The 56,198-nt window shown below is 62.5% G+C and carries 51 protein-coding genes and 1 tRNA gene (1 of these 52 running past the window's edge); 29 read left to right on the top strand and 23 right to left on the bottom strand.

Annotation, left to right across the window (positions count from 1 at the left end; all coding sequences use genetic code 11):
- Both E2H86_RS13345 and E2H86_RS13340 read right to left on the bottom strand, forming a co-directional pair.
- On the bottom strand, nt 1-1,703 hold the 5' portion of the coding sequence (locus E2H86_RS13345; protein ID WP_133328497.1) for an ABC transporter permease. 805 nt of this gene lie to the left of the window's left edge; 1,703 of the gene's 2,508 nt are visible here — the first part of the coding sequence; the start codon lies at nt 1,701-1,703; its stop codon lies off the left edge, out of view.
- Nucleotides 1,700-2,386: an ABC transporter ATP-binding protein gene (locus E2H86_RS13340; RefSeq protein WP_133328495.1), complete on the bottom strand. Its 687-nt coding sequence runs from the start codon at nt 2,384-2,386 to the stop codon at nt 1,700-1,702. The genes E2H86_RS13345 and E2H86_RS13340 overlap by 4 nt, the downstream gene beginning before the upstream one ends.
- 10 nt (nt 2,387-2,396) lie before the next feature.
- On the opposite strand from E2H86_RS13340, the gene E2H86_RS13335 reads away from it, so the two are divergent.
- From E2H86_RS13335 to E2H86_RS13325, 3 genes are all read left to right on the top strand, one after another.
- The gene (locus E2H86_RS13335) at nt 2,397-3,002 is read left to right on the top strand and encodes an arylesterase (protein WP_133328493.1); all 606 of its coding nucleotides are present in this window, start codon (nt 2,397-2,399) and stop codon (nt 3,000-3,002) included.
- Between the two features lie 58 nt (nt 3,003-3,060).
- Nucleotides 3,061-3,342 carry a hypothetical protein gene (locus E2H86_RS13330; protein ID WP_133328491.1) on the top strand — a complete coding sequence of 94 codons (282 nt, stop codon included), beginning with the start codon at nt 3,061-3,063 and terminating at the stop codon, nt 3,340-3,342.
- 116 nt (nt 3,343-3,458) lie between these two features.
- On the top strand, nt 3,459-4,436 hold the full coding sequence (locus E2H86_RS13325) for a L,D-transpeptidase family protein (RefSeq protein WP_133328489.1): 978 nt from the start codon (nt 3,459-3,461) through the stop codon (nt 4,434-4,436).
- Nucleotides 4,437-4,562: 126 nt separating this feature from the next.
- On the opposite strand, the gene oprI is transcribed toward E2H86_RS13325, so the two are convergent.
- Nucleotides 4,563-4,814: an outer membrane lipoprotei OprI gene (gene oprI, locus E2H86_RS13320; RefSeq protein ID WP_003259780.1), complete on the bottom strand. Its 252-nt coding sequence runs from the start codon at nt 4,812-4,814 to the stop codon at nt 4,563-4,565.
- A gap of 505 nt (nt 4,815-5,319) precedes the next feature.
- Here oprI and E2H86_RS13315 point away from each other — a divergent pair.
- Nucleotides 5,320-5,601 carry a GNAT family N-acetyltransferase gene (locus tag E2H86_RS13315; RefSeq protein ID WP_023379662.1) on the top strand — a complete coding sequence of 94 codons (282 nt, stop codon included), beginning with the start codon at nt 5,320-5,322 and terminating at the stop codon, nt 5,599-5,601.
- Nucleotides 5,602-5,719: 118 nt separating this feature from the next.
- Here the strand turns inward: E2H86_RS13315 and E2H86_RS13310 are convergent, their stop codons facing one another.
- On the bottom strand, nt 5,720-6,796 hold the full coding sequence (locus E2H86_RS13310; RefSeq protein WP_133328487.1) for a 3-deoxy-7-phosphoheptulonate synthase: 1,077 nt from the start codon (nt 6,794-6,796) through the stop codon (nt 5,720-5,722).
- A gap of 455 nt (nt 6,797-7,251) precedes the next feature.
- Here E2H86_RS13310 and E2H86_RS13305 point away from each other — a divergent pair, with 455 nt between their 5' ends.
- A complete protein-coding gene (locus E2H86_RS13305; RefSeq protein ID WP_133328485.1) occupies nt 7,252-7,749 on the top strand; it encodes a universal stress protein in 498 nt (165 codons plus the stop codon).
- Between the two features lie 134 nt (nt 7,750-7,883).
- A complete protein-coding gene (cysB, locus tag E2H86_RS13300; protein WP_133328483.1) occupies nt 7,884-8,858 on the top strand; it encodes an HTH-type transcriptional regulator CysB in 975 nt (324 codons plus the stop codon).
- Between the two features lie 74 nt (nt 8,859-8,932).
- Here cysB and E2H86_RS13295 read toward each other — a convergent pair whose 3' ends face one another.
- From E2H86_RS13295 to rloA, 5 genes are all read right to left on the bottom strand, one after another.
- Nucleotides 8,933-9,667 carry a phosphoadenylyl-sulfate reductase gene (locus E2H86_RS13295; RefSeq protein ID WP_133328481.1) on the bottom strand — a complete coding sequence of 245 codons (735 nt, stop codon included), beginning with the start codon at nt 9,665-9,667 and terminating at the stop codon, nt 8,933-8,935.
- Between the two features lie 81 nt (nt 9,668-9,748).
- Entirely contained in the window at nt 9,749-11,092 is a 1,344-nt protein-coding gene (gene pabB / locus E2H86_RS13290) for an aminodeoxychorismate synthase component I (RefSeq protein WP_133328479.1), read from the bottom strand.
- A gap of 135 nt (nt 11,093-11,227) precedes the next feature.
- Nucleotides 11,228-12,208: an alpha-L-glutamate ligase-like protein gene (locus tag E2H86_RS13285; protein WP_133328477.1), complete on the bottom strand. Its 981-nt coding sequence runs from the start codon at nt 12,206-12,208 to the stop codon at nt 11,228-11,230.
- Nucleotides 12,208-13,743 (bottom strand): osmotic stress tolerance membrane protein RloB, encoded by a 1,536-nt coding sequence (gene rloB / locus E2H86_RS13280; RefSeq protein ID WP_133328475.1) that lies wholly within the window; start codon nt 13,741-13,743, stop codon nt 12,208-12,210. Before rloB ends, E2H86_RS13285 begins: the two co-directional genes overlap by 1 nt.
- Before the next feature lie 5 nt (nt 13,744-13,748).
- Complete coding sequence (gene rloA, locus E2H86_RS13275; protein ID WP_133328473.1) at nt 13,749-14,285, bottom strand: retropepsin-like aspartic peptidase RloA; 537 nt, start codon at nt 14,283-14,285, stop codon at nt 13,749-13,751.
- A 294-nt stretch (nt 14,286-14,579) separates the two neighbouring features.
- On the opposite strand from rloA, the gene E2H86_RS13270 reads away from it, so the two are divergent.
- The 6 genes from E2H86_RS13270 (at nt 14,580) to prpD (ending at nt 22,948) form a co-directional block, all read left to right on the top strand.
- Nucleotides 14,580-15,296: a GntR family transcriptional regulator gene (locus tag E2H86_RS13270; RefSeq protein ID WP_133328471.1), complete on the top strand. Its 717-nt coding sequence runs from the start codon at nt 14,580-14,582 to the stop codon at nt 15,294-15,296.
- The gene (gene prpB, locus E2H86_RS13265) at nt 15,293-16,183 is read left to right on the top strand and encodes a methylisocitrate lyase (protein WP_133328469.1); all 891 of its coding nucleotides are present in this window, start codon (nt 15,293-15,295) and stop codon (nt 16,181-16,183) included. The genes E2H86_RS13270 and prpB overlap by 4 nt, the downstream gene beginning before the upstream one ends.
- Nucleotides 16,184-16,274: 91 nt before the next feature.
- Nucleotides 16,275-17,402 carry a bifunctional 2-methylcitrate synthase/citrate synthase gene (prpC, locus tag E2H86_RS13260; protein ID WP_133328466.1) on the top strand — a complete coding sequence of 376 codons (1,128 nt, stop codon included), beginning with the start codon at nt 16,275-16,277 and terminating at the stop codon, nt 17,400-17,402.
- 78 nt (nt 17,403-17,480) lie between these two features.
- Nucleotides 17,481-20,069 carry a Fe/S-dependent 2-methylisocitrate dehydratase AcnD gene (gene acnD / locus E2H86_RS13255; protein WP_133328464.1) on the top strand — a complete coding sequence of 863 codons (2,589 nt, stop codon included), beginning with the start codon at nt 17,481-17,483 and terminating at the stop codon, nt 20,067-20,069.
- A gap of 139 nt (nt 20,070-20,208) precedes the next feature.
- The gene (gene prpF / locus E2H86_RS13250) at nt 20,209-21,399 is read left to right on the top strand and encodes a 2-methylaconitate cis-trans isomerase PrpF (RefSeq protein WP_133328462.1); all 1,191 of its coding nucleotides are present in this window, start codon (nt 20,209-20,211) and stop codon (nt 21,397-21,399) included.
- Nucleotides 21,400-21,463: 64 nt separating this feature from the next.
- On the top strand, nt 21,464-22,948 hold the full coding sequence (prpD, locus tag E2H86_RS13245; protein WP_133328460.1) for a 2-methylcitrate dehydratase: 1,485 nt from the start codon (nt 21,464-21,466) through the stop codon (nt 22,946-22,948).
- Between the two features lie 74 nt (nt 22,949-23,022).
- On the opposite strand, the gene acnB is transcribed toward prpD, so the two are convergent.
- Complete coding sequence (gene acnB / locus E2H86_RS13240; protein WP_133328912.1) at nt 23,023-25,632, bottom strand: bifunctional aconitate hydratase 2/2-methylisocitrate dehydratase; 2,610 nt, start codon at nt 25,630-25,632, stop codon at nt 23,023-23,025.
- 407 nt (nt 25,633-26,039) lie between these two features.
- Here acnB and E2H86_RS13235 point away from each other — a divergent pair, with 407 nt between their 5' ends.
- Nucleotides 26,040-26,507 carry a DUF1289 domain-containing protein gene (locus E2H86_RS13235; protein WP_133328458.1) on the top strand — a complete coding sequence of 156 codons (468 nt, stop codon included), beginning with the start codon at nt 26,040-26,042 and terminating at the stop codon, nt 26,505-26,507.
- Between the two features lie 66 nt (nt 26,508-26,573).
- Here E2H86_RS13235 and queD read toward each other — a convergent pair whose 3' ends face one another.
- The gene (gene queD / locus E2H86_RS13230; RefSeq protein WP_133328456.1) at nt 26,574-26,930 is read right to left on the bottom strand and encodes a 6-carboxytetrahydropterin synthase QueD; all 357 of its coding nucleotides are present in this window, start codon (nt 26,928-26,930) and stop codon (nt 26,574-26,576) included.
- Nucleotides 26,931-27,154: 224 nt separating this feature from the next.
- Between queD and E2H86_RS13225 the strand changes: the two genes are divergently transcribed.
- From E2H86_RS13225 to E2H86_RS13205, 5 genes are all read left to right on the top strand, one after another.
- Nucleotides 27,155-27,463, top strand: a complete 309-nt coding sequence (locus E2H86_RS13225) for a PepSY domain-containing protein (protein ID WP_133328454.1) — start codon at nt 27,155-27,157, stop codon at nt 27,461-27,463.
- Nucleotides 27,463-27,777 (top strand): PepSY domain-containing protein, encoded by a 315-nt coding sequence (locus E2H86_RS13220; protein ID WP_133328451.1) that lies wholly within the window; start codon nt 27,463-27,465, stop codon nt 27,775-27,777. Before E2H86_RS13225 ends, E2H86_RS13220 begins: the two co-directional genes overlap by 1 nt.
- Before the next feature lie 2 nt (nt 27,778-27,779).
- Nucleotides 27,780-28,448, top strand: a complete 669-nt coding sequence (locus tag E2H86_RS13215) for a response regulator transcription factor (RefSeq protein WP_133328449.1) — start codon at nt 27,780-27,782, stop codon at nt 28,446-28,448.
- Nucleotides 28,445-29,764, top strand: coding sequence for a sensor histidine kinase (locus tag E2H86_RS13210; protein WP_133328447.1), 1,320 nt, complete (start codon nt 28,445-28,447; stop codon nt 29,762-29,764). Before E2H86_RS13215 ends, E2H86_RS13210 begins: the two co-directional genes overlap by 4 nt.
- Before the next feature lie 229 nt (nt 29,765-29,993).
- Entirely contained in the window at nt 29,994-31,139 is a 1,146-nt protein-coding gene (locus tag E2H86_RS13205) for an HPP family protein (protein WP_133328445.1), read from the top strand.
- Here E2H86_RS13205 and E2H86_RS13200 read toward each other — a convergent pair.
- On the bottom strand, nt 31,113-31,979 hold the full coding sequence (locus E2H86_RS13200) for a LysR family transcriptional regulator (RefSeq protein ID WP_133328443.1): 867 nt from the start codon (nt 31,977-31,979) through the stop codon (nt 31,113-31,115). The two genes, E2H86_RS13205 and E2H86_RS13200, sit on opposite strands and share 27 nt — an antisense overlap.
- A gap of 179 nt (nt 31,980-32,158) precedes the next feature.
- Here E2H86_RS13200 and E2H86_RS13195 point away from each other — a divergent pair, with 179 nt between their 5' ends.
- Nucleotides 32,159-34,048 carry a propionyl-CoA synthetase gene (locus E2H86_RS13195; protein ID WP_133328441.1) on the top strand — a complete coding sequence of 630 codons (1,890 nt, stop codon included), beginning with the start codon at nt 32,159-32,161 and terminating at the stop codon, nt 34,046-34,048.
- A gap of 82 nt (nt 34,049-34,130) precedes the next feature.
- On the opposite strand, the gene zapE is transcribed toward E2H86_RS13195, so the two are convergent.
- The gene (gene zapE, locus E2H86_RS13190) at nt 34,131-35,216 is read right to left on the bottom strand and encodes a cell division protein ZapE (RefSeq protein WP_133328439.1); all 1,086 of its coding nucleotides are present in this window, start codon (nt 35,214-35,216) and stop codon (nt 34,131-34,133) included.
- Between the two features lie 105 nt (nt 35,217-35,321).
- Complete coding sequence (locus tag E2H86_RS13185; protein WP_133328437.1) at nt 35,322-35,564, bottom strand: DUF465 domain-containing protein; 243 nt, start codon at nt 35,562-35,564, stop codon at nt 35,322-35,324.
- A gap of 260 nt (nt 35,565-35,824) precedes the next feature.
- Between E2H86_RS13185 and E2H86_RS13180 the strand changes: the two genes are divergently transcribed.
- Nucleotides 35,825-35,899: transfer RNA gene (locus E2H86_RS13180), tRNA-Gln, on the top strand.
- A 139-nt stretch (nt 35,900-36,038) separates the two neighbouring features.
- Here the strand turns inward: E2H86_RS13180 and E2H86_RS13175 are convergent.
- From E2H86_RS13175 to E2H86_RS13165, 3 genes are read right to left on the bottom strand one after another with little or no spacing between them, the layout of a single operon-like run.
- Complete coding sequence (locus E2H86_RS13175) at nt 36,039-38,420, bottom strand: hybrid sensor histidine kinase/response regulator (RefSeq protein ID WP_133328910.1); 2,382 nt, start codon at nt 38,418-38,420, stop codon at nt 36,039-36,041.
- Nucleotides 38,421-38,433: 13 nt separating this feature from the next.
- Complete coding sequence (locus E2H86_RS13170) at nt 38,434-38,895, bottom strand: response regulator (protein ID WP_133328435.1); 462 nt, start codon at nt 38,893-38,895, stop codon at nt 38,434-38,436.
- A 15-nt stretch (nt 38,896-38,910) separates the two neighbouring features.
- Entirely contained in the window at nt 38,911-41,160 is a 2,250-nt protein-coding gene (locus E2H86_RS13165; protein ID WP_133328433.1) for an ATP-binding protein, read from the bottom strand.
- A gap of 2 nt (nt 41,161-41,162) precedes the next feature.
- On the opposite strand from E2H86_RS13165, the gene E2H86_RS25980 reads away from it, so the two are divergent.
- The 8 genes from E2H86_RS25980 to E2H86_RS13130 all read left to right on the top strand — a co-directional run bounded on the left by E2H86_RS25980 (nt 41,163) and on the right by E2H86_RS13130 (nt 47,771).
- Nucleotides 41,163-41,339, top strand: a complete 177-nt coding sequence (locus E2H86_RS25980; protein ID WP_165976067.1) for a hypothetical protein — start codon at nt 41,163-41,165, stop codon at nt 41,337-41,339.
- Nucleotides 41,340-41,424: 85 nt separating this feature from the next.
- Entirely contained in the window at nt 41,425-41,955 is a 531-nt protein-coding gene (locus tag E2H86_RS13160) for a Csu type fimbrial protein (protein ID WP_133328908.1), read from the top strand.
- Between the two features lie 29 nt (nt 41,956-41,984).
- Nucleotides 41,985-42,521, top strand: coding sequence for a Csu type fimbrial protein (locus E2H86_RS13155; RefSeq protein ID WP_133328431.1), 537 nt, complete (start codon nt 41,985-41,987; stop codon nt 42,519-42,521).
- 20 nt (nt 42,522-42,541) lie between these two features.
- Nucleotides 42,542-43,075, top strand: coding sequence for a Csu type fimbrial protein (locus tag E2H86_RS13150; protein WP_133328429.1), 534 nt, complete (start codon nt 42,542-42,544; stop codon nt 43,073-43,075).
- 3 nt (nt 43,076-43,078) lie between these two features.
- Nucleotides 43,079-43,582, top strand: a complete 504-nt coding sequence (locus tag E2H86_RS13145) for a Csu type fimbrial protein (protein WP_133328427.1) — start codon at nt 43,079-43,081, stop codon at nt 43,580-43,582.
- Between the two features lie 38 nt (nt 43,583-43,620).
- Nucleotides 43,621-44,397 (top strand): fimbrial biogenesis chaperone, encoded by a 777-nt coding sequence (locus E2H86_RS13140; protein ID WP_133328425.1) that lies wholly within the window; start codon nt 43,621-43,623, stop codon nt 44,395-44,397.
- A gap of 66 nt (nt 44,398-44,463) precedes the next feature.
- Nucleotides 44,464-46,803: a fimbria/pilus outer membrane usher protein gene (locus tag E2H86_RS13135; RefSeq protein ID WP_243744058.1), complete on the top strand. Its 2,340-nt coding sequence runs from the start codon at nt 44,464-44,466 to the stop codon at nt 46,801-46,803.
- Nucleotides 46,800-47,771, top strand: coding sequence for a Csu type fimbrial protein (locus E2H86_RS13130; protein ID WP_133328906.1), 972 nt, complete (start codon nt 46,800-46,802; stop codon nt 47,769-47,771). Before E2H86_RS13135 ends, E2H86_RS13130 begins: the two co-directional genes overlap by 4 nt.
- An 87-nt stretch (nt 47,772-47,858) precedes the next feature.
- On the opposite strand, the gene E2H86_RS13125 is transcribed toward E2H86_RS13130, so the two are convergent.
- On the bottom strand, nt 47,859-49,007 hold the full coding sequence (locus E2H86_RS13125; protein ID WP_133328421.1) for a M14 family metallopeptidase: 1,149 nt from the start codon (nt 49,005-49,007) through the stop codon (nt 47,859-47,861).
- Nucleotides 49,008-49,267: 260 nt separating this feature from the next.
- Here E2H86_RS13125 and E2H86_RS13120 point away from each other — a divergent pair, with 260 nt between their 5' ends.
- A complete protein-coding gene (locus E2H86_RS13120) occupies nt 49,268-50,389 on the top strand; it encodes an MFS transporter (RefSeq protein ID WP_133328904.1) in 1,122 nt (373 codons plus the stop codon).
- A 59-nt stretch (nt 50,390-50,448) separates the two neighbouring features.
- On the opposite strand, the gene E2H86_RS13115 is transcribed toward E2H86_RS13120, so the two are convergent.
- The 5 genes from E2H86_RS13115 to E2H86_RS25975 all read right to left on the bottom strand — a co-directional run.
- Nucleotides 50,449-50,706, bottom strand: coding sequence for a PAAR domain-containing protein (locus E2H86_RS13115; RefSeq protein ID WP_133328419.1), 258 nt, complete (start codon nt 50,704-50,706; stop codon nt 50,449-50,451).
- Between the two features lie 56 nt (nt 50,707-50,762).
- Complete coding sequence (locus E2H86_RS26435) at nt 50,763-51,365, bottom strand: DUF6708 domain-containing protein (RefSeq protein ID WP_306767650.1); 603 nt, start codon at nt 51,363-51,365, stop codon at nt 50,763-50,765.
- Between the two features lie 176 nt (nt 51,366-51,541).
- A complete protein-coding gene (locus E2H86_RS13105; RefSeq protein WP_133328417.1) occupies nt 51,542-54,715 on the bottom strand; it encodes a T6SS effector BTH_I2691 family protein in 3,174 nt (1,057 codons plus the stop codon).
- Nucleotides 54,712-55,638: a hypothetical protein gene (locus tag E2H86_RS13100; protein WP_133328415.1), complete on the bottom strand. Its 927-nt coding sequence runs from the start codon at nt 55,636-55,638 to the stop codon at nt 54,712-54,714. The genes E2H86_RS13105 and E2H86_RS13100 overlap by 4 nt, the downstream gene beginning before the upstream one ends.
- On the bottom strand, nt 55,635-56,198 hold a 564-nt coding region (locus tag E2H86_RS25975; protein WP_439958282.1), incomplete at its 5' end, for a bacteriophage T4 gp5 trimerisation domain-containing protein. The genes E2H86_RS13100 and E2H86_RS25975, both read right to left, overlap by 4 nt.

Raw genomic sequence — 56,198 nt, 5'->3', positions numbered from 1 at the left:
ACGGCGCGTTCGCCGGCCGAGTCCTTGCTGACGATCTGCTGCACGGGTTGTTCGTTGATCTGGATGAGTCGTCCCGGAGTGACTGGGTACAGCGGTGCGGAGGAGGCGTTGACCTCGCGCAGGTGCTGGGCGAAGGGGGTGCGGTCGTCGGGAAGGATGTTCAGGGCGAAGTAATTGGGTGCGTCCTTGGGCAGTTGCGCCTGCCAGGTATCGAGCAGTTCGGCGCGCAGCAAGGCCACCAGGGCCATCGCCAGAAGGATCAGGCCGAAGGCCATGGCCTGACCAGCGGCGGCCGTGGGATGGCGCAGCAGTTGGCCGAGGCCCAAGCGCCAGGCCAAGGGTGCGCCAGTCAGCAGGCGCCGCAGGCTGCGCAGGCCCAGGAGCAGCAGGCTGCCCAGCAGCAGTGCGGCGACCAGGCCGCCGCCGAGCAGGGCGAAGGTCAGCAGCAGGTCGAGGCTCAGGCGCCACATGATCAGGCCCAGAGCGAACAGGGCGGCGCCGTAGACCAGCCAACTGCTCGGTGGCACCGGCAGCAGGTCGCGGCGCAGCACCCGCAGCGGTGGGACCTTGCCCAAGGCGGCCAGGGGTGGCAGGGCGAAGCCTGCCAAAGCCACCAGGCCGGTGGCGATTCCGGCCAGGGCTGGAAGGAGGCCGCCGGGCGGAACCACGCTGGGCAGCAGGCCGTGCAGCAGACGGAACAGCCCCAGTTGCGCCAGCCAGCCGAGCAGCGCACCGCTGAGTGCCGCCGCCGTTCCCAGCAGTGCCAGTTGCACGCCATAAAGGCCAAGGGTTTCCCGGCGAGACAGGCCCAGGCAACGCAGCAGCGCGCTGGCATCCAGGCGTCGGGCAGCGTAGCGATTGGCCGAAAGGGCGACTGCCACGCCGGCCAGCAGCACAGCTACCAGACTGGCCATGTTCAGGTAGCGTTCGGCCTTGCCCAGGGCGCCGCCGATCTGCCGGTTGCCATCGCGAGTGTCGCGCAGGCGCTGGTTGGCGGCCAGGTCCTTTTCCACGGTCTGACGGTATTGGGCCAGTGCCTCGGCTTCGCCGCGCCACAGGTCGCGATAGGTCACCCGGCTGCCTGGCTGGATCACGCCGGTGGCCTTCAGGTCGGCGAGATTGATCATCACCCGGGGTGTGAGGCTGTAGAAATTGTTGGCGCGGTCTGGCTCGTACGTCAGCACCCGGCTCATGCGCAGGGTTTTCGTGCCGACCTCGATGCTGTCGCCGATCTTCAGGCCCAGCGCGGCCAGCAGACGCGGCTCGACCCAGGCTTCGCCGGTTGCCGGGCCGCCGCCTGGGGTCTCCTCGCCATAGGGGGCGGCGGCACTGCGCACCTGTCCGCGCAAGGGGTAGGCACTATCGGTCGCCTTGATGCTGGACAGTTGGATGCCGGCATCGGCGCCGACCACGCTGGTGAACTCCACCACCTGGGCGTGGGTCAGGCCCAGGGCGAGGCCTTCGCTGATCTGTCGGTCGCGGGCTGGCGAAGTGCCTTGCAATACCAGGTCGGCCCCGAGGAACTCGCTAGCCCGCAGTTGCATGGCGCCATTGAGGCGCGCGCCGAAGTAACCGATGGCGGTGCTTGCCGCCACCGCCACGAGCAGGGCAAAGAACAGCACGCGCACTTCGCTGGCGCGGATGTCTCGCAGCAGTTGGCGTAGGGCCAGGCCGCACAGGCGGGTCAGCGGCATGCCGGTCATAGGGCAGGTTCCGGTGTGACCATCTGGCCGGCCTCAAGGCGGATCTGGCGCCGGCAGCGGCGGGCCAGGCGCTCGTCATGGGTCACCAGGACCAAGGTGGTGCCGCGCTCCTGGTTCAGCTCGAACAGCAGGTCGCTGATGCGTTCGCCGGTGTGGCTGTCGAGATTGCCGGTGGGCTCATCGGCGAACAGCACCGATGGCTGGGCGGCAAAGGCGCGGGCGATGGCCACGCGTTGCTGCTCGCCGCCGGACAACTGGCGTGGCGTGTGGCTCAAGCGCTTGCCGAGGCCGACCCGTTCGAGCAGGGTGCGGGCGTGTTCGCGGGCATCGCGGCGACCCTCCAGCTCCAGGGGCAGCATGACGTTCTCCAGGGCATCGAGGCTGTCGAGCAACTGGAACGACTGGAACACGAAACCGACGTGTTCTGCACGCACTCGCGCGCGCTGGTCTTCATCCAGGGGGCCGAGGTCGTGCCCGGCGAGGATGACCTTGCCGGCACTTGGGCGGTCGAGCCCAGCCAGCAAGCCGAGCAAGGTCGACTTGCCCGAGCCGGAAGCACCGACGATGGCCAGGCTGTCGCCTTTGCTCAGGTCGAGGGAAAGGGCATGCAGGATGGTCAGGTCGCCTTCCGCGCTGGGGGCCACTTTGCTAAGGTTCTGCGCAACGAGAATGCTGGGGCCCATGGAGAATCCAATGCGAGTGTGGTGGTTGAGTGCCGGTCTGGCCCTGTATTGCCTGGCCCAGAGCGCGGCGGCGGGAACACTGCTGGTCGTCGGCGATAGTATCAGCGCAGGTTTTGGCCTGGATACCCGCCAGGGGTGGGTGTCTCTGTTGCAGACACGGCTCAAAGAGGAAGGTTTCGACGACCAGGTGGTCAATGCCTCGATCAGTGGCGATACCAGTGCGGGCGGTCGCGCGCGGCTGCCGGCGCTGCTTGCGGCGCACAAGCCGAGCGTGGTGGTGCTGGAGCTTGGGGGCAATGACGGCTTGCGGGGGCAGCCGCCGGCGCAATTGCAACAAAATCTTGCTTCGATGATCGACAGCTCACGTGCAGCGGGTGCCAAGGTCGTGTTGCTGGGCATGCGTCTGCCACCGAACTATGGCGCGCGCTACACCACTGCCTTCGCCGAGGTTTACGCACAACTGCAACGGGACAAGCAGGTGGCATGGGTACCGTTTTTCCTCGAAGGTATCGGTGGCGTGTCGCAAATGATGCAGGCCGATGGCATCCATCCGGCGCAGGGCGCGCAGCAGCGCCTGCTGGAAAATGCCTGGCCGGTGATAAAACCCTTGCTCTGATGCTTTAAACGGGGGCGGCTTTCGGCTAATGTTGCGCCCCCCGTTTCGAGAGCCCCCAATGCCGCGCCCTGCCTGGTCCTTGTATGCCTATCAACTGATCGAGCCCGATGAGCAGCTCGACCTGTTCGCCTGCCAGGAAATCCGCGTCCATCTGGTGGCCCGTCAGCTCGAGCTGGGCGTGCCGGCCGATCGTACCTTGTGTGGCGGTCTGCTGCCCGCGCAACCACGCTGGTCCGGGGTAGCGCGCTCGGTCTACCGTGACGGCCGGCTGTGCCCGCTGTGCCGGGCGATACTCGAGGCCCAGAGGCGTGGCATGCGCCCGGTGTGGCCGCAGTTGTAGGGCTTAGCGGGCGCCTTTCATCATCTGAAACGCTTGTGCACCGCCGACGCCTCCCGCTTGTATCGGGGCGGGTGTACAATCGACCGTCTTGACTCATCTTTCGAAGGATTTACCGGATGTTGCCGCGCTTTCCCGCCGTCACCCGTTGCCTGTCCCTGGCCGCCCTGCTGGTAGCGGGCCCCGCTGCTGCACTTGAGCTGCCGTTGCCGCCGCCCGGTGAAGACGTGGTAGGCCAGGTGCAGGTCATCAAGGCCAAGTACGAAGATACCTTCGCCGACATCGGCACGGCCAACGACCTCGGTTATCTGGAAATGATCGCCGCCAACCCAGGCGTCGATCCGTGGCTGCCGGGCGCCGGTACCGAGATCATCCTGCCGACCCGGTACATCCTGCCGCCGGGGCCGCGCGAGGGTATCGTCATCAACCTCGCCGAGTACCGCTTGTACTACTACCCCAAAGGGGAGAACAAGGTGTACACCTATCCGCTTGGCATCGGGCGCGAAGGGTGGGGGTCGCCGATCGCCCAGACCAAGATCACCGCCAAGACGCCGAATCCGACCTGGACGCCGCCCGCCTCGATTCGCGCCGAGCATGCCGCCGATGGTGACATCCTGCCCACAGTGGTGCCGGCAGGGCCGGACAACCCGTTGGGTCCGTTCAAGTTCACCCTGGGCGTGCCGGGGTACCTGATCCATGGTTCGAACAAGAAGTTCGGCATCGGCATGCGCACCAGTCATGGTTGCTTCCGCATGTTCAACAACAACGTGCTGGCGCTGTCGAAGATGGTCCCGGTCGGCACCTCGGTGCGGATCATCAACGAACCGTACAAGTTCGGCGTCAGTGGCGGCAAGGTCTACCTCGAAGCCCACACGCCGCTCGATGATCACGGTGATCCGTCGGTGGTCGACAAGCACACTGCGGTGATCAATGCGCTGCTCAAGCGTGAAGATCTCGCCAATAACCTGCGTATGAACTGGGACATGGTCCGCGATGTGGTTGCCGCCGAAGATGGCATGCCGGTGGAAATCGCCGTCCCTGCCAATAACCAGGTCAGTGAGTCGATGGTGTCGAGCATCCCGGCCGAACTGCAGTAAGGGTTAAATGGGTAATCTGGAGGCCTGCCTTGCGCAGGCCTCTTCGTTTGTGTCACACCGGTTTAACACGCCAATAAAAAAGCCGACCCACAAGTGGGTCGGCTTCTTAACAATCCGTGAGGATTATTACTTGCGGCTGGCTTTGTCCAGCATACGCAGAGCGCGCTCGTTGGCTTCGTCAGCGGTTTGCTGAGCCTTCTGAGCGGCTGCCAGTGCGTCGTCAGCCTTACGGTAGGCTTCGTCAGCACGAGCTTGAGCGCGGGCTGCTGCGTCTTCAGTCGCAGTCAGACGAGCTTCGGTTTCTTTGGATACGCTGCTGCAACCGGTAGCCAGAACTGCGGCCAGAGCCAGAGCAGAGAATTTCAGAACGTTGTTCATCGTGTTCCCCTTCAAGGACTTTCTATTAAAGAGCCATCTCTCGGAAAAGAGAAACTGGCCGGCGTACATAGTACCCATTACTTGTAGTAAGTAAACTGACCAAGCGCAAGAACAGCAAAAAAATTTGTTGCTGGAGGGCGCGCCGACAAGATTTGCGTAGGCATTTGTGAAAAACCTGTGCAGGCGCCGCAAGCGACTGTAGTGCGGGAACTTTTTTGTTGAACTAACGGTGACTTTAACTGTCGACCAACGTCTTAAGCCCATGAACATCCGGCTGCTGTTGTGAGTGCAGGTCTTGGGGAATCGTAGCCCTACGCGCCACTTTTTAACCGCTGCCACCTTGAGCAATCCGGGCGAGGGTGCCTACTATTTGGGGTGCCTGCCCGCAGAACGATTGACATGGCCCTGCGGTCGAAGGGGCAAAGGGTGGCGTAGAGGTTCCTTCGCCGGACATACCACCATCGGTTAAGGCCAGGGTCTGCCGCAAGACCTGCAAGGAGTAGTGATGAGTGAAGCGCTGACCATCCACCATGACCAGGCCGGTCATCAGTTCGAGACCAACGTGGACGGTCATCGTGCCTACCTGACGTACATGGACCTGGGCAAGCAGACGCTGGATATCTATCGCACCTTCGTTCCCAACGCCCTGCGTGGGCGCGGCATCGCTGCGGCGCTGACCGAGAAGGCCCTGGAGTACGCCGACCAGATGGGCTACACGGTGATCCCTTCGTGCTCGTACGTGGAGCGCTACATGGAGCGTCAGCAGCGGCACTCGAGCAAAGTCTGAATTCTGCCAGGACAAACGCAGCGGGGCCGCTTGCTGCCCCAATCGCCAACAAACCGGCGCCTATTCGAGAATAGGCGCGGCTTGGGGGATTGGGGCAGCAAGCGGCCCCGCTGTTTTATCAGCCGCGTTTACGTTGCGGCAGAACATCCTTGAGCTTTTCGCGCATGCTGCGCAGGGTCTTCTCGGTCGCCGACCAGTCGATACAGGCGTCGGTGATCGACACGCCGTATTGTAGTTCGTCGAGATTCTTGGGGATGGACTGGCAGCCCCAGTTCAGGTGGCTCTCGACCATCAGGCCGATGATCGACTGGTTGCCTTCGAGAATCTGGTTGGCGACGTTTTCCATCACCAACGGCTGCAGGGCCGGATCCTTGTTGGAGTTGGCGTGGCTGCAGTCGACCATGATGTTGGCCTTGATCTTGGCTTTGGCCAGGTCCTGCTCGCACAGGGCGACACTGACCGAATCGTAGTTCGGCTTGCCGTTGCCGCCACGCAGCACCACATGGCCGTAGGGGTTGCCCTTGGTGGTGACGATCGAGACGCCGCCTTCCTGGTTGATGCCCAGGAAACGATGCGGCTTGGAGACCGACTGCAGGGCGTTGATGGCGACGGTCAGGCCGCCGTCGGTGCCATTCTTGAAGCCCACGGCCGACGACAGGCCCGAGGCCATTTCGCGGTGGGTCTGCGACTCGGTGGTACGTGCACCGATCGCCGACCAGCTGATCAGATCCTGCAGGTACTGCGGCGAAATCGGGTCGAGCGCTTCGGTTGCGGTCGGCAGGCCCATTTCCGCCAGGTCCAGCAACAGCTTGCGGCCGATGTGCAAACCGTCCTGGATCTTGAAGGAGTCGTCCAGGTAGGGGTCGTTGATCAGGCCTTTCCAGCCCACGGTGGTGCGCGGCTTCTCGAAGTACACGCGCATCACCAGGTACAGGGTGTCGGAAACTTCCTCGGCCAGCACCTTGAGGCGTTCGGCATACTCGTGCGCCGCCTTGATGTCATGGATCGAGCACGGGCCCACTACCACGAACAGGCGATGGTCCTTGCCATCGAGGATATTGCGCACCACTTCGCGGCCAGCCATCACAGTCTGCAGGGCCTTGGCGCTCAGAGGGAGTTCGTGCTTGAGCTGATCGGGGGTGATCAAGGTCTCGTTGGAGGCAACGTTAAGGTCGTCGATCGGTAAATCAGCCATCGTGTTACTCGTCAGGTCACGGGTGCCGGCCGCCAGCAATCCCCGTGCGGCCCAGCAGCAAGAATGTTCGCAGCGGGGAGCGGAACCTTAGCGCGTTACAGGGGTGGCGACAATGGGTTGGCCTGCTCGGCGCAGGGTTTTTCCCTGGGTATTTGTGTGCTGGTTGCGCTTTGCTGGCGCGCGGAAATGGGGTTTTCACGGATTTGGCTTGGGTGGGCATTGAGATTGGGGGGGGCGATCCATTTTGTGTAGCGGCGCTACACCTCTCGGATCGACCATCCAAGCCCAAAGCCCAAAGCCCAAAGCCCAAAGCCCAAAGCCCAAAGCCCAAAGCCCAGAGCCGCCTCGCCTGATCCGCGCCAGCCCGCAGCTCCAGCGGCTGGACGGCAAGGCGGCTACGCGGCGCGCTGCTAAGCTGAAGCTTGCTCTGTCGTCGCGACAGCCGAGGAGGTCGAATGATCCGTTCCATGTTGTACGCCACCGACCTCGGGGTGTACGCGCCCTACGTCATGCAGCATGCCTTGGCCTTGGCGCGCACCTTCGGTGCTGAACTCTACGTGATACACGCCGTGGAGCCGATGGGCCAGTTCGCCGAATCGCTGCTGCAGAGCTATCTCGATGAGCAGACGCTGGATGAATTGCACAGCGAGGGGGTCAATACGGTGATGGCCAACATCGAGCAGCGCGTGCTCGAGAACTTCCGTGAAGAGCTGGGCGAGGAGGCCGACCTGGCGTTGATCAAGGCCGTGCGCGTGCGTCAGGGCGATCCGGCGCAGGTCATTCTCGAGCAGGCCCAGCGTCTGGCGGTCGACCTGATGATCTTCGGTACCCACAGCACAGGAGCGGGTGGAGATGTGCCGCTTGGGCGCACGGCGGTGCGCCTGCTGCAGCTGTCACCGGTGCCGGTCTATATGGTGCCGTTGGCCCAGCATCTTGGCCGTAGGAAAGCATGAAACTACTCGTAGGACGCATCCGGGGCGTGTAACAAAATAGTTCTAGATTTATTGCGATTACCACTAATATAGTTATATCTCATCGCAGCCCGCAGTGTGCCGCCGGTGAATTACTGCTGACCCGAGGGAAACCTATGAAGCTTCAACAACTGCGCTACATCTGGGAAGTGGCGCACCATGACCTCAACGTCTCCGCGACGGCGCAGAGTCTGTATACCTCCCAGCCAGGGATCAGCAAGCAGATTCGCCTGCTGGAGGATGAACTGGGTGTTGAAGTCTTTGCCCGCAGCGGCAAGCACCTGACGCGGGTCACTCCCGCTGGTGAGCGGATCATCAATACCGCTGGTGAAATCCTGCGCAAGGTCGAAAGCATCAAGCAGATCGCCCAGGAATTCTCCAACGAGAAGAAAGGGACGCTGTCGATCGCCACCACCCACACCCAGGCGCGCTATGCGTTGCCGCCGGTGATCAGCAGCTTCATCAAGCAGTACCCGGAAGTGTCGCTGCACATGCACCAGGGTTCGCCCATGCAGATTGCTGAAATGGCGGCCGACGGCACGGTCGATTTCGCCATCGCCACCGAGGCGCTGGAGCTGTTCGGCGACCTGATCATGATGCCGTGCTACAAGTGGAATCGCTGTGTGGTGGTGCCGCAGGGGCACCCGCTGACCAAGCTGCCGAAACTCACCCTGGAGGCAGTCGCCGAATACCCGATCGTCACCTATGTGTTCGGCTTCACTGGCCGTTCCAAGTTGGACGAGGCATTCAATCACCGCGGCCTGACCCCGAAAGTGGTGTTCACCGCAGCCGATGCGGACGTGATCAAGACTTATGTACGTCTGGGCCTGGGGGTCGGCATCGTGGCCAAGATGGCGGTGGATGCCAAGCTGGATCCTGATCTGGTCTGCCTGGATGCCAGCGAGCTGTTCGAAGCCAGCATCACCAAGATCGGCTTCCGTCGTGGCACCTTCCTGCGCGGTTTCATGTGCGACTTCATCGAGAAGTTCGCCCCGCACCTGACCCGTGAAGTGATGGCCAAGGCCATCCAGTGCCATAACAAGCAAGAGCTCGAAGAGCTGTTCGAGGGCGTCGAACTACCGGTGCACTGAGAACAGCTGCAAGCCATAAGCTACAAGCCGTAAGCTACGGCGGGCTGCTTTTTCTTGCAGCTTGCAGCTGCTCCTCAAGCCTTGCTGATCAGGTTGCCGGCGTGCAGCCCGCATTCCTTCTGTGTCGACTCTTCCCACCACCAGCGGCCCTCGCGCTCGTGCTGGTTCGGCAGCACCGGGCGGGTGCAGGGCTCGCAGCCGATACTGATAAAGCCGCGCTCGTGCAGGCTGTTGTAGGGCAGTTCGAGCATGCGGATATAGCCCCAGACTTCCTCGCTGGTCATTTGCGCCAGCGGGTTGAACTTGTACAGGGTCCGCTCGGGGGTGGAGAAGGCGCTGTCGATCTCCAGGGCCGCCACCTGGCTGCGGGTACCTGGGCTCTGGTCGCGGCGCTGGCCGGTGGCCCAGGCGCTCACAGTGGCGAGCTTGCGGCGCAACGGTTCGATCTTGCGGATGCCGCAGCACTCGCCGTGGCCATCCTTGTAGAAACTGAACAGGCCTTTTTCCTTGACGAACGGATCGAGTTTGTCGCGGTCTGGGCTGAGGATTTCGATCGGCAGGTTGTACTGCTCGCGGACCTGGTCGATGAAACGATAGGTCTCCGGGTGCAGACGGCCGGTGTCAAGGCTGAAGACCTTGACCTGCTTGTTCAGTTTCCAGGCCATGTCGACCAGCACCACGTCCTCGGCGCCGCTGAAGGAGATCCAGAGATCGTCGCCGAAGTGTTCGAAGGCGAGCTTGAGGATGTCCTGGGGGGACTTGTTGGCGTAGGTCGCGGCGAGGGCGGCGACATCGAAGGGTTGGCTCATCAGGCGGTTTCCATCTTGGCTGTGGCGCTGTGCGCTCGTAGTGGAGTGATGGTAACAAAAAATGGCCGGGCCGGCCCGCTGCTACAGCCCCTGCAGCGTTTCCATCAATACTCGCACTTTAGTGACCGACTCTTCGTACTCGTCCTCCCAGTTCGAGTCGGCTACCACCGCGCCACCGCCCCAGCAACTGACCTGGCCATCCTTGATCAGCAGACTGCGGATGGCGATTGAACTGTCCATTTCGCCGCGTACGTCGACGTATAGCAAGGAGCCACAATACAGTGCACGGCGGCTGGGTTCGAGCTCGTCGATGATTTGCATGGCGCGGATCTTCGGAGCTCCGGTGATCGAACCGCCGGGGAAGCTGTCGCCGATCAGGTCCAGGGCGTCGCGGCCTTCGGCCAAGTGCCCGGTGATGCTGCTGACCAGATGGTGGACGTTGGGATAGCTCTCCAGGCTGAACAGCTCCGGCACCTTGACCGAGCCGATTTCACAAGTGCGCCCCAAGTCGTTGCGCAGCAGGTCGACGATCATCAGGTTTTCCGAGCGGTCCTTGGGGCTGTGCCGCAGCTCCTCGGCGTTACGTGCATCTTCGCCCGGGTCGCTGGCGCGTGGGCGGGTGCCCTTGATTGGACGGGTTTCCACCTGGCGTTGGCTGACGCGGACGAAACGTTCGGGTGAAAAGCTCAGCAACGCGCTGCCATCGGCCAGTTGCTGGTAGCCGGAGAAGGGCGTCGGACACGCTGTGCGCAGAGCCTGGTAGGCCCGCCACGGGTCGCCCTGGCAGGGGGCGCGGAAGCGTTGCGTGAGGTTGATCTGGTAGCAGTCGCCTGCCTGGATGTAGCGTTGCACCTGGTCGAAAGCGGCGCGGTACTGCCCGGGTTGCAAGTCGCCACGCATGGCGGCGAGCAGGCGGAACTCGCCGGTGGTGGAGGTTGTGTCGGCGCCGAACAGGGCAATCAGGCGTTGGCGCTCATGCTTGGCCAGGCTGGGGTGGAACACCAGTTGGCTGGTGGCTTGCTGGTGGTCGCTGATCAACGCCCAGGCGTACAGACCCAATTGCGCATCCGGCAGGCCGAGGTCGTCGCTGGCAACGCTCGGCAACTGTTCCAGGCGACGCCCGAAGTCGTAGCTGAGGTAGCCGATCAAACCGCCGGCAAAGGGCAGTTCGCAGCCTTCGGGTAGTTGCGCCTCGCCCAGCTGCGCCAGGGCTGCGCGCAGGCGCTGGAGGAACCCACGGCCATCTTCGTCAGGCTGGGCTTGCAGGTGTTGCAGCGGCCAGGCACTGAGCAGGTCGAAGCGTCCGCGCTCGGCGCCGGGGCGGGCGCTGTCGAGCAGGATCGCGCCGGGCGCGTGGCGCAGGCGGGCGAAGAAGGCAGCGGGGTCGGGTTGGTAGGGCAGGGGGTGGAGCGTACAGGTCGGCATCAGTATGGACGGCGATGTAAAAGCGAGGAGGGCGATTGTAGACCTGTGAGGGAGATGCGCCTAGCTTTGGCGCGACATACGACCATCGTGTTCCGCCCCCTTCGCGGGCATGTCCCGCGAAGGGGCGTTGCAGGCCTAGCGAGGTTGCACGTGCCCGAACAGCCCTTGGGCAACCCGTACGCGCTGCTCGGCATCCTCGGTCACGCCATCCTTTGCCAGTGCCTCCAGGTGGGCCTCGATGGCGTGGGTGCGCTGGGTCAGGCCGCAGTCGTTGGCGATCTGGATGTTCAGGCCCGGGCGGGCGTTGAGTTCGAGGATCAATGGGCCCTTTTCCTGGTCCAGTACCATGTCCACCCCGATATAGCCCAGCCCGCACAGTTCATAGCAGCTGGCAGCCAGCTTCATGAAGCCATCCCAGTTCGGCAATTGCACGCCGTCCACCGCATTGGTGGTGTCCGGGTGCTTGCTGATGATGCGGTTGAGCCAGGTGCCGCGCAGGGTCACCCCGGTCGCCAGGTCGACACCCACGCCGATGGCGCCTTGGTGCAGGTTGGCCTTGCCTCCGGACTGGCGGGTCGGTAAGCGCAGCATGGCCATCACCGGATAGCCCATCAACACGATGATGCGGATATCCGGTACGCCTTCATAGCTGATGCTCTTGAAGATCTGGTCCGGGGTCACCCGGTACTCGATCAGCGCCCGGTCGCGATGGCCGCCCAGCGAGTAGAGGCCGGTGAGGATGCTGGAGATCTGGTGCTCGATCTCCTCGTGACTGATGATCTTGCCCGAGACCGTGCGGTAGTTGTCCTCGAAGCGGTCGGCGATCACCATGATGCCGTCACCGCCGGCGCCCTGGGCCGGCTTGATGACGAAGTCGTTGCGCCCACCGATGATCTCGTCGAGTTTCTCGATCTGCTTCTCGGTCTCGATGATGCCGTACATCTCAGGCACATGGATCCCGGCTGCGAGGGCGCGCTCCTTGGTGATGATCTTGTCGTCGACGATCGGGTACAGGTTGCGCTTGTTGTACTTCAGGACATAGTCCGCATTGCGCCGGTTGATACCCATGATGCCCCGGGCCTCCAGGGCTTTCCATGTCTTGATCAGGCCAAACATCACACGTCGCCCTTTTTGACGAATGCCTTGAAGCGAACGAGCTCAGTCAGGCGGTAGCCACGGTAGCGACCCATCGCCAGCATGAAGCCCACCAGAATCAGCAGTACCGCCGGGAAGGTGAAGACGAAGTAGACCAGCTCCGGCACCATCATCAGCAGGTGCGCCAGGGATGCGGCGAACAGGGTGCCGATGGCCACTTTCATGGCATGGCCGCCGCCACGCTCTTCCCAGGTGATCGACAGGCGCTCGATGGTCATGGTCAGGATCACCATCGGGAACAGTGCGACCGACAGCCCACGCTCCAGGCCCAGTTTGTGGCTGAACAGGCTGATCGCGGCGATCAGTACCACAACGAAGGTCAGCACCACCGACAGGCGCGGCAGCATCTGCAGCTTCAGGTGTTCGAGGTAGGAGCGCAGCGACAGGCCCAGTGCGGTGATCACGGTGAACAGCACGATGCCGAAGCCCAGCTGGGTTTCGCGGAAGGCCAGGGCGATCAGCACCGGGGTGAAGGTGCCCAGGGTCTGGATACCGATCAGGTTGCGCAGGACCAGGATCACCAGGACGCCGATCGGGATCATTACCATGATCATGAAGGTCTGCTGGGTCTGCAGCGGCAGGCCGTACAGCGAGTACTCGAGGAAGTCGGCGTCGGTATTCTCGTCGGTCAGCTTGGCCAGGCGGATGGCGTTCATCTCGCTGTTGTTCATGCTGAAGGTGACGTTGGCCTTCTTGCCGCCATCGATGGTGACCAGATTGTCGTCACCGGTCCACCACAGCAGGCGGTCGTTCGGCAGGCCTTGCTCGCCGGTGTCGGGGTTGAAGTACAGCCAGTCGTTGCCGTTGAAGCTGCGCAGCCACAGTTCAGGGGATTGCGGCGTGTCGGCCACCAGGCGAATGGTGTGGACCTTTTCCATCGGCACATGGGCGATCGACAGCAGCAGGTCGATGACCTGGGCCTTCTTCATCGACGAGGTATCGCCTGCCAGCAGCAACTTGACGTTGTCGTCGTTGAGGTTGTTGACCCGCTTGATGGTTTCGCTGACGAAGGTCTCGACGTCGGCCGAGTGCTGGCGAATCGGCGCCATCAGAGCCTCGGCGGCAATCTTCTCGGGGCCTTCGACGGCCAGGCTGTCGCGGAAAGTCGGGCCCTTGACCGTGCTCTTCTCGGTGCTGTAGCGCTTGGTCAGCACCAGGCGATAGTAGAGGGTCTGATTGCCGCTGGCGCGGCGTGCCGACCAGGTCACCTTGCGGTTGCCGTCGGCGCGGTTGACGCTCACCCCGTAGTTGTTGGAGATGAAGCTCTCGTTGAGGCTCACGTAGTCGCGGTTCAGCGGGGGCACGAACATCTGCACCTTGACCGGGTCCTTGGCGCTGGCAACGAATTCGACCTTGGCGTCGATGTTCCACAGGTCGTCGGTTTCGTCTTCGGTCACCGGAATGCCGAGGACGAAGATCTGATAAGCCGTGACCGCCACGCCCAGTAGCACCAGCACGGTGATGAGGACTTTCAAATGGAGGGTAAGGGAGCGCATCGGGGTTACTCTGCTTTGGGAGCGTCGGTGGCACAGGCAGGTTTGCCGGCCGCGTATTTAAGGCTTGGGTCGACCAGCGCGTCGAAGTGCTTGAGCGCCTCGGAGCCGATCAGCAGCGGGAACTGGAACGCGCTGCGGTCGGTGAGGTTGACTTCGATGGTGCGCAGGGCCTGACCCATGCAGATTTCGAGTTCGATGACCGGGCGGGCCGTATAGGCCTTGCCCGACTCTGCATCATAGTCGCCGGCACGGCGCTTGATCTTGCTGACGCGGGCCAGGGGGCGTTCGATCGGATGCGAGTGGGCGGCATCGATGGCCAGGTAGAACCGCACCCAGCTTTCCCCGTCGCGCTTGAAGCGCTTGATGTCGCGGGCGCTGAGCGAAGCGGTCTTGGCTCCGGTGTCGAGCTTGGCGGCCACTTCGAGGTCGAGGCCACCCAGTCGGGCATATTCGTTGAGACCGTAGACGGTCTTGCCTGCGGCTTGGCCGAGGGCCGGCAACAGGGACATGCATAACAGCAATAAAACGGGTGTAAGTCTCATAGTCCTGGCGCGGTGCTGTGCAAAGTTCGGGGCAAGGCGACTGGCAAGTACTGCGCAAGCTTCCTCGTTCATCTGTCGACAACCTGCGGCTGCCGACGGACACACTGTCCATACTCCGTGGGAGGCGCGGCATTCTATCACGGCAACGCCTGGGCGCCAGCGCGTCGCGATCTGACAGCAGCGAAACGGGTTAAGTTCGCTCTTAGACGATTGTCGACAATATTGAATTTTTCTTTGACTAGGTGGAGTTGATTCGCTAATTTTCGCCTTATGGATTTAAAAGGTGTTGACAATATGCTCGACGTTTCTCCCTCCAGCCTTGCGCAATCAGACGAAACGGAAACCTTGTCCGAGCATGTCTTCCGTTGCATCCAGGCTGCCATCGTCAAGGGTGAGATCGCCCCTGGCAGCAAGATCTCCGAACCGGAGCTGGCGCGTACCTATGGCATCAGCCGTGGCCCGCTGCGCGAGGCCATCCACCGTCTGGAAGGCCAGCGCCTGCTGGTGCGGGTGCCGCATGTGGGAGCGCGGGTGGTGTCGCTGGACCCCGCCGAGCTGGTCGAGCTGTACGAGATTCGTGAGTCGCTCGAAGGCATGGCCTGTCGCCTCGCCGCCGAGCGCATGAGTCAGGCCGAGATCGACGAATTGCGTCGGGTTCTCGATACCCACGAGCGCGATGCGGCCTTCCAGGCCGGGGTCGGCTACTACCAGCAGGAAGGCGACTACGACTTCCACTACCGCATCATCCAGGGCAGCGGCAACCAGACGCTGGTCAAGATGCTTTGTGGTGAGCTGTACCAGTTGGTGCGCATGTACCGCATCCAGTTCTCCGCCACGCCCAACCGGCCGCGCCAGGCTTTTTCCGAGCATCACCGCATCCTCGACGCCATCGCCGAGCGTGATGGTGAGCTGGCCGAACTCCTGATGCGCCGCCATATCGGCGCCTCCAAACGCAACATTCAGCGTCATTACCTGGACGCCAACAACAACAGCCCCCGAGGTGATTCATGACTGTGAAGAGCACGCCCGGCCAGCGTTTCCGCGATGCCGTCGCCGCCGAACATCCGTTGCAAGTGGTCGGTACCATCAACGCCAACCATGCCCTGTTGGCCAAGCGCGCCGGGTTCAAGGCCATCTACCTGTCCGGTGGTGGCGTGGCTGCAGGCTCCCTGGGGTTGCCGGACCTTGGCATCACTGGCCTGGATGACGTGCTCACCGACGTGCGCCGCATCACCGACGTGTGCGACCTGCCGCTGCTGGTGGATGTCGACACCGGCTTCGGCGCTTCGGCCTTCAACGTCGCGCGTACCGTCAAGTCGATGATCAAGTTCGGCGCCGCCGCGATTCACATCGAAGACCAGGTCGGAGCCAAGCGTTGCGGTCACCGGCCGAACAAGGAAATCGTCACTCAGCAGGAGATGGTCGATCGCATCAAGGCCGCGGTGGATGCGCGCAGCGACGACAGCTTCGTGATCATGGCGCGCACCGACGCGTTGGCCGTCGAGGGCCTGGACGCCGCCCTGGATCGCGCTGCAGCGTGCATCGAGGCCGGGGCCGACATGATTTTCCCCGAGGCTATCACCGAGCTGTCGATGTACAAGACCTTCGCCGAGCGCGTGGGTGCGCCGATCCTGGCCAACATCACCGAATTCGGCGCCACGCCGCTGTACACCACCGAAGAACTGGCCTCGGCCGATGTGTCGCTGGCGCTGTACCCGCTGTCGGCCTTCCGTGCCATGAACAAGGCCGCCGAAAACGTCTACACCGCGCTGCGCCGTGATGGTACGCAGAAGAACGTGATCGACACCATGCAGACCCGCATGGAGCTCTACGATGCCATTGGCTATCACGCCTTCGAGCAGAGCCTGGATGCCTTGTTCGCGCAGAAGAAAGGTTGAGTGATCGTGCCTGTGTCGGCCTCTTCGCTGGCACAGGCAAAGCTGATTAGCCAGAAGAATTCCATAACAAGTTCAAGAAAGGAGAAGCACCATGGCCGAAGCAAAAGTACTCAGTGGCGCAGGCCTGCGTGGCCAGGTGGCCGGCCAGACTGCACTGTCCACGGTCGGCCAGGCCGGCGCCGGCCTGACCTACCGTGGCTACGACGTTCGTGACCTCGCCGCAGGCGCCGAATTCGAAGAAGTGGCCTATCTGCTGCTGTATGGCGAGTTGCCGAGCAAGGCCGAGCTTGCCGAATACAAGGTTAAGCTCAAGAGCTTGCGTGAACTGCCCCAGGCGCTGAAGGAGGTGCTCGAGCGCATTCCGCGAGACGCCCATCCGATGGATGTGATGCGTACCGGCTGCTCGGTGCTGGGCACCCTCGAACCCGAGTTGACCTTCGAGCAACAGCGCGACAAGACCGACCGACTGCTGGCGCTGTTCCCAGCGATGATGTGCTATTGGTATCGCTTCACCCACCACGGCGTGCGCATCGACTGCAGCAGCGAGGAAGACACCCTGGGCGGGCACTTCCTGTACCTGTTGCACGGCAAGAAGCCCAGCGAGCTGCACGTCAAGGTCATGAACGTGTCGCTGATTCTCTACGCCGAGCACGAATTCAACGCCTCGACCTTCACCGCACGGGTCTGCGCCTCGACCCTGTCCGACCTGTATTCCTGCATCACAGCAGCCATCGGCGCACTGCGCGGGCCCCTGCACGGTGGCGCCAACGAGGCGGCGATGGAGTTGATCGAGCGCTTCCAGAGCCCACAGGAGGCGACGGCCGAGCTGCTGCGCATGCTCGAGCGCAAGGACAAGATCATGGGCTTCGGGCATGCCATCTACAAGGAGTCCGACCCGCGCAACGAGGTGATCAAGGGCTGGTCGAAGCAGTTGGCCGATGCAGTGGGCGATACCGTTCTGTATCCGGTCTCCGAAGCCATCGACAAGACCATGTGGGAACAGAAGCGCCTGTTCCCCAACGCCGACTTCTACCATGCCTCGGCGTACCACTTCATGGGCATTCCGACCAAGCTGTTCACCCCGATATTCGTCTGCTCGCGCCTGACCGGCTGGGCGGCGCACGTCTACGAGCAGCGTGCCAACAACCGCATCATTCGCCCGAGCGCCGAGTACACCGGCGTCGACCAGCGCCAGTTCGTGCCGATCGATCAGCGCTGAAAGCAACACTGAGAGGCAAGCCCGGTCCCACAGGGACGGAGCCGCCTTCCGCCCCTTGTGACCGAGCCTGATAACGCTATGAACACGACCTACCGTAAACCTCTGCCAGGCACCGACCTGGACTTCTTCGACGCCCGTGCGGCAGTCGAGGCGATCAAGCCTGGCGCCTACGACGGCTTGCCTTACACCTCCCGCGTGCTCGCCGAGAACCTGGTGCGCCGCTGCGATCCGGCCACCCTGGACGCCTCGCTCGGCCAGCTCATCGAACGCAAGCGCGATCTCGATTTCCCATGGTTCCCGGCCCGGGTGGTGTGTCATGACATCCTCGGCCAGACCGCCCTGGTCGATCTTGCCGGGCTGCGCGATGCCATCGCCGACAAGGGCGGCGACCCAGCCCAGGTCAATCCTGTGGTGCCGGTGCAGCTGATCGTCGATCACTCGCTGGCTGTGGAATGCGGTGGCTTCGATCCCCAGGCGTTCGACAAGAACCGCGCCATCGAGGACCGTCGCAACGAAGACCGCTTCCATTTCATCAATTGGACCAAGAAAGCCTTCAAGAACGTCGACGTGATCCAGCCTGGCAACGGCATCATGCACCAGATCAACCTGGAGAAGATGTCGCCGGTGATTCACAGCGATCGCGGCGTAGCCTATCCGGACACTTGTGTCGGCACCGACAGCCACACCCCCCACGTCGATGCCTTGGGTGTGATCGCCATCGGGGTGGGCGGTCTCGAGGCCGAGAACGTGATGCTGGGCCGCGCCTCGTGGATGCGTCTGCCGGAAATCGTAGGCGTCGAACTGAGCGGCAAACTGGCGCCGAACATCACCGCCACCGACCTGGTACTGGCCCTGACCGAATTCCTGCGCAAGCAGAAAGTGGTCGGCGCCTATCTCGAATTCTACGGCGAAGGCGCTCGTGCCCTGACCCTGGGCGACCGGGCGACCATCTCCAACATGGCCCCGGAGTACGGCGCCACTGCCGCGATGTTCGCCATCGACCAGCAGACCCTCGATTACCTCACGCTCACCGGCCGCGAAGCGCAGCAGGTGCAGTTGGTGGAAACCTATGCCAAGGCGACCGGCCTGTGGGCCGACAGCCTGATCAATGCCGAATACGAGCGGGTGCTGCACTTCGATCTGTCCAGCGTGGTGCGCAACATGGCCGGCCCGTCCAACCCGCACGCCCGTGTGGCCACCAGCGATCTGGCGGCCAAGGGCATTGCCGGGGCGTGGGAAGCAGTACCCGGACAGATGCCCGACGGCGCGGTGATCATCGCCGCCATCACCAGTTGCACCAACACCAGCAATCCGCGCAACGTGATCGCCGCAGGTCTGTTGGCGCGCAACGCCAACAAACTCGGCCTGGCCCGCAAGCCTTGGGTCAAGTCGTCGTTGGCGCCGGGTTCCAAGGCCGTGCAGTTGTACCTGGAAGAGGCAGGGCTGGAAAAAGAGCTGGAGCAGTTGGGCTTTGGCATCGTCGCCTTTGCCTGCACCACCTGCAATGGCATGTCGGGTGCCCTGGATCCGGTGATTCAGCAGGAGATCATCGATCGCGATCTGTACGCCACCGCGGTGTTGTCGGGCAATCGCAACTTCGACGGACGTATCCATCCGTATGCCAAGCAGGCGTTCCTGGCTTCGCCGCCGCTGGTGGTGGCCTACGCCATCGCCGGGACCATCCGTTTCGACATCGAGAAGGATGTGCTGGGCGTGGTCGATGGCAAGGAGATCTGCCTCAAGGATATCTGGCCGAGCGACGCCGAAATCGACGAAGTGGTGCGCGCCGCCGTCAAGCCCGAGCAATTCCGCAAGGTCTACATCCCGATGTTCGCCATCGAGGAGGACCGCGGGCCGCAGGTGCCGCCGCTGTATGAATGGCGCCCTATGAGCACCTACATTCGTCGGCCGCCTTACTGGGAAGGTGCTCTGGCCGGCGAGCGGACTCTGCGCGGCATGCGCCCGCTGGCGGTGCTGCCGGACAACATCACCACCGACCACCTGTCGCCGTCCAACGCTATCCTGCTCGACAGCGCCGCGGGCGAGTACTTGGCGAAAATGGGCCTGCCCGAAGAGGACTTCAACTCCTACGCCACCCACCGTGGCGATCATCTGACCGCGCAGCGCGCCACCTTCGCCAACCCCAAGCTATTCAACGAGATGGTGCGCAAGGAAGACGGCAGCGTGCAACAGGGGTCGCTGGCGCGTATCGAGCCGGAGGGCAAGGTGACGCGCATGTGGGAGGCCATCGAGACCTACATGCAACGCAAGCAGCCGCTGATCATCGTTGCCGGTGCCGACTACGGTCAGGGTTCGTCGCGCGATTGGGCGGCCAAGGGCGTGCGATTGGCAGGTGTCGAAGCGATCGTCGCCGAAGGCTTCGAGCGTATCCATCGCACCAACCTGGTGGGCATGGGTGTATTACCGCTGGAGTTCAAGCCGGGCACCGACCGCAACACCCTGGGCCTAGATGGCAGCGAGACCTATGACGTCCTGGGGGCGCGCACGCCGCGTGCGACCTTGGCGCTGGTGGTGACGCGCAAGAATGGCGACCGCTTCGAAGTGCCGGTGACTTGCCGTCTGGACACGGCGGAGGAAGTGTCGATCTACGAGGCCGGTGGTGTGTTGCAGCGCTTTGCCCAGGATTTCCTCGAGGCCTCGGCCTGAGTGGCGGGGCAAGCCCGCTCCCACAGGTACAGCGCTGCCCGCGAGTAAGGCACACAGCCTGTGGGAGCGGGCTTGTCCCGTGAATGGGGCGCGCAGCGGCCCCAGGGGTTTCGCATTCTTCTACAGGACACCCAAGACGATGGCATACGTACCACAAATCAAGATCCCCGCCACCTACATCCGCGGTGGCACCAGCAAGGGCGTGTTCTTCCGCCTGCAGGATTTGCCCGAGCGCGCTCAGGTGCCTGGTCCGGCCCGCGATGCCCTGTTGCTACGGGTGATCGGCAGCCCCGACCCCTACGCCAAGCAGATCGATGGTATGGGTGGTGCCACCTCCAGCACCAGCAAGACCGTGATCCTGGCGAAAAGCAGTCGGCCAGAGCACGACATCGACTACCTGTTCGGTCAGGTCGCCATCGACAAGGCCTTCGTCGACTGGAGCGGCAACTGCGGCAATCTTTCCGCTGCGGTCGGCTCGTTCGCCATCAGTGGCGGCCTGGTCGACCCGGCCCGCGTCCCACGCAACGGCCTGGCCACCGTCCGGATCTGGCAGGCCAACATTGGCAAGACCATCATCGCCCATGTGCCCATCACCGACGGCGAAGTGCAGGAGACAGGCGATTTCGAGCTTGACGGCGTGACCTTCGCCGCGGCCGAGGTGCAGCTTGAATTCCTCGACCCGGCCGCCGACGAGGACGCTGGCGGCGGGTCGATGTTTCCCACCGGCAATCTGGTGGACGACCTCGAAGTGCCGGGCGTCGGTACCTTCAAGGCTACGATGATCAATGCCGGTATCCCGACCATCTTCGTCAACGCCGCCGATATCGGCTACACCGGTACCGAGTTGCAGGATGCGATCAATGGCGATGCCCAGGCCCTGCAGCGTTTCGAAATCATTCGTGCCTATGGCGCGGTGCGCATGGGGTTGATCGAACACGTCGACCAGGCTGCCGGGCGTCAGCACACCCCCAAGGTCGCGTTCGTCGCGCCGCCGAGCGCCTACACTGCCTCCAGTGGCAAGGCTGTCGCAGCCGGTGACATCGACCTGGTGGTGCGTGCGTTGTCCATGGGCAAGCTGCACCACGCGATGATGGGCACTGCCGCGGTGGCCATCGGCACCGCGGCAGCCATTCCGGGGACGCTGGTCAATCTCGCCGCCGGCGGCGGCGAACGCAGCGCGGTGCGCTTCGGTCACCCCTCCGGCACCTTGCGGGTCGGGGCCGAGGCTCGTCAGGTCAAGGGTGAATGGACGGTGACCAAAGCCATCATGAGCCGCAGTGCACGGGTGTTGATGGAAGGCTGGGTGAGGGTGCCTGGCGATTGCTTCTGAGGCACCACGATCGCTCGGTTGGAGTTGATGGGGCTGCGAGGCAGCCCCCCTACAGGAGCTTGCCATGAGCGCCAATGTTGACCTGAACGATCGCCCGGACTACGACCGGCTGCTGCAAACCCTCGCCGATTACGCCCTCGATTACCGGGTCGAATCGCCCGAAGCGCTGGATACCGCGCGCAACTGTCTGATGGATTCCCTCGGATGCGCCTTGCTGGCCTTGCGCTTTCCCGAATGCACCAAGCTGCTGGGCCCGCTGGTGGAAGGCACCCAGGTGCCCAATGGCGCCCGCGTGCCTGGCACCGACTATCGGCTAGACCCGGTAAAGGCTGCCTGGGACATTGGTTGCAGCGTGCGCTGGCTGGATTACAACGACACCTGGCTGGCCGCCGAGTGGGGGCACCCCTCGGACAACCTCGGCGGCATCCTGGCCGTGGCCGATCATCTGTCGCAAAAGCGCGTGTCCGCTGGCGAGGCGCCGCTGCTCATGGGTGACGTGCTCGAAAGCATGGTCATGGCCCATGAAATCCAAGGTGTCCTGGCGCTGGAAAACTCATTCAATCGGGTCGGCCTGGACCATGTGCTGCTGGTCAAGGTGGCGTCTACGGCCATCTGCGCCCGCCTGCTGGGCGCCAATCGCGAGCAGATGCTGTCTGCCTTGTCCCATGCTTTCGTCGACGGGCAGGCGCTGCGTACCTACCGCCACGCGCCTAACGCGGGGTCGCGCAAGTCCTGGGCCGCGGGTGATGCTTCCAGCCGTGGCGTGCGTCTGGCCGACATCGCCCTGCGCGGCGAGATGGGCGTGCCCAGTGCACTCTCGGCGCCACAGTGGGGCTTTCACGAGGTGTCGTTCAGCCACACCAACAAGGATCTGGCACTCAAGCCCGCCGGACAGCGTGAGTTGCGCCTCGGGCAGCCACTGGGCAGCTACGTGATGGAGAATATCCTGTTCAAGATCAGCTTCCCGGCCGAGTTCCATGCCCAGACCGCCTGCGAGGCGGCTGTGACCTTGCACCCACAGGTACGCAACCGGTTGCATGAGGTCGATCGCATCGTCATCACCACCCAAGAATCGGCGATCCGCATCATTTCCAAGGTCGGCCCCCTGGCCAACGCCGCAGACCGCGACCATTGCCTGCAATACATGGTCGCCGTGCCGCTGATCTTCGGGCATCTGGTGGCTGAGCACTATGAAGACGCCTTCCATGCGACCCATCCGAGCATCGACCGCCTGCGCGAGAAGATGGAGGTGATCGAGGAGCCGCGTTTCACTCGGGAGTATCTGGAGCCGGACAAGCGTTCGATCGCCAATGCCGTGCAGGTGTTCTTCAAGGATGGCAGCAGTACCCAGCAGGTCGTGGTGGAGTACCCGGTAGGGCACCGGCGGCGGCGGGGGGAGGGGATTCCTTTGCTGGAGGCGAAGTTCAGAGAGAACCTGGCGACCCGGTTTGCCCGGCAGCGGTGTGAGCAGATCCTTGGGGTGTGCAAGGACCAGCAGCGGCTGGAAGGTATGGCGGTGCACAGGTTTATGGATTTGTTCGTGATTTGAGGCCGGCACAGACTAAAACAAAAAAAAGCCCCGGCATCGCTGCCGGGGCTTTCTTTTACAAGCTACAACTCAACTTACGCCTGAACCACCGGGATCTTGGCGTTGGCCGCCGCTTCACGGAACTCGGCGATCTGGTCGAAGCTCAGGTAGCGGTAGACGTCGGCAGCCATGCTGTCGATGTCCTTGGCGTACTGCATGTACTCTTCGACGGTCGGCAGCTTGCCGATGATCGAAGCGACAGCGGCCAGTTCGGCCGAGGCCAGGTAGACGTTGGTCGCGTCGCCCAGACGGTTCGGGAAGTTACGGGTCGAAGTGGAGACCACGGTCGAACCGGTCTGCACACGCGCCTGGTTACCCATGCACAGCGAGCAGCCTGGCATTTCCATGCGTGCACCGGCCTTGCCGTAGATGCCGTAGTAGCCTTCTTCGGTCAGTTGGTGGGCGTCCATCTTGGTCGGCGGAGCCAGCCACAGACGGGTCGGGATACCCCCTTTGACCTTGTCCAGCAGCTTGCCGGCAGCGCGGAAGTGACCGATGTTGGTCATGCACGAACCGATGAACACTTCATCGATCTTCTCACCCTGTACCGAGGACAGCAGGCGGGCGTCGTCCGGGTCGTTCGGCGCGCAGAGCACAGGCTCCTTGACGTCGGCCAGGTCGATTTCGATGATCTCGGCGTACTCGGCGTCCGGGTCGGCCGACAGCAGCTCAGGCTTGGCCAGCCAGGCTTCCATGGCCTGGGCGCGGCGCTCCAGGGTACGGGCATCGCCGTAGCCTTCACCGATCATCCAGCGCAGCAGGGTGATGTTGGACTGCAGGTACTCGGCGATGGCCTTCTCTGGCAGCTTGATGGTGCAACCGGCAGCGGAACGCTCGGCCGAGGCGTCGGACAGCTCGAACGCTTGCTCGACGGTCAGGTCGTTGAGGCCTTCGATCTCCAGGATGCGGCCGGAGAAGGCGTTCTTCTTGCCTTTCTTCTCGACGGTCAGCAGACCTTGCTGAATCGCGTAGTAAGGGATGGCATGGACCAGGTCACGCAGGGTGATGCCCGGTTGCAGCTTGCCCTTGAAACGAACCAGGATCGACTCCGGCATGTCCAGCGGCATGACGCCGGTGGCTGCGGCGAAGGCGACCAGGCCGGAACCGGCCGGGAACGAGATGCCGATCGGGAAACGGGTGTGCGAGTCGCCACCGGTACCGACGGTGTCAGGCATCAGCATGCGGTTCAGCCAGCTGTGGATGATGCCATCGCCTGGGCGCAGCGACACGCCGCCACGGGTGCGGATGAAGTCTGGCAGGGTGTGGTGGGTGGTGACGTCGATCGGCTTCGGATAGGCCGCGGTGTGGCAGAACGACTGCATGACCAGGTCGGCGGAGAAGCCCAGGCACGCCAGGTCTTTCAGCTCGTCGCGGGTCATCGGGCCAGTGGTGTCCTGGGAGCCGACGGTGGTCATCTTCGGTTCGCAGTAGGCACCTGGGCGCACGCCCTGGCCTTCTGGCAGACCGCAGGCGCGACCGACCATCTTCTGTGCCAGGGTGAAGCCCTTGCCGGAGTCGGCAGGTTGCTCTGGCTTCTTGAACAGGTCCGATGGGCCCTGGCCGAGTTCGGCACGGGCTTTTTCGGTCAGGCCACGGCCGACGATCAGCGGAATACGGCCGCCAGCGCGGACTTCGTCCAGCAGGACTTCGGTCTTCAGCTCGAAGTTGGTGACCAGCTCGTCGCTACCGTGACGGCGCACTTCACCTTTGTAGGGGTAGACGTCGATGACATCGCCCATGGCCAGGTTGGTGCAGTCGAATTCGATCGGCAGGGCACCGGCGTCTTCCATGGTGTTGTAGAAGATCGGGGCGATCTTGGTGCCGAAGCAGAAGCCGCCGGCGCGCTTGTTCGGTACGTATGGGATGTCGTCGCCGAAGAACCACAGCACCGAGTTGGTGGCGGATTTACGCGAGGAACCGGTACCGACCACGTCACCGACGTAGGCGACTGGGAAGCCTTTGGCCTTGACCGCTTCGATCTGGGCCAGCGGGCCGACCGAGCCAGGCTGCTGTGGCTCGATGCCGTCACGGGCCATTTTCAGCATGGCCAGGGCGTGCAGCGGGATGTCAGGGCGCGACCAGGCGTCCGGAGCGGGCGACAGGTCGTCGGTGTTGGTTTCGCCAGGCACCTTGAACACGGTCAGGGTGTATTTCTCGGCGATGGCCGGACGCGAGGTGAACCACTCGCCGGCAGCCCAGGAATCCAGTACGGCCTTGGCGTGGACGTTGCCAGCCTTGGCTTTTTCGGCCACATCGTGGAAGGCGTCGAACATCAGCAGGGTGTGCTTGAGCTGTTCGGCCGCGACGGCGCCCAGTTCGGCGTCATCCAGCAGCGCGACCAGCGTCTCGATGTTGTAGCCGCCCTGCATGGTGCCCAGCAGTTCGGTGGCGTGCTTGCGATCGATCAGTGGGGAGGTGGCTTCGCCCTTGGCCACGGCGGAGAGGAAAGCGGCCTTGACGTAGGCGGCTTCGTCGACTCCTGGCGGAACGCGGTTGGTGATCAGGTCTACGAGGAAGGTTTCTTCGCCAGCTGGCGGGTTCTTCAGCAGCTCGACCAGGCCTGCAGTTTGTTCGGCGTTCAGCGGCTGGGGCACGATACCCAGAGCGGCACGCTCTTCGATGTGTTTGCGGTAGGCTTCAAGCACAGTTATTACCCTCATCAGTGGTCCCAAATAGGGTGTCCGGGACGCTCATCCAGCATTCAATGCACCCATGCGCGGGTCACGGCTTCTTGGGCCGCCCAGCCAGGGTCGCAGAGAATCCTTACAGAAGCTGCTTTCAAAGTTTTACGCCTGCAGAACGGGAGCTGATGAGGGCTGGCACGGGCATGCGAGGGGTGCATGGCCCGGGCCAACGCCGTTCTACCGGATGAACTGTGCTCGTGACGCTTTGAAAACAGCTTCCAACGGACATGGTTGCCTCGAAAAGGCCGGATGATTCTACGGCAAAAAATGTCCGAAGGTAAGGCGGCGATCGCGACTTTAACGGGTGACCCTGGTTAGACAAAGGGCTAACATGGGCTTGTGTTCTACCGCCAAGCCGTTGTTTTCCAATGTCCAACCAGTCAATCAAGACCCCTTGCGTCGGCCTCTGCTCGACGGTGTACGGCGACACGGTGTGCCGTGGCTGCAAGCGTTTCCACCATGAGGTGATCCAGTGGAACGGTTATGACGACGAGCAGAAACGCGCGGTCTGGCTGCGTCTGGAGCAACTGCTGGTGCAGGTGATGATGGCCAAGCTGGAAGTGTTCGACAAACACCTGCTGCGTCAGCAATTGCAGCAGCGCTCGATCCGTTTCGTCGAGCAGCAATCGGAGTATTGCTGGGCCTATCAGTTGATCGCCCGGGGGGCGCGGATGATCCGCGACCTCGAAGCCTATGGCATGGCCTTGCTCCCCGAATTCCGCGATTGGGAGCTGCCGCAGCTGCGCGATGCCATCGACCGCGAGTTCTTCCTGCTTTCCGAAGCGCACTACGAGCGCTACATCGCCCCCGCATTCCTGCGCGCCACGATGGAGTGACGCTTTTTCCGACGCCAGTGCCGATCAAGCGCCATTCCCAGGCCGGTGAAGGCCTGGGGCGGTGGATCAGTCGCCGGAATATTCGCAGCCGCTGGTGCAGGTTTCATGGATCCGTACTTTGCTCAGCTCAGGCAGCAGCGGCTTGACCTGATCCCAGATCCACTTGGCGATCACTTCGCTGGTAGGGTTTTCCAGGCCAGGGATGTCGTTCAGGTAGTTGTGATCCAGTTGCTCGTAGATCGGCTTGAACACCGCCTTGATTTCGGCGAAGTCGCGGATCCAACCGGTATGCGGATCGAGCGGGCCGGTCAGGTGCAGGCCGACCTTGAACGAATGACCGTGCAGGCGGCCGCATTTGTGGCCGGCAGGGACATGGGGCAGGCGGTGGGCCGATTCGAAAGTGAATTCCTTGAAGATTTCCACGCTGTCATAACTCTGTGTGAATCGATGAATGCGCGCAGTCTACCAGCATGGCCGCTGCATGGCTTGCCGGCGTTGAGGCAGCCGCCCGATGGTGTCTGCCCGCCATGCGCGCCACGGCGCAAAGCTGCGCTATCATGCCGCCAGCGCTTTTCAGGTTGAATTAAGGACCGCTGGGTAATCTTAACCCCGTAGACAACTTGAACATCTCCCAAGGAGAAACACCGATGAAGACTTTGACTGCCCTGTTCACCGCCGCCGCTCTTGCCCTGGGTGCCAACGCCGCCTTCGCCAAAGATGTGCAGCCAGACGAAGTGGTAAAGCTGGTCAATGCCAATACCATCAAATCTCTGGACGAGCTCAAGGCCATTGCCGTGGCCAAGCACCCGGGCTCGACCGTCACCGATTCGGAGCTGGAAAACGAGTACGGTCGCTACATCTACAAGGTCGAACTGCGTGACGCGCAGAACGTCGAATGGGATGTGGATATGGATGCCAAGACTGGCGAAGTCCTCAAGGACGAACGAGACAGCTGATGATCCACTTCGCTCGGCCAGCGCGATACCTGGCGCTTTCGCTGCTGGCCGTCTGTTCTCTGGCGATGGCCCGCGATCTGGATCAGGACGAGGCGCTGAAGCTGCGCCAGCAAGGCATCATCCTGCCGCTGGAGCAGCTGCTGGAAACAGCCCTGGGGCGTCACCCCGGGGCACGCCTGCTGGAGGCCGAGCTGGAAGAGGACGACGACCGCTACGAGTACGAAGTCGAGCTGCTGACCCCGCAGGGGGTCGTGCGTGAAATCAAGCTCGATGCCAGTACCGGTACTTTGCTCAAAGACGAGGAAGACGACTGAACATGCGCCTGTTGCTTGTCGAGGACAATGTGCCGCTGGCCGATGAACTGACCGTCAGCCTGCAGCGCCAGGGTTATGCGGTGGATTGGCTGGCCGATGGCCGCGATGCGGTATTCCAGGGCCAGAGCGAGCCTTACGACCTGATCATCCTCGACCTCGGCCTGCCGGGGTTGCCGGGTTTGCAGGTGCTGGCCCAGTGGCGTGCCGGCGGTATGGCAACCCCGGTACTGATCCTCACTGCACGCGGCTCGTGGTCCGAGCGTATCGAGGGGCTCAAGGCGGGGGCGGACGACTATCTGAGCAAGCCGTTCCACCCCGAGGAGCTGCAGCTGCGTATCCAGGCCTTGCTGCGCCGTGCGCGCGGCCTGGCCAACCAGCCGACCTTGGAGGCTGCCGGTCTGCAGCTGGATGAAAGCCGCCAGTGCGTGTTGCGCGATGGCGTCGATATCCAGCTGACCGCCGCCGAGTTCCGTCTGTTGCGCTATTTCATGCTGCACCCGCAGCAGATCCTCTCCAAGAGTCACCTGGCCGAGCACCTGTACGACGGTGAAACCGAGCGCGACTCCAATGTCCTGGAAGTGCACGTTAACCACCTGCGCCGCAAGCTCGGCCGCAGCGTGATCGAAACGCGCCGCGGACAGGGTTACATCTACGCAGGGAGCGCTGGGTGAAGTCGATCCAGGCTCGCCTGAGCCTGGGCCTCGTCGCCGTGTTGTTGGTGGTGGGCGTGGGGCTCGCGCAGCTCACCCTGTGGCTGTTCGAGGCCGGTTTGCAGCGCTATCTGGAAAACGGCCTGCGCAAGGAGTCGGAGAATCTGCTGGTCGCCCTGGTGAATGGGCCCAATGGCTTGCAGTTGGACGAGCGACGCATCTCCGCAGCCTACCAACGGCCATTCTCCGGCTATTACTTCCGCATCGACTTCGACAAGGGCACCTGGCGATCCCGCTCGCTGTGGGACCTGGACATGCCAAAACCGGCGGCGCCCGGGCTTTCCGACAGCCATGAACTGGGTCCGGAAGGGCAGCAGTTGCTCGCCCTGCGCGCGGACTATCGGCGCCTGGGGCAGGACATATCCATCAGCGTGGCGCAGGACTACTCGCCGGTGCGCGAGGGTTTTCGGCGTCTGCAGCAGATCGGCCTGGGCATGGGCCTCGTGGCGCTGTTGCTGATCCTGGTGCTGCAGCGCATCACCGTCACCCGCTCGCTGCGTCCGCTGGAGCGTGCACGTCAGCAGATCGCCCAACTGCAGCAGGGCCAGCGTTCGCAACTCGACGCCCAAGTACCCATCGAACTGGCGCCGCTGGTCGACCAGATCAACCACCTGCTCAGTCATACCGAGGACAGCCTGCGCCGTTCGCGCAACGCCTTGGGCAACCTCGGCCATGCCCTGAAAACGCCGATGGCGGTGTTGCTCAGCCTGGCTTCCAGCGAGCGCCTGAAGGACCTGCCCGAGGTGCGCGCGCAGATGCGTGATCAGCTGGCGCAGATCGAACAGCGCCTGGCCCGGGAGTTGAACCGGGCGCGCCTGGCCGGCGATGCCTTGCCCGGCGCGCAGTTCGACTGCGATGTCGAGCTGCCGGGTTTGCTCGCCACCCTGGGGATGATCCATGGCGAAGGCCTGCTGATCGCTCGCGACGTCACGCCTGGTCTGCTCCTGCCCTGGGATCGCGAAGACCTGTTGGAGCTGCTCGGCAACCTGCTGGACAACGCCTGCAAGTGGGCCGACAGCGAGGTGCGCCTGGGCATCGCGCCGAGCGCCGATGGCTTCCAGGTGTGGGTCGACGACGATGGTCCGGGCATTCCGGCTGGGCAGCGCGAGCAGGTGCTGGAGCGAGGTTCGCGCCTGGATGAGCAGGTCGATGGGCATGGCCTTGGCCTGGGAATCGTGCGCGACATCGTCGAGGCCTGGGGTGGGCGTCTGGCCTTGCTGGAGAGCCCCATGGGCGGTTTGCGGGTGAGTATCGACTTGCCGCGCAAGAGTCGCTGACCTGCATAGGCGCCGAATACAGGCATAAAAAAAATTGCACTAAAGCGGCATTTTTTTGCATTAGTCACTACCGTACGCGCCCGGCACAATGACTTGGCGGAACCCTTCAGGTTTCCATCACCTCCACGGACGGAGCCTCTTGTGTCATTGCCACGGCAATGCAAGGCCCAGGCCGGCTCGGCTGGGCTTTCTTTTTAGAACAGAAAAACGACGTAGTACGAATATTCCAATGCCTGCCTCGCGTTTCGAAAGTCGTCTGCAGCGATTGTTGCCGGCGCCCCTCACGATCACCCCTAAACAATGGATACGTGCCGGTATCGGCGCATCGCTTGGGCTGTTCCTGGCCGGCTGGTTGACCAGCCTGGCTTACGGGCCCGCTATCGCTCTACACCTGCTGGGCCCGCTGGCGGCTTCGGCGGTGCTGGTGTTTGCCGTGCACTCCGGACCGCTGGCCCAGCCGTGGCCAGTACTCGGCAGCTATGGAATGGCCTGTCTGGTTGGGCTGGCCATGCGCGCGGGCTTCGGCCCAGGATTGTGGGTCGCCGCCGCAGCGCTGGGCGTCGCCATCCTGGTGATGTGCCTGTTGCGGTGCCTGCACCCGCCGGGGGGAGCCGTTGCGGTCGGAGCGGTGCTGGCCGATCCGGGGCTCACCGCGCTGGGCGATCACCTGGTCGAACCGGTGCTGCTCAACGCGTTCATCCTGGTCGCCGTGGCGGTGGTCTACAACCGGCTTACCGGCGTGCGTTATCCCAAGGGCGCCGCGCCGCGCAAGGATCTGCACCATACCCGCGATCCTTTGCCCAGCGAACGGGTGGGTGTCACCGCCGCTGACCTGGACTTTGCCCTCGAGGAGATCGGTGAGTTCGTCGATGTCACTCGCGACGAACTGGAGCGCATTATCCTGGCCACCGAGCAACATGCCCTGCAGCGCAGTCTGGGCGGTATCACGGCAGCCTCGGTAATGTCTCGCGACGTGCAGTTCGCCTCGCCCGACACCACCTTGGAACAGGCCTGGAAAATGCTCGACAGCCACCACCTGAAAACCCTGCCGGTGCTGCAGCAGGGCCAACTGGTCGGCATGGTCAGCCTCAGCGACCTGGTCGGGCCGGCCATGCGCCGGCGCCGCGGGCTGTTGCGGCGCAGTAAGGTGCGCATGGCCGAGGTGATGACCCGGCACGTGATCAGTGTCAGCAGTCAGCATCCGCTGGAGCGCCTGCTGCCGCTGCTGGGCGAGCAGGGGCTGCATTGCCTGCCGGTGCTCGACGGCGATCAGCTGGTGGGGGTGATCACCCAGACCGATCTGATCGCCGGACTCAAGCGCCAGCTGCTCCGTGTTGCCGAGCCAGCATCAGATCAACGGATCCCATCGCTGTGACCAGTCGCTGGTGCCAGCCGATACCAGTCGGCGCAGCACCGCGATTGCCTGCTGCAAGGCTTCGCTATCGCGCTCGCGCGGATAGACCAGGAACGTCGGATAGGTGAACTCCGGGGCCTGTGGCACCCGCTCGAACAGGCCGCTGTCCAGGTAGGCCTGGACCACTCGCGTGCGGAAGTAACCGCTGCCGCCCTGGTCGAGAATGAACTGCAGGGCCAGGGGGCCGAGGTTGAAGCTCAGTGCCGGGCGCGCGCACTCCGGCAGGGCGGCGTCGTGCTGACGGCGGAAGGCTTCGCCCCAGTCGATGTAGATATAGGGTTCGGGGCGGTCGACCCGGCGCACGCGGATCAGCTTCTCTTCCATCAACTGCTCCACCTGCAGGCCGGGGCCGTAGGTCGGCTGATAGACCAGCACAGCGTCGAGCAGGCCCATTTCCACCTTGCGCAACAACGACTCGCCATCGCTGACCTCGCTGCGGATGGCATGGCTGGGCAAGGCCTGGTGCAGGGCGCTGACCCAGTCGAGCATCATCGGATTGCCAAGGCTGACCTCACCCCCGATGTGCAGCAGTTGTTGGCAACCGGTAGGCAGCGGCAGATCGCGCCGGGCGGCCTCCCAGGTCTGCACCAGCTGGTTGGCATAGCTGACGAAGGCCTCGCCATCGCTGGTCAGGCTGGCACCGCTGCGGCTGCGCACGAACAGCTGGCAGCCCAGTTGTCGCTCCAGGCGCTGGACCCGCGCGGAGATCGCCGTCTGCGACACGAACAGGCGCTCGGCGGCGGCGACCAGGCTGCCGCAGCGCACGATTTCCAGAAAGGTTCGAGCCTGATCGATGTCCATGAGCTGCTCTGTGGCTGGGAGGGGCGGCTATTCTAGAACCTTTGCACTGTTATGGGGCATTTCGGCGCCCATGCAAATCTGCAGGTCGGTTGTGACTTTAGTCCCATGGCGGCGCTGGCGCTGGGGTCCATACTCAGGTTTCGCCCTTCAATAACAACAAGTACCGGGTTTTCGTCACCATGACCTATCAGCACAGCTACGCCCAATCCATCGCCGACCCTGCTGCCTTCTGGGCCGAACAAGCCGCCCGACTGGCCTGGTACCGCGCGCCCAGCCAGACCCTGCAAGCCAATCCCGACGGCACCCATCGTTGGTTCGCCGACGGCACCTTGAACAGTTGCTACCTGGCTCTGGACCATCAGATCGAACAGGGTCGCGGCGATCAGCTGGCGTTGGTCTACGACTCCCCTGTGACCGCCACGCAACGCACCTTCACCTACCGACAATTGCACGACGAGGTGGCGCGCCTGGCCGGACTGCTGCGCAAGCTAGGGGTAAGCAAGGGCGATGGGGTGATCATCTACATGCCGATGGTGCCCGAGGCGGCCATGGCCATGCTCGCCTGCGCGCGGATCGGCGCTGTGCATTCGGTGGTGTTCGGCGGCTTTGCCGCCAACGAGCTGGCGTTGCGCATCGACGATGCCCGCCCGACCCTGTTGCTCACCGCCTCCTGCGGGTTGGAGTTCGACCGGGTGATCGAATACAAGCCGTTGGTCGACCGCGCCGTGCAACTGGCCCGTCACCAACCGCGTCATGTGTTGGTGCTGCAGCGGCCGCAGGTTGCCGCGACATTGCAGCCCGGTCGCGACCTGGACTGGCAGCAATCGCTGGCTGGCGTCGAGCCGGTGGAGCCGGTGGCGCTCGAGGCGGGCGATCCGCTGTATATCATGTACACCTCCGGCACCACCGGCAAACCCAAGGGCATCGTGCGTGAGAACGGCGGTAATGCGGTGGCGCTGCGCTACGCCATGCAGCACATCTATGGCATGCAGGCCGGCGATGTGTGGTGGGGCATTTCCGACGTAGGCTGGGTGGTCGGCCACTCGTTGATCGTCTATGGGCCGTTGATGAGCGGCTGCACCACGGTGTTCTACGAAGGCAAACCGATCCGCACGCCGGATGCGGGGGCCTATTGGCGGGTGGTCGAGCAGTACCGGGTCAATGCCCTGTTCTGTGCGCCAACCGCCATGCGCGCGATCCGCAAGGAAGACCCCGACGGCGAATTGCTGCAGCGCCACGACCTGAGCTCGTTGCGCCAATTGTTCCTGGCCGGCGAGAAGCTCGATTCCAGCACGCACGCGTGGCTGGAGCAGGTGAGTGGCAAGCCGGTGCACGACCACTGGTGGCAGACCGAAACCGGCTGGCCAGTGACCGCGCCCTGCGTAGGCCTGGCCGGCAGCGAGGCGCGTCCGGGGTCGAGCAATCGTGCGGTACCGGGTTATCACGTGCAGGTGCTGGACGACGAGGGTCATCTGCTCGGGCCCAATCACCAAGGTTCGATCGTGATCGCGCTGCCATTGCCACCGGGCTGCAGCCAGACCTTGTGGGGCGATCATGAGCGCTACCTGCAGGCCTATCTGCAGACCTATCCGGGGTACTACCACACCGGCGATGGGGGCTACCTGGACGATGAAGGTTTCGTCTACATCATGGGACGCACCGATGACGTGATCAACGTGTCCGGGCATCGCTTGTCGACCGGTGAAATGGAAGACCTGGTGGCATGTCATCCGGCAGTGGCCGAGTGCGCGGTGATCGGTGTGCACGACGACATCAAGGGGCAGGTGCCGCTGGCCCTGGTGGTGCTCAAAGACGGCGAGGGGATTGCCGAATCGCAGTTGCGGGTGGAGTTGGTGGGCAGAGTACGCGAGGCAATCGGCGCGCTGGCCTGCTTCAATCGGGTCCGCGTGGTCAAGCGGCTGCCCAAGACGCGCTCGGGCAAGATCCTGCGCGCGGTGTTGCGCAAGATCGCCGACGGGCAGGCCTACACGCCGCCGTCGACTCTGGATGACCCAGCGGTACTGGGGGAAACCGAGGCGGTGCTGGCGGACTTGCCCAGGGTGGGGTGATTCGTATACCTCGCTGTTCCTTTCGCGGGTGAACCCGCTCCCACAGGAATCTCGCTGTATCTGTGGGAGCGAAGAGGCCGGATCAGGCGACGGGGCTTGCCGGCCCCACCTGAGGCAACTGCCCCAACCGGCTGCGCGTGCGCATCAGGTCGGCAATCGCGCCCCCCAGGCTTTCTTCCAACGGACGCCGGCCGATCACGGTCAACTGACGGTCCTGGTCGTAGAGCACGTCCACCAGGTTGACGAAGCGTTGCTGCGCCGCCAACGAACACTCGGAAAGATCGTCCAAGCCATCGATGATCCATTGGTCGTACTGCCCGGCCAGCGCCAGGTAGTCGATCACCGCTGTAGGCTGCTCGCACAGGTCTGCGAAGGCGAACATCACCCGTCGGCCCTCGCACGCCAGGGCCCGCAGGCCGCGCTGGTTGATTTCGAGGATGACCGGCTGTGGGTTTGGCACCTGCAGCGCCTGGCGCTGCGCGGCGTCGCCCGGCCATGCATAGTGACCTTGGGTGAAGCGCTGATGCGCGCGGTTGGCCGGCAGGCTGCGAAAGTCGGTGTCACCGCCAACTTCCAGCACCTGCATGCGATCGTTGATCAGGCGGATCACCGGTAGGAAGCGCTCGTGGTACAGCGGATTGGGCAGCAGTCCCTCGGGCGCGTAGTTGGAGGTGACCAAGAGGAAGATGCCGCGGGCGAACAAGGCGTTGAACAGGCGCGTCAGCAGCATGGCATCGCCGATGTCGTGCACATGGAATTCGTCGAAGCACAGCACCTGGCAATCGCCCAGCAGTTCGTCCAACGTGGTGGCCAAGGCATCGTCCAGGGCGCGGTGGCGGTGCATACCCAGGTGCAGGCGGGCGAAGAAATCATGGAAGTGCAGGCGGCGCTTGGCCTGGACCGGTACGGCCTGGAAGAAACCATCGAGCAACCAGCTCTTGCCCCGGCCCACGGCGCCATACAGGTACAGGCTGCGCGGCTGACCGTCGCCCAGGTGAGCCAGTTGTTCGGCCATGCAGTCGATCACCGTACGTTGGCCATCGCTGAGCTGGTAGCCGCGCTCAGTGGCCTTGGCCTCGAACCAGGCCAGCAGTTCACTGTGCGTGGATGAATGGGAGCGCGAGCGCTGGACCCGCTTGCGCAACGGGTTGGGAATCCAGGCGGACAAGACGTAGCCTCCTCGGGCGATGGCAGGGCAGCGCGCAGCTTGCCCGAGGATGCGCGTTTTGACCAATAGAAAAAATGCCCGGCGATGATCGCCAGAACAGATAGGTCAGGCCTTGCGCTCGAGTTGACGCTCGATCATGAACTTGATCGCGAGGCGGCGCTCTTTGAGGTGGCGCAAGTCCTCATCCACGAAATTGCCTGCGGAGATGGCTTCGGCTGCCAGCACCTGATTGTCGATATCCACGTATTCGTCCAACAGTCGGTCCAGGGTCGGATCATTCTGGCGACGTTGCTGGACGATCTCGCGAGGGTAGTGCAAATCTTGGTAAAGGTCGTGAGAGACAGGCATGGGGTTCCTCCTTGCATGCACAGGCTTATCTGATTGGAATGGGCGAACGCGATTGAGTTGAAGCATTACCGGGGAAAAACGACAGGTGGTTGCCCCCGATAGAGGTACAGACCACTAACTCGCTGTTTTATTGAATCTTTTTTTGCATCGGGGCTTCACAGATCGAATTAATGTTGTTAAAGTGCCGCGCATTCCACGACAGCAACCACACGCTGTCAGTCATGTGGAATTGTCAGAGCAGCTTTCGCTGCATCCGATACAGGGGCGTCGCCAAGCGGTAAGGCAGCAGGTTTTGATCCTGCCATGCGTTGGTTCGAATCCAGCCGCCCCTGCCATTTTCTCTCTTCTGAATTTTTCTTCTCAGTGCAGGCATGCGCTGGGATTGGTCGTTTCCGTCATTTTTTCAGGTAATGGGCAGCAGAAATGCCCGTGGGCGCAGGGGTTCCGCGCCCACGGGCATCTGCCGTGAAAGGGCTAATGGACGCGCAACAGCTCGTTCAGCACCCGGGCCAACTCCTGGGCCTGCACCGGCTTCTGGATGACCACGCTGTCCGGCAGTTCCAGGCCCTGCAACTCCGCATATCCGGTCAGGAATGCCACCGGCAGGCGCGGGTAGCGCAGGCGGGCCGCCATGGCCAGTTGCGCGCCGTTGAATTCAGGCATGGCGAAGTCGGTCAGCAGCAGGTCGATGCCATCGTCCAACAGCGCCAACGCTTGCTCGCCGCTGTGGGCCTGGCGGACTTCATAACCGAACTGGCGCAGTACGTCACCGAGCATGTCCCGCACCAGATGGTCATCGTCCACCAGCAGCACGGTGCGGTCGGTGCCGCTGTCGGCCAGCGACTGCATGGCGACCGGGGTCGGCGCTTCGCAGGCCGTCGGCTGCTTGACGGCCGGTAGATACACCGCCACCAGGGTTCCGCGCCCTGGCGCGGTATCGATGCGCACGCCGCCGCCCGATTGCTTGGCGAAACCGAACACCTGCGCCAGTCCAAGGCCGGAACCCTTGCCGATGTCCTTGGTGGTGAAGAAGGGTTCGAATACTTTCGCGACCACTTCTTCGCTCATGCCACAACCGGTGTCACGGATGCTCAGCATCACGTAGTCGCCCGGCTCTGGATCCTCCGGGCGCTGAGGGGGCGCGTCGATGCGGGTGTTGTGTGTCGAGAGGGTGAGTTGGCCGCCATCGGGCATGGCATCGCGGGCGTTGATCGCCAGGTTGAGAATGATCATCTCGGTCTGGGTCGGGTCGGTCAGGGCCTGCCAGAGGTTGGGGTCCAGATCCAGGCGTACCGAGATGTTGCCGCCCAGGGTGCGGCTGAGCAGTTCCTCGAGACCTGCCAAGGTGCGGTTGAGGTGCAACGGCACCGGCTCCAGGCGTTGGCGGCGGGAGAAGGACAGCAGCTGTGAGGTGAGCTTGGCGCCACGCTCGCCGGCTTCGCGGATATGCGTCAGGCGGCTACGCGCCTTGTCGACATCGCCGCGGGTCAGATCGCGTTCGAGAAAACTGGCACCGGTGAGGATCACTGTCAGCAGGTTGTTGAAGTCGTGGGCCACGCCAGCGGTGAGCTGGCCGACAGCTTCCAGACGTTGCATCTGTTGCAGTGCGGCTTCGATACGCTCGCGTTCGGTGATCTGCTCGCGCAGGCGGCTGTTGGCCTCGGCCAAGTCCAGGGCGTTTTCTCGCTCGCTGGTGATGTCGCGGGCGACCACATAGAGCAGGGTATCTTCCGGTACCACCGCCCACGACAGCCAGCGCAGTTGGCCGCTGGCATGCTTGATGCGGCCGACGAAGCGGGCGCTGGTGCGGCCATGGGTGAGGGCGGCGAGCTCGGTGAGCAGCGCTTCCTGGTCGGCGTCCGGCAGCAATTGCAGCAGTGATGCTTGGCTCAGCCGTTCACGGGAGAAACCCAGGCTGGCTTCCCAAGCCGGGTTCAGGGCGACCGGGGTGAGGTCCTTGTTAAGCACGGCCAGCAAGTCCTGGGACAGTTCCCAGGCACGATCGCGCTCGCGGGTACGGCGCTCGACCCGCTCGCCAAGCATCTCGTTGAGCTGTTTGAGCGCCTGGGTGGCCATGCGCTGGGCGTGGATGTCCTGCAGCACGCCGGAAAAGCGCACGCATTGGTCATCGACGAACTGGCATTGACCGCTGCTCAGCAGCCAATGGGGCTCACGGCCCTGGGGCTGGATGCGAAACTCCACCGAGTAGCGGCCATCGCTGTCTGGGCGCATGGCCTGGTGCACGGCTTCGCGCACCCGCTCTCGGTCTTCGTCGTAAATCCCGTCATAAAACACGTCCAGGCTCATTTCGGTGTCCACCGGCAGACCGAACAGGGTCTTGCAGCGGTCGTCCCAGAGCAGCAGGCCCTCTTGCGGTCGCAGGTCCCAGGTGCCCATACCGGCGGCATCGATGGCGATGCGGGCGCGCGCCTCGACGTCGGCCAGGGCCTCCTCGGCGCGACGCCGGCGCTGGCGTTCCTGGACCTCGGTCAGGGCCCGGCGCACGGCCTTGGGCAGCAGGGGCAGGTTCTTCTTGAGCAGGTAATCGGTGGCACCCAGGCGGATCATCTCCACCGCGTGCTCTTCGCCATAGATGCCCGAGAGGAAGATGAACGGCACATCCGGCGCCATGCGTTGGGCGATGGCCAGCACCTCGGTGCCGGAAGACCCCGGCAGCACGCAATCGCAGAGGATCAGGTCGAAGCTGGCCTCACGCAGGGCATGCTCGACGCCGATGTGGTCGAACACCAGTTGCGACTGCAACTGCAGGCCGCTGCGCTCCAGGCGCATGAGGGTCAACTCGGCATCCAGCGAGCTATCCTCGACCATCAGCAGTTTTAGCGGGTTTGGCAGCATCTTCGCGTTGGCCTCAGTGACTGCCACGACGGTTCAGGCGCAACGAACCGGGCGGTGGCTCGTTGAGCACCGCCCAGAAGATGCCGAGATCGGAAATGGCTGCGACGAACTCCTTGAACTCCACCGGCTTGACCACGTAGGCATTGACGCCCAGTTCATAGGCACGCAGCAAATCGGGTTCCTCGCGCGAGGACGTCAGCATCACCGTTGGAATACTGCGCAGCTCTGGCGTGGCACGCACTTCCTTGAGCACCTCCAGGCCATCGACCTTGGGCAGCTTGAGGTCAAGCAGCAGTACCGCCGGGTTGCCATCATCGCGATCGGCATAAGCATTGCGGCGCAGCAGGTAGTCAAGGGCGTCGGCACCGTCGCGCAGGACGATGACTTCGTTGGCCAACTGGCTGCGTTCCAGGGCCAACAGTGTCAGTTCAAGGTCCCTGGGGTTGTCTTCGACCAGCAGGATGGGTTTGAGCATGATGTTACGGATGCCTCAGATAGACGGTGCGGAACGGGGTAGGGTGAAATGGAAGCTGGCACCCTGGTCGAGCTGGCCCTCGGCCCAGACCCGGCCATCGTGACGTTCGATGATACGTCGTACGCTGGCCAGGCCGATGCCGGTGCCTTCGAAGTCTTCCATGCGATGCAGGCGCTGGAACACTCCGAATAGTTTGTTGACGTAGGCCATGTCGAAGCCGACACCATTATCGCGGATGCACACTTCGATTTCCTGCGCATGCTCCACGGCGCTGATGTGGATGCGTGCCACTTCCCTGCTTCGGGTGTATTTGATGGCGTTGCCGATGAGGTTCTGCAGCGCCAGGTTGATGAATGCCGGGTCAGCGATCACCTTGGGCAACGGCTCGATCTCCCAGACGATCTTGCGGCCTTGGTAGTCGGGGGCGAGTTCGTTGCGGATGGACTCGACCAAGGCGTTGAGGTCGACGTCCGACAGGCGCAGGGCCGAGCGCCCCATCTGCGAGAAGTTGAGCAGGTTGTCCACCAGGGTGCCGGCGAAATGCGCAGCTTCTTCGATGTGCTGGAGAAAACGCAAGCCACGCTCGCTCAAGCCCTTGCCCTCGATTTCGCTCAACAGCTCGGTGTAGCCGGCGATGTGCCTGAGCGGCGCGCGCAGGTCATGGGACACGCTGTAGGAAAACGCCTCGAGTTCCTTATTCGATCGGCGCAGTTCGCCGGCAAGTTGCGCCATTTCCTCGGCTTTGCGCAGGACGATGCCGAGCACGGCATTGCGCAATTCGGCCACGCCTTCGATGATCAGGGGGTCCCATGGCATGCAATAGCCGCTGATCTGCTCCTGCCAATGGTCGAAGCTGTGCCGAGGGTTGAGCATGCCTTGCGGGCCGATTTCCTTGTCGGGGCGGCCGGCCCAGTCCACCGTGCGCACCTGCTCGGGGCGGAACCACAACAGATAGTGGGAATGGATCTTGGAAATGGGCACGGCCAGCACGCCGCCGATGCACTCGGCCAGTTCCGGAAGGGGCTCGATATCGCGGCCCACGTTGTCGGTCTGGAAGATACTGTCGTCGCCTCGCTCGGCCAGCCAATGCACCAAGGCATTGACCTGGGCAGCCGAAGGCGTCTGCCCGATCAGGTCGCATCGCTCGGCGGAAATCAGCGCCGCGCCAGTGGCACCGGTGAATGCCAGCAGAACGTCGGGCAAGGCGCGCAGGCCTTCGCTGACACTGTCGTGGTCGGCCATCGAGGAAATCATCTGCACGATGTGCCGACGCAGATCGAGCAGCTTGCGCGTGTAAGCGTGCGACTCACGCGACTCGATCTGCAGGGACAGCACGCTGGCCAGTAGTTCACAGGCGGTACGCGTGCGGAAATCCACCGGGCGCGGGGTGTCATGGTGGCACGAAATCAACCCCCACAGTTCGCCATCGACCATGATCGACAACGACATCGACGCCAATGTGCCCATGTTGCGCATGTATTGCAGGTGCACCGGCGAGACGCTGCGCAGGGCGGCGAAGCTCATGTCCAACGGTTTGCCCGTACGCGGGTTGTTGCCGGGGACCAAGGGCGACGGCTGGTAGTTGGCGTCTTCGATGACCCGGATGCGGTTGATCCGGTACAGCTCGCGGGCCTGTCTCGGGATGTCCGAGGCCGGGAAGTGCAGGCCGAGGTAGCGCGGGTAGCCAGCGTCGGCCACTTCCGCGAGCACCTGGCCGTTGCCTTCGGCATCGAAGCGATAGGCCTTGACCCGACCGAAGCCGGTGATGCGCCTGATCTGCTCGACCGATTGCTGCAGCAGTTGCTCAAGGGTCTCGGCATGGTGCAGGCTGCTGACGAAGCCGCGCACCAGTGGGTAGTAGTCACCTTGCTCGGTCAGCTCGGAGCCAAGACGAGACGGCTCGAACTCGGCGATCAGCACCTGGTCGTGGCGATGCGCCAACAGACGCAGGGCCTCGGTGTAGGGGGCGCCCTGGCGCAGGTGGACGTCGCCGATATGGAACGGGAATACCTCGTCCTCGGGCAGCAGCCCGAGCTTGGCACGCAGGTCGAAGCCTTCGCTGACCAGGTCGTCGAAGCGCTGGTCGACCAGGTCGCTGGCCGAGATGCCGAGCCAACGCTCGACGTTCTCGCTGGCCTGGAGTATGCGCAGGTCTTGTTCGTCCAGCACCAGCAGGAAGCCCTGGGGCTGGATGCTGCCAGGGATCTGGATCGGTTCCTGGGCACAGCGTTCCACGGCCGCGGCCAAGGCGTTGTCTGCAGTCATTGATGAAACACTCCGTTTTGGCTGTCCGGGCGAAGTCCCTGCGCCTGGTACAGGTCGGTGAACGTCATGCACCGTACCAGAATGTCGAAGGCTTTGCCGGCCTATGGCCATTGGAGGCGCAGGATCGCGAGGGGTTCGACCCATTCGTGAAATTTCTCCAGTACCTGTCGCTGGACTAGGTCTTTGGCGTTAACACCAAAGAGCGCTGGCGTATCGAGGCCGGGTTGCTACGTTCAACCCATGGATGCCGAAAAGGATAGTGCAGTGCTCGAACGCTCGTTGGCCATTCTGATAGGCCTGCTGGCCGGCAGCAACGTCGCCATGGCCGCGGACTTTCTGGTGGAAGTGCGGGTGCAGGTGCAGCGCGGCTGCGTGTTGGTCACTCAGCAGCGCGATGCCGGCGCGCAGGCCCTGGGTCGAATCGACCTGGGCAGCGCTGCGCGCCTGGACGGCCCGGGTGCGCCGCTCAGTGGCGTGCTGCTCGCCCAGCGCCCGCCGCGCCTGGAGTGCAACCCCGGTACCGCCTATCAGGTGCGGGTCGACGGTGGCCAGCATGGTGGCGTCGGCGAGCTGCGTTTTCTGAGCAGCGGCGATGGCCAGGCACGGCCCATCCCTTACCGCCTGTACCGCGATGCGGCGTGGCGACAGCCCTTGCCCGTCGACGTCGCGCAGTCGGCGCGGGTGCCTGACAGCGGCTCGGTGGAGCTTCCTTTGTATGCCCGAATCGACCGCTTGGCCTGGGTCCCCCGGGCAGGCCTGTATGCCGACCTGCTCAAAGTCACGGTCACCTGGTAGGAGGCCGCCATGCACAAGGATGTGTCGCCATGAACCGCACCACGATCCTGCTGCTGTCCCTGGGACCGCTGTTGGTACCGAGCGCGGGGGCGCATGGCACCAGTACCGGTTTCATTCAGGCTCGACTGGTGATCAGTGCAGCGTGCCAGATCGATAGCGACAGCGAGCAACCGGCGACCTTGGCCAACCCCGGGCTGATGGACTTCGGCGAGCGTGGACCGAGCTGGGAACAGCCGCTGCGCACGCGAGTCGATGAAGCCGGCGGCGATGGCCGCTTGCAAATCAGCTGCACGCCTGAGGTACGGGCGTTCAACGTACGCATCAATGGCGGCCTTAACGGCAGCGATGGCGTGCGGCGCCTGAGCAATGGCCGCGAAATGATCCCCTATCAACTGGCGGTCGATCCAGGCGGTAACAGCCGCTACGGCATCGGCCAGGCACGAGCCTTCACCATCAACAGCACTCGGCAGATCCCGATTCCCATCTACGGCGTAGTGGTGGCACAACCGCGCTCGCTACCCGCCGGGCTTTACCGTGACACGTTGAGGGTGACCCTGGACTGGTAGCGACACAAGGAGACTGACACATGCCCAACCACATGACCCGTTGCCTACTCGCCGGCCTCGGCCTGGCACTGGCCTCGCAGGCCCACGGGGCCACCGTGACCGGGACCATCGACTCGACCCTGACGCTGACGTCGGCCTGCCAGGTCAACGGCAGCGCCGGCACTTCCGGGTTGAACTTCGGTGCCCTGGACTTCGGCACCCAGGATGCTTTGTTCGGTAGCGCCAACGCACAGGTACTGGGCCCCGGTGGCGGTGCCATGAGCATCCTCTGTTCTGCAGGCACCGTGCCGTCGATCCGCGTGCGCGCCGGCGCCCACGATGGCCAGTCGACCGGGGGCACGCGAGCGCTGGCCGACGGCGCCGGCAACTTCGTGCCCTATGACTTCTACACCGATGCCGGACGTACCCAGTTGCTGGCCATCGATGGCACCATCACCCTGCCGACCAGCACCGGCGTGGCGCAGACCGTCAACCTGTATGGCCAGGCGCTCGGCAAGGCGGGTCTGCCGGCCGGGGTGTACACCGACACGGTGGCGGTCGAGTTGACCTTCTGAGCCATGCGTCGAAGCCTGTCGTTTTGCCTTGCAGGGGGCGCGCTGCTGCTGGCCGCGCCATTGCCTGCGGCGACCACCAGCACGTTCCAGGTAACCGCCCAGGTGGTTGCCGGGTGCCTGGTAGTCGGCGGCGTGACCCGCTACGGCAGTCTCGACTTCGGCACCCAGTCGGCCTTGGCCACCAGCACGCTGAGCACCTCGCTGGGAGGCACCACGGTGACCTTCCAGTGCACCCCCGGCGTGGCCTTGTCCATGAGCCTGGACGGCGGCCAGAACAGCGCCAGCGGCACGCGCAACCTCAAGCGCAGTGGCGGTACGCAGTTGCTCGCCTACCAGTTGTATCGGGACGCCGCCTACAGCCAGAGCCTGGGGATCGGCCAGAGTGTGGCGCTCACCTACACCGACGCCGCTGCGATCAAGCTGCCGGTGTACGCCCGTACCCAACTGCCCGGCACGTTGCCGGCAGGGACCTACACCGATGCCGTCCAGGTGACGGTGACCTGGTGATCGTTTGGCATCGACAAGTACGAAACAAGGAGAGCGCTATGCGCGCAGGCGTCAAAGGGAAGTGCGGATTGTTCGGTTTGCTGCTGCTGGCGAGCCTGCCGCTGCAGGCTGCCACCTCGGTGCTGATCTGGCCGATCGATCCTGTGCTCGAAGCCGACCAGAAGGCCGGTGCGCTGTGGCTGGAAAACCGTGGAACGGCGCCGGCCAGTCTGCAGGTGAGGGTGTTCGCCTGGCGCCAGGGTGACTACCAGGAACAGTTCCAGGCCCAGCGCGAGATCATCGGCAGTCCCCCGGTGGCCAATATCGCACCGGGGCAGAAGCAACTGATCCGCCTGACCCGTACCGGCAGCTCGCCCGCAGGCCAGGAGAAGGCCTATCGCATCATCATCGACGAGATTCCTTCGGCCTTGCCGGCCGATGCCGCGGAGAAGGGCACGGCGGCGGCGATTCGTCTGCAGATGCGCTATTCGGTGCCGTTGTTCGTGTATGGCGAAGGCCTGTGGGGCAAGCCCGATCCGCAAGGTCGGCGCAGCGCCGAGGGCGTCGGTCAGCCGCAACTGAGCTGGCGTCCGGTGATGGTGCAGGGCAAGCCCTATGTGGAATTGCGCAACACCGGCCCCGTGCACGCTCGCCTGACCGATGTGGTGATGCAGCAGGGCGGCCAGTCCAAGCCCCTGGTCGAGGGGCTGCTCGGCTATGTGCTGCCCGGCGCCAGCATGCGCTGGCCAGCGCCCGCCGCGGCCAATGCAGCCAGTGTGCTCAAAGGCCGGGTCAACGGCCAGGACAGCGCCGAGGCCATCGTGCAAGGGCGATAGGACTGACGACGAAGCAGTAGGGCCCAGGGAGGACCCGACCATGGTTGGAAGCCGTGCGTGAAATGTCTGCCATCGACTGCCCGCCTCTGGAGTCTGGGGTTGGTCCTGTGCGGGCCGAACCTGGGGGTGGCCGACGATCTGCCACCGCCTCCCACCGAGGCTGCGGTGGTGACCGATGCCACGCTGTACCTCGATCTGCTGGTCAATCAGATGCCCAGGGCTGAGCTGATAGCGGTACAGCAGCGTGCCGGGCATTTGTACGTGGCCAGCGATGTGCTGCGCGCGGCGGGTGTAACGCTGCCAGGCAACCCGCAGGGCGAGGTGGCGCTGGATGAGGTGGCCGGCCTGCACAGCGACTACGACAGCCAGAACCAGCGTCTGCTTCTGCAAGTGCCGCCTGCCTGGTTGCCGGACCAGCAAGTGGGTAACCGCAGTCTGTACCCGGCCAGCGAAGCCCGGAGCAGCTTCGGTGCCTTGTTCAACTACGATGCCTACCTCAACGACACCGACGACGGCGGCACTTATCTGGCGGCCTGGAACGAACTGCGGGTGTTCGACGGTTGGGGCACCTTCTCCACCACCGGGCAGTGGCGTCAGTCGTTCAACGGTGCCCCGGATGCCGACACCCGAGAAGGCTTCCTGCGCTACGACAGCACCTGGCAGTACACCGACGAGCAGCGTCTGCTGACCTACGAGGCCGGCGATTTCGTCACCGGTGCCTTGCCTTGGACCAGTTCGGTACGGGTCGGCGGCTTGCAGCTGTCGCGCGACTTCGCCGCCCGCCCCGACCTGGTCACCTACCCGTTGCCGGCCTTTGCCGGTGAGGCGGCCGTACCGACCTCCCTCGACCTGTTCATCAATGGCTACAAGTCCAGCACCACCGAGCTGCAACCGGGCCCCTACACCCTGACCAACGTGCCGTTCATCAACGGGGCCGGCGAGGCGGTGGTGGTCACCACCGATGCACTGGGCCGGCAAGTGTCCACCACGCTGCCGTTCTACGTCACCAGCAGCTTGCTGCAGAAGGGCCTGTCGGATTTCTCGGTGGCGGCCGGTAGCCTGCGCCGCGACTATGGCGTGCGTGATTTCGGCTATGGGCCTGGCGTGGCCTCGGGCAGTCTGCGCTATGGCCTGAGCGACGCCTTCACCCTAGAGAGTCACCTGGAAACCGCCGAATCGATGCTGCTCGGTGGCCTTGGCGGCACCCTGCGCCTGGGCAACTTCGGCGTGCTCAACGCTGCCCTGGCGCAGAGCCGGTTCGATGGCGAGAAGGGCCATCAGACCGCCTTGGGCTATCAGTACAACAGCCAGCGCATCGGCTTCAGCTACCAGCGCCTGCAACGCCATGGCGACTACGCCGACCTGTCGCGGGTCGATACTCCGGATCTGCAATTGAGCGAGAGCAGCGAACAAGTGACCCTGAGCCTGAACCTCGACCGCTACGGTAGCGTCGGTGCGGGTTACTTCGACGTCCGTGCCGGCGACGGCTCGCGCACCCGCCTGATCAACCTCAGCTGGAGCAAACCCCTGTGGGGGGCGAGCAGCTTGTACCTGTCGGCCAACCGCGAGGTCGGCGACAGCGCCTGGGCGGTGCAGGCGCAACTGGTGATCCCGTTCGACTTCAATGGTGGCACGCTGGCCGTGAGCGCGGAGCGCAGCAAGGACGGTGAGGACTTGCAGCGGGTCAACTACAGCCGTGCGGTTCCGGTTGGCGGTGGCGTGGGCTACAACCTGGGCTATGCCACGGGTGGCGCGCGGGACGCCTATCGCCAGGCCTATGTCACCTGGCGCCTGCAATCGGTGCAGTTGCAGGCCGGTGTCTACGGCAGCAGCGGCGAGATGACCCGCTGGGCCGATGCCAGTGGCTCGCTGGTGTGGATGGATGCCGGGGTGTTCGCCGCCAATCGCATCGACGATGCTTTCGTGGTGGTCAGCACCAACGGCTACGGCGATGTGCCGGTCAGCTACGAGAACCAGGTTGTCGGTCGCACCGACGCCAAGGGTCACCTGCTGGTGCCGTACAGCAGCGGCTACTATCGCGGCAAGTACCAGATCGACCCGATGGACCTGCCGCCGGACGTGCTGGCGCCCCAGGTGGAGCAGCGCGTGGCCGTGCGGCGAGGTAGCGGCTACTTGCTCGAGTTTCCGCTGCACCGGGTGCTGGCGGCCAGTATCGAACTGGTCGATGGCCAGGGTGAGCCGCTCAAGCTGGGCAGCAAGGTACTCCATGAAGAAAGCGGCGGCCAGGCGGTGGTGGGCTGGGATGGCCTGGTCTATCTGGAAAATCTGTCGCCGCATAATCGGCTGCAGGTGGACGTTGTCGACGCTGGCCGGTGTTCGGTCGAGTTCGATCTGCCGCACGAGGAAGGCTCGATACCCCTGATCGGCCCGCTGCCATGTCGATGAACAGCTGGCAGCGCGGCATGCTGGCGGTGGGCTTGTTGGCCCTGGCGAACCCCGCCTGGGCGCTGTGTTCGTCGGTGGCCACTTCGCCGGCCTCTTTCGGCACCGTCAACTCGACCCTGGTGCGCACTACCGTGCAGAGCGCCTCGAGCCTCAACTCCGGGCTGCAATGCACCGGATCGCTGCTCAGCCTGCTCACGTCCACCGACCACTTCTACGCCACCATCACACCAGCGTCCGGCGGCCTGGTCGGGCCCAGCGGCGATGTCATCAACTACACCCTTTATGCTGACAACAGTACCAGCTACCCGATCACCCGCGGCGTGGCCTTCGACTTCGCCCGTAACGGCATTCTCGACCTGTTGGGGCTGCTCAACGGCTCTACGCCCAAGGCGGTGCCGCTGTATATGCGGACGCAGATCGGCAGCAATGTGGCCGCCGGCGTGTACCGCGAGACCCTGACGGTGGCCTGGAGCTGGAATTACTGTTCGGGCATCGGCATCGGCAGTATTTGCCTGGGGCGCGATATCGGCTCGGGCAGCCAGACCCTCAGCGTGACACTCACCGTCAGCAACGACTGCCAGATCACCACGCCCAACATCAATTTCGCCAGTGCGCCGGTGGTGGCAGGTTTCGGCACAGTGAACCAGAGCATCAGCCTGTCGTGCACCAAGGGCAGCAGCTACACGGTCGGGCTCGACGACGGCCAGAACGTCTCCGGTGGGCGTCGGCGGATGAAATCCGCTGCCAACAACTACCTGGCCTATGACATCTTCAAGAGTGCCGGGACCGTGCGCTGGGGCTCGGTGAGCAGTGCCCGGCGTTCGAGCAGCGATGCCGATGTGAATCCTGGCGTCGGCACGGGAACGGGCAGCCAGGTGTTCAACTACAACGCGAAGATCTATACCGATCAGGCCACGCCGCCGGCAGGCAGCTATACCGACAGCGTGATTCTGGACGTGCAGTTCTGAAGGGCACCCAGGCAACTGTCTTGCTCAGATCCTGGAGTCTGGCGCATCCCCTGTGGGCGGGCTTGCCCGCGAGGAGGCCCTTCCGGTTCAGCGCAAATCCGCGACCATTTTCGCCAACGTCTCCAACACCGCACCCGCCAGGGCCTTGGAGCGCGCCCCCGACCACCCGGTGAGCGCATTCGGTGCGTCGTCGTGGTCCTTGAACGGCATCTCCAGGGTGAGCGACAGGCAGTCGTAAGTTTGGCCAACCGCATTGCAGGCCAGGGTCAGGTTGGCCTGACCGGGCTGGTCGCGGGTGTAGCCGTGCACGGTCTGGAAGTCTGGGGTAAGGCTGCACAGTGTGCTGCGAAACTGCTCTTCGAGTTTTGCCAGGCGCGGCGTATACCCAGGGTTGCCTTCGCAGGCGGCAGTGAACACATGGGGGATTTCCTCATCGCCATGCACATCGATGAAGGCATCCACCCCGTACTGCTTCATCTGCGCCTGGGCGAAGAACACCTCCGGGCTCAGCTCGACGCTGGCGTCCTGCCACGCCCGGTTCAAGTCCTTGCCCTTGAAGTTGGTGCGCAGGTGACCGAGGAAGGCGCCGTCGGGGTTCATGTTGGGAATCAGGTACAGGTCGGCCTTGGCCAGCAACTGCTGAATCACCCCATCGTTGGCTTGCAGGCGGTCGATGACGCCCTCCATGAACCACTCGGCCATGTGTTCGCCGGGGTGCTGCTGGGCAATGAACCACAGTTTGCGCTTGCCTTGAGCACCGTCGCCTGCACGCAGCAACGGAATATCCCGGCCCTGCACGCTGCGCCCGTGGGCGAGCAGTTCGACGCCGGGAATCTGCTGGGCTCGCTCGATCAGTTGGTTGTGGCGGGCGCGGGGATAAGGCTCGAAGTAGGCGAACCAGGCCTGCTCCTGTGCAGCCTCGAGTTCGAACGACAGGGCCTTGCCATCGAACTGGCTGGACACGCGGAACCAGGTCTGCTGATCGTAGGAGGCCACGGCGTGGTAACCGGTCCAGGCGTTTTTGTAGGACGACTCGGAGGCGTTGCCGAGGCTGAAGCGGTGGACCTGCCCGGGGGTGAGGCCGCTGACCTTGAAGTAAAACCACTGGAAGTGGCCGCTGTGGGTGTCCGGGCGGATGGCCAGGTCGACCTGGGACGGATTGCTGGCGTCCACGACCTGGATGTTGCCGGCATCGAAGTCGCAGTCGATCTGCAGGGGGGACAGCGTCGCGGTCATTGGCTGTGGCTCCTTGGGGGGCTTTGTTGTGGGGGTACTTTACACCGGGTGGATGGGTTGTGGGGGCTCAGGCTTTGCTCGAACAGTTGGCAGTGAAAAAAAGGGTGGTGTGGAAGGATTATTCCCACAAAAGTCTAGGAAGTTTCCCTCTCTTTCTGCGCTTTGAATGATTGAGAGCTTATTTATTATGGGAGTGATGGAAGCCGCGAAAATAAAATGGACCTGGCGTGAAACGATTCCACATTCTCTTATTGCTGTTGATGAGCCTTCTTGGCGTGTTCCCTTTAGACGTCATTCTGCCTTCCTTTCATGCACTGGCGAGTGAGTATGGCGTCGAAGTGCGGCAGGTTTCGTATTCTGTAAGCATGTTCGTCATCGCTGTGGCTTTGGCCCAGACGGTGATCGGCCCTCTGTCAGACTGGATGGGACGTAAGCGATTGCTGTTGGCTGGACTGGCTGTCGCTGTGATTGGCAGCGCAGGATGCATAGTCGCGCCCAACTACACGGTCTTCATGGGCTTTCGGATAATACAGGCGCTGGGGTGTGGTTGCTTTGTGCTGAGCCAAGCACTTGTAGAGGATACGTACTGCGGTCGGGAGCGGATCTCGATGCGGATTCTACTCTCGAGCGCCAGTGGCTTATTCATCTCGTTTTCACCGCTTGCAGGTAGTTTGTTGCAGCAGTATCTGGGTTGGCGAGCAAGCTTCTGGGTATTCATTGTGATCGCCATTTTCGTAGGCATGCTGGCAATGCTGCTGCTAGAAGAGCGGCCGGCAGGGTCCGTGGGTTCAAGGTGTTTTCATAGTTACGGAGTTCTTGGCAGAGATCTGCCGTTTCTCGGCTATTCGTTGATCAATGCGTTGGGCTTTGCCTGCCATTTCAGCTTTATCGTCGTCTCGCCGATCCTGTTGATGGAGCGTCTCGGATTATCTAGCTGGGCGTTTTCCTGGGTGTTCGTGGGCTATGGCTTCTCTTTCATCATTGGGGGCTGGGTCGCCAGGCAGATCAATCATAGGGTCGCGTCTCAATTGCAGATCAAGATAGGTTTGGTGCTGATCGGAGGAGCGGGATTGCTAGGTGGAGGTTGGCTCGTTTTGGGGGGGCTTTCGGTTGTTGGTGTGGTGATTCCGATGATCGTTTGCACGACCGCAACAACCGTGCTGCGACCAGCAGCGACAACTCATGCCCTGAGCCGTTATCCCGAGATAGTGGGTGCTGCTGCTTCGCTGGCTACCACCATCATTTTGGCGATTGGGGGGGCGGTGAGCAGCTTGGTGAGTATGTTTCAAGCGATGCTGCCCTTGAATATTATGATGGTCTTGGTCATGACCAGTGTCTTTGGTCTCTTATTATTGGATCGCATGACCCTGTCTGCTCGATGAAATTATATAAGTTCGTGTCGCGCCATTTTAACGGTTTACGGACTGCCTGAGGCGTATGATTACTCGATCAACCAGCTCGAATCACCTTCGACCAGAGTGCCGCCGTGGCTAGTGGTATCACCTTGGCGTGCGGCGGGACTGCCTTCGATCAGCATGTGCTGGGCACCGGTCTCGATAATGGCTCCGCAGCTGGTTTGGTCGCCGACACGGGCGATGGCGTTGCCATTGACGAAGGCAGAGCTGGCGCCGGAGATAACGACGCCTTCTCCGTGGAGCGGGCAGAGGTGGCGGTGGCCGACCAGAACGATGGGGCTCATGGCTTTTCCTTTGAGGGATGTGATGGGGGTAAGGGATCTGGTAGGGGTGGTGATAGCTAGGGCGCGGTGCGGGACTCCAGGTCCATATCCGGTGGCCAGGAAACCTTTGGGGCGAGACGTAGTGCGAATTCGCACCAAAGGACATCGTTATGATCTTTTGGTGGGCCAGGCGGAGGGAGGGCATCTGGGCCTTCTTGCATGTAAGTGCAGATGTAGGCCCAAGTGTTTACGTCCGCATCCATTGTGCTGAGATTGAATCTGTCGATTACATCGTTTGTTCCCGGTTCGACGATTGAGAGTTCCACGCCCCATTTGAAGATGAGGCCTCCGGAGACAGCTCCTATGTGTGACCATCGCTCCGCACGGACCTGCGACCAGTCGTAGCTGACCGGGGTGACCCTCCATTTTCCAAAGGGATTCCACCACTGGTATTTGAAGTTGTAGGCGTAAATTTTTTGGCGAGCCCGGTTGAATCGAATGGGTGAGTCTCTGGGTGGTGCAATGTCGATTCGAATTCCGAAGGTGACGACCCAAACAATTAGTCCTAATTCAAAAATATTCAACGGGATAAACTTGGGGCCTAGGGCGTTAAATTCGAATATGATGCTGTATGTGTTGAATAAAAGTATTGGGCTTGCCAGGGCTATTAGGGCAGACATTATTCCGCGGGGCGAAATGGTCGTTCGCGGTAGCTCAAAATAAGTTGAGTCCAGATGGTTGGGCGTTTTTCTGCCCAGCAAAGTCTCTGAATCCGGTAAGACGTGAGGGGAAGGGAGGTCTTCTCTCCATCCTGTACACGGAGGATTCAATAGCGGTTTAGTCATTGTTTGTCGCCTCACATTAATCGGATCTTGTCTTCTTTTAAAGTGATGCGTGAGTACCCATTCACATCATTTTTGTCGGGCCAATAGGTGGCGCGCAATTCGATAGAGCTTATGTTGCTTACATCTGATAATAGATGTTCGCCTTGGATGATAAGGGTTTCATTATTAAGGTCGATTCTGGTTCGGGTAAGGTTTTCAGTGGAGGAGAATATGTTTCTAGCTTTCGGGTCGGCAATTGGCGCCTCAGGGGGACTGTTGTGGTCGCCCGATAAACGTGCCGCAGGAGCAGTTTGTCCGCATCTGAAGAGATCGAGAGTCCAGTCGTACTGTGAGTGCTTATAGTGAAATCTAGGTAGACAGATGAAATAACTCAGGGCTAGCGCGGTGGGGACTGAGTTTCCATCCTCAACAATGCCTCCTAATGTACTGGGGCGCGATGTGTTTTGATAGGCGGCGAAACGAATCTGGATCGAAGCGTCGACCTGAACGCCTAATGCCGCAGCGTTCAATGCACCGATTGCATCGTCCAAGTGTGTGGATTGAGTCCAGGATCTCGAATTGCCAGGACGCCCCCATCTGCTCTTGCGGGCCCAAGCTTCGATAGCGGAAGATTCGTTATGCTTTGCTAACGAAGCAAGTGTGTACGCCATCAGTCCCAGTACTATAGCTATCCCTAAAGGACCAAACAGTGCTGCGGAGCCCAACGAGCCAGCTGCTCCAAATGCAGACGAAGCAAGCGCGAAAGTGCTGGCTAACCGATACTGGAAGGCTGATTTCAGATCCTGGCTTCGTCGCGACCTAAGTCCTGCTTCGAAAAATTGAGCGCTATCCATCAAACCAGCAATCGCAATGATTGCTCCGCCAATTTTAATCACTAAGGTACCTGTTGAAAGTTTGGTGCTCAGTGCAGGGGCTTTTTTGTCAGGAACAAGTAAGTTGAGGGCAAATCCCGCTGCTTCTACCATGGTGCCTAGATAAGCAATTGAGGATGACCAAACGGCTGCAACTGTCTCTGGGTTTCCAGGTAGTGCCCTCTCTAAAGCCAATATGTTTTTGCGGAGGCTATCTTGATGAAACCAGATGCTGCCTAGCGCCAATAGTAGACCTCCACTGTTTAAGTCGTTGCCTGCATTCCGGAGGGCTCGGGCGGCGTCGCTTGCTATATCTTGAGCTGCCGCAGCGCTGATCTTGAATTGTTCAGCCGTGGAGGAAAATGTCTGCCTTAATGTATCGGCACCGATAGTCGCATGGCGCAGAATATTACTTATACTTCCGGTTGTGCTGTCTCGTAAGTTAAGCAATTTTGCCTGCAGGTTTTCTGCACTTTCTAATGTCCATATGAAAACTTCGATCATCTGTTTGTTTTTGCCTGCCCCCGCAAGATGAATTGCACCGCTGAGCACCATGGCTCGTACCTTTCTCCCTGCGGGCCTTCGAAAGTGCTTGTCCAATTGCCCAAGGAAGGCGTCTGTACGCTCGTGTAGTGCCTCGTTGAGCAAGCTCATGTATTCACCCAGGGTGAGCGTAAGTCGGACCTGGGTAATTGGTTGACCGGCAAAGAGCAGGAACGCTGAACTATGCACGTGACCGACCAACGAGCGTGTTCGCTCGGTGATGTGTTTCCCTAGGGCACTACTTGCGCTGGCCGCGGCGGCCAGGAGCAGACCGATGGCGTCTTGCACCGGCTTTACCATCAAATACTGGCCTTCCTCGCTGAGTGCGATGCCCTTGACCGCGTGATAGACCTGGGTCAGGTCATTGCTCGACAGCGCCTTGACCAATTGCTGGCGCAAGCTTTGGTTCTTGGCCGTCAAAGCCTGATATAGCAGGCTGTTGGGGTCTTCCAACAACTGCTGCCATAGGTACTGGGTGGGGCCGAGTGGATCATCCTGTTCGGGCGCTTTCTCCGTCGGCCCACCCGCCACGCAGGCGGACAACATCTGGATGAAGTACTCGACTGAGAGTGGGCTGGTCGCGCTGTAGTCGAAGTAAGCGATACGCTGGAACGAGCGATGTCCGTAGAGAGTGGCGTACAGCTCACCGGCCTTGTCGATCCTGGTTTGCCAATGCTTGACCTCGCGGTCGTAGCCGGCCTGGAAGGCGGCACGTGCTTTCTCGTCGTAGCGTTCTTCCAGCCGCTCACGGGCCTCTTCCTGCTTGTTTTTCGTGGCGCGCTGTGTGTGGGCTTCTATATCCACCGGTGGAAGGTAGGCTTTGAATCCGATGGGGCTCTCGTTCCATTTCTCCCTGTTTTCTGCTTCCTGGGCGGTATCCACCACAGCCTGGGCCGCTGCCCTGGCTTCGTTCAGTTCACGGATGCCCAGCAATGCCTGGGAGGTGAAATATTCGAAGTGCCGCTGGGGCTCTGCACGCCATTCCTGCATGCGCCGAACCCACGTAGTGCGCTGTACGTTGGCTTCCATCACCAGGCCGACCGGGTCGGGGACGGTCAGGGCCAGAACACCGTTGGGCAGTTCCTCCTCCAGAACCTTTGTGCGCACGAAGTTGCGTGTTGCCGGCAGGCGGCTCATGCGTGAGTAAAAGCCATGGGCGCTGGTGAACTTGCCGGGATAGGCAGCCCCATACTCCAGAACGTCGCCTAGGCCGAGGTCGCTTTCGGTCATGGCGATGCCGACGCTGCCAGGGTCGTTGCGGGCGATCTCCAGGTCGAGCTCGACGAATCGGTCGATGAAGTCGGGTCGCTGATTGGCGATACCGTCCCGGTAGCGGTCGAGCACATCGCGGGGCCAGGGGTCGTTGGCGATGGCGATCCAGGCTTTCCGGTAAAGCGCAGTATTGATGTTGATAAAGGAGGCGATGACATCATGGTTGTGCGTATAGCAAACATCAGGCAACGATTCGCCCGGTGCGAAGGGCATCTGCGAAACCGGAAATTGAAGCAGCGTGCCCTCCGGTGAGACCTGATAAGCCTGCCAGATCTCCTGGTCCAACAGGACATAGACATATCCCTGACGCAAGGTTCTGAGCTGGTTGCTCAACAGCGGAACATGTGTGATGCCGCTGTCATGTGCCACCAAGTAGGACTTGGTATCGCGAGGATGCGGGGCATAGGCCTCACGCAGGAGCAGAATGGGAAGACCAGACCGTTCGCAGGCTTTGCAGGTGCCGTGCGGGTTGGGAATCTCCTCCTGCATGGCGATATGGATGGCTTTGCTGATGCTCATGAATAGCTCCTTGCTTCGGGCAGTGCGGAGACGATTTGCTTCCATGCAGCGTCGTCATAACGGGCGAACCGCGAGGACAGGCTCTGCTTGCCAGAAACAGCCTGTTCCACGTCGTTCTGGATAACTGGGTGCTGCAACAGCAGTGGGTGCACAAGAACTCTATGCAGGCAGAGGCATTGGATGTCCTCACGGCCGCGAAGCCCTCGCTGGTGTGCGTCGTAAATCAGGTTGAACGCATGCGAGGGGGCGTGGTTGGGAAGGCCATTGGTACCTGCGAATCGCCAGGGCGCGTAGGTATGTTGCCAGCCATTAAGCCGATGCCACGCCGCAAGCAGCTGGGTAATTTGTGGAGCAAAGTACTGAACCTCTTTGGCGAGTTCAGGTACTACCAAAGGTCGTGACGTAGGGCGTGTTTCGAGAGTGGTGATGCCGCCCCAGAGATTGGGGTAGCTCCAGATGCGGATTGGGCCAAGAAGTTCTCCCACGTTTTTCATGGCCATCCCTAGCAAGGCTAAGCGGATTGGCTCGTACCAGGGAGCCAGGGCTCGCTCGCCGGTTAACTGCAATGTGTGGCATTGCTGCACAAGATGCTGCGAGATGATTTCAGCCGGCTGCGCACTCAATAGCCAGCCGCAGATGTAGTGCTTGTTGGCAAACCGCTCTCGCGACGCATGGGCCCCGCTCAGTTGCAAGTGTTTGGTTGAAGCTTCACCTGGCGCAGCCAGTCGAATCAGTACCGGCCATTGTTCTGGGGCATGATCGAGATCGGCGCGAGCGATCCGGGTAATGGCATCACTGCCCAAGCTGTTTAAAAGGAAAGCGATACTGAGCTGATCGTTTTTCGGGTAATTCGCCAAAGGGTCCACCAGCAGGTAGAGACTATCCTCCGGTTTGCGTTGCTCGCGCAGAATGTCGAGGGTCATTTTTCACGGACCCCGCAACCATCGACATTCGGCTGCACCTTCCCGGTAAACTCTAGCGAATTACCTTCACCAGACGCGTCCTTGTTCATCGCTCCCTTCAGCCGCAAGTTCAAACCGTCGACCGTGATGCCATCGGCATCGATCCGTACAGTCCCGCCAGGCCCTTTGAGCGTGATGCTTTGCGCAGCGTTGATCTCGAACACCTGGGTCTTCAGCCGAATCGCCTCGCCTGCGGCGATGTCCATTTCGCCCTCCACGTGTTGCCGTGAATGTCCCCCGACCCTGATCGTATGATCGGTCCCTGTCTGGTCCCGGCGTTCCATCCCAACCGTCTCGATACGGTTCGCACCCACATCGATGGTATGGTTCCCGCCGATGGTCATTGAGGCGTGCTGCCCGATGGTGACCTGCTCATCATTACCAACGGTCTCGCGGCGGTCATGGCCGACGATGAGGGTTTCGTCATGGTCGACCTGCTCCTTGCGGTCGTTGCCGACCTGGGTCGTCTCATCATTCTTGACCACATTGTTCTGGTCACGCTCGGCATGGATGAACACCTC

This window comes from Pseudomonas putida, from assembly GCF_004357765.1.
Lineage (GTDB): Bacteria > Pseudomonadota > Gammaproteobacteria > Pseudomonadales > Pseudomonadaceae > Aquipseudomonas > Aquipseudomonas putida_U.
This window is presented reverse-complemented; position numbering and strand designations above follow the sequence as displayed.

Excerpts from the sequence above, each read along its gene's own strand:
- E2H86_RS13225 (WP_133328454.1), top strand. The coding sequence starts at position 27,155 with ATGAAGACTTTGACTGCCCTGTTCACCGCCGCCGCTCTTGCCCTGGGT.
- rloA (WP_133328473.1), bottom strand. The coding sequence starts at position 14,285 with ATGAGACTTACACCCGTTTTATTGCTGTTATGCATGTCCCTGTTGCCG.
- E2H86_RS13310 (WP_133328487.1), bottom strand. The coding sequence starts at position 6,796 with ATGGCTGATTTACCGATCGACGACCTTAACGTTGCCTCCAACGAGACC.
- E2H86_RS13165 (WP_133328433.1), bottom strand. The coding sequence starts at position 41,160 with ATGACTGCAGACAACGCCTTGGCCGCGGCCGTGGAACGCTGTGCCCAG.
- E2H86_RS13315 (WP_023379662.1), top strand. The coding sequence starts at position 5,320 with ATGAGTGAAGCGCTGACCATCCACCATGACCAGGCCGGTCATCAGTTC.
- E2H86_RS13140 (WP_133328425.1), top strand. The coding sequence starts at position 43,621 with ATGCGCGCAGGCGTCAAAGGGAAGTGCGGATTGTTCGGTTTGCTGCTG.
- rloB (WP_133328475.1), bottom strand. The coding sequence starts at position 13,743 with ATGCGCTCCCTTACCCTCCATTTGAAAGTCCTCATCACCGTGCTGGTG.
- E2H86_RS13340 (WP_133328495.1), bottom strand. The coding sequence starts at position 2,386 with ATGGGCCCCAGCATTCTCGTTGCGCAGAACCTTAGCAAAGTGGCCCCC.
- E2H86_RS13295 (WP_133328481.1), bottom strand. The coding sequence starts at position 9,667 with ATGAGCCAACCCTTCGATGTCGCCGCCCTCGCCGCGACCTACGCCAAC.
- E2H86_RS13145 (WP_133328427.1), top strand. The coding sequence starts at position 43,079 with ATGCGTCGAAGCCTGTCGTTTTGCCTTGCAGGGGGCGCGCTGCTGCTG.
- E2H86_RS13285 (WP_133328477.1), bottom strand. The coding sequence starts at position 12,208 with ATGTTTGGCCTGATCAAGACATGGAAAGCCCTGGAGGCCCGGGGCATC.
- E2H86_RS13330 (WP_133328491.1), top strand. The coding sequence starts at position 3,061 with ATGCCGCGCCCTGCCTGGTCCTTGTATGCCTATCAACTGATCGAGCCC.
- E2H86_RS13185 (WP_133328437.1), bottom strand. The coding sequence starts at position 35,564 with ATGCCTGTCTCTCACGACCTTTACCAAGATTTGCACTACCCTCGCGAG.
- E2H86_RS13200 (WP_133328443.1), bottom strand. The coding sequence starts at position 31,979 with ATGGACATCGATCAGGCTCGAACCTTTCTGGAAATCGTGCGCTGCGGC.
- E2H86_RS13155 (WP_133328431.1), top strand. The coding sequence starts at position 41,985 with ATGAACCGCACCACGATCCTGCTGCTGTCCCTGGGACCGCTGTTGGTA.
- pabB (WP_133328479.1), bottom strand. The coding sequence starts at position 11,092 with ATGCCGACCTGTACGCTCCACCCCCTGCCCTACCAACCCGACCCCGCT.
- oprI (WP_003259780.1), bottom strand. The coding sequence starts at position 4,814 with ATGAACAACGTTCTGAAATTCTCTGCTCTGGCTCTGGCCGCAGTTCTG.
- E2H86_RS13170 (WP_133328435.1), bottom strand. The coding sequence starts at position 38,895 with ATGCTCAAACCCATCCTGCTGGTCGAAGACAACCCCAGGGACCTTGAA.
- E2H86_RS13115 (WP_133328419.1), bottom strand. The coding sequence starts at position 50,706 with ATGAGCCCCATCGTTCTGGTCGGCCACCGCCACCTCTGCCCGCTCCAC.
- E2H86_RS13100 (WP_133328415.1), bottom strand. The coding sequence starts at position 55,638 with ATGACCCTCGACATTCTGCGCGAGCAACGCAAACCGGAGGATAGTCTC.
- acnD (WP_133328464.1), top strand. The coding sequence starts at position 17,481 with ATGAACACGACCTACCGTAAACCTCTGCCAGGCACCGACCTGGACTTC.
- prpD (WP_133328460.1), top strand. The coding sequence starts at position 21,464 with ATGAGCGCCAATGTTGACCTGAACGATCGCCCGGACTACGACCGGCTG.
- prpC (WP_133328466.1), top strand. The coding sequence starts at position 16,275 with ATGGCCGAAGCAAAAGTACTCAGTGGCGCAGGCCTGCGTGGCCAGGTG.
- E2H86_RS13235 (WP_133328458.1), top strand. The coding sequence starts at position 26,040 with ATGTCCAACCAGTCAATCAAGACCCCTTGCGTCGGCCTCTGCTCGACG.
- E2H86_RS13305 (WP_133328485.1), top strand. The coding sequence starts at position 7,252 with ATGATCCGTTCCATGTTGTACGCCACCGACCTCGGGGTGTACGCGCCC.
- E2H86_RS13150 (WP_133328429.1), top strand. The coding sequence starts at position 42,542 with ATGCCCAACCACATGACCCGTTGCCTACTCGCCGGCCTCGGCCTGGCA.
- E2H86_RS13195 (WP_133328441.1), top strand. The coding sequence starts at position 32,159 with ATGACCTATCAGCACAGCTACGCCCAATCCATCGCCGACCCTGCTGCC.
- E2H86_RS25980 (WP_165976067.1), top strand. The coding sequence starts at position 41,163 with ATGAAACACTCCGTTTTGGCTGTCCGGGCGAAGTCCCTGCGCCTGGTA.
- E2H86_RS13130 (WP_133328906.1), top strand. The coding sequence starts at position 46,800 with ATGAACAGCTGGCAGCGCGGCATGCTGGCGGTGGGCTTGTTGGCCCTG.
- E2H86_RS13335 (WP_133328493.1), top strand. The coding sequence starts at position 2,397 with ATGCGAGTGTGGTGGTTGAGTGCCGGTCTGGCCCTGTATTGCCTGGCC.
- prpB (WP_133328469.1), top strand. The coding sequence starts at position 15,293 with ATGACTGTGAAGAGCACGCCCGGCCAGCGTTTCCGCGATGCCGTCGCC.
- E2H86_RS13125 (WP_133328421.1), bottom strand. The coding sequence starts at position 49,007 with ATGACCGCGACGCTGTCCCCCCTGCAGATCGACTGCGACTTCGATGCC.
- E2H86_RS13205 (WP_133328445.1), top strand. The coding sequence starts at position 29,994 with ATGCCTGCCTCGCGTTTCGAAAGTCGTCTGCAGCGATTGTTGCCGGCG.
- E2H86_RS13105 (WP_133328417.1), bottom strand. The coding sequence starts at position 54,715 with ATGAGCATCAGCAAAGCCATCCATATCGCCATGCAGGAGGAGATTCCC.
- E2H86_RS26435 (WP_306767650.1), bottom strand. The coding sequence starts at position 51,365 with ATGTCTGCCCTAATAGCCCTGGCAAGCCCAATACTTTTATTCAACACA.
- E2H86_RS13120 (WP_133328904.1), top strand. The coding sequence starts at position 49,268 with ATGAGCCTTCTTGGCGTGTTCCCTTTAGACGTCATTCTGCCTTCCTTT.
- cysB (WP_133328483.1), top strand. The coding sequence starts at position 7,884 with ATGAAGCTTCAACAACTGCGCTACATCTGGGAAGTGGCGCACCATGAC.
- E2H86_RS13270 (WP_133328471.1), top strand. The coding sequence starts at position 14,580 with ATGCTCGACGTTTCTCCCTCCAGCCTTGCGCAATCAGACGAAACGGAA.
- E2H86_RS13175 (WP_133328910.1), bottom strand. The coding sequence starts at position 38,420 with ATGCTGCCAAACCCGCTAAAACTGCTGATGGTCGAGGATAGCTCGCTG.
- E2H86_RS13220 (WP_133328451.1), top strand. The coding sequence starts at position 27,463 with ATGATCCACTTCGCTCGGCCAGCGCGATACCTGGCGCTTTCGCTGCTG.
- E2H86_RS13325 (WP_133328489.1), top strand. The coding sequence starts at position 3,459 with ATGTTGCCGCGCTTTCCCGCCGTCACCCGTTGCCTGTCCCTGGCCGCC.
- prpF (WP_133328462.1), top strand. The coding sequence starts at position 20,209 with ATGGCATACGTACCACAAATCAAGATCCCCGCCACCTACATCCGCGGT.
- E2H86_RS13215 (WP_133328449.1), top strand. The coding sequence starts at position 27,780 with ATGCGCCTGTTGCTTGTCGAGGACAATGTGCCGCTGGCCGATGAACTG.